The sequence below is a fragment of the Maricaulis maris genome, from assembly GCF_003634045.1.
Classification (GTDB): Bacteria; Pseudomonadota; Alphaproteobacteria; order Caulobacterales; family Maricaulaceae; genus Maricaulis; species Maricaulis maris.
In genome coordinates this window covers 361501-412544 of record NZ_RBIM01000003.1, presented here as the reverse complement: position 1 = coordinate 412544, position 51044 = coordinate 361501, and the positions used below count along the sequence as shown (strand labels likewise).

The 51044-nt window shown below is 63.9% G+C and carries 43 protein-coding genes and 1 tRNA gene (1 of these 44 running past the window's edge); 19 read left to right on the top strand and 25 right to left on the bottom strand.

The features are described from left to right. Both C7435_RS17125 and C7435_RS07880 read left to right on the top strand, forming a co-directional pair. Positions 1–1144, top strand: a 1144-nt coding sequence (locus tag C7435_RS17125) for an ankyrin repeat domain-containing protein (RefSeq protein WP_170150389.1), incomplete at its 5' end; no start/stop codon positions are given. An 87-nt stretch (positions 1145–1231) separates the two neighbouring features. Next, positions 1232–1738, top strand: coding sequence for a response regulator (locus tag C7435_RS07880; RefSeq protein WP_075189011.1), 507 nt, complete (start codon positions 1232–1234; stop codon positions 1736–1738). Positions 1739–1786: 48 nt separating this feature from the next. Here the strand turns inward: C7435_RS07880 and C7435_RS07875 are convergent, their stop codons facing one another. From C7435_RS07875 to C7435_RS07850, 6 genes are all read right to left on the bottom strand, one after another. Beyond that, positions 1787–2263, bottom strand: a complete 477-nt coding sequence (locus C7435_RS07875) for a hypothetical protein (protein WP_121210690.1) — start codon at positions 2261–2263, stop codon at positions 1787–1789. Between the two features lie 194 nt (positions 2264–2457). Next, a complete protein-coding gene (locus tag C7435_RS07870) occupies positions 2458–2802 on the bottom strand; it encodes a hypothetical protein (RefSeq protein WP_121210689.1) in 345 nt (114 codons plus the stop codon). Between the two features lie 60 nt (positions 2803–2862). After that, the gene (locus tag C7435_RS07865; protein ID WP_233350712.1) at positions 2863–3894 is read right to left on the bottom strand and encodes a threonine aldolase family protein; all 1032 of its coding nucleotides are present in this window, start codon (positions 3892–3894) and stop codon (positions 2863–2865) included. Positions 3895–3910: 16 nt separating this feature from the next. Beyond that, on the bottom strand, positions 3911–4705 hold the full coding sequence (locus C7435_RS07860; RefSeq protein ID WP_147422657.1) for a hypothetical protein: 795 nt from the start codon (positions 4703–4705) through the stop codon (positions 3911–3913). Positions 4706–4803: 98 nt separating this feature from the next. Further along, positions 4804–5379, bottom strand: coding sequence for a class GN sortase (locus C7435_RS07855; RefSeq protein ID WP_147422656.1), 576 nt, complete (start codon positions 5377–5379; stop codon positions 4804–4806). Then, a complete protein-coding gene (locus C7435_RS07850) occupies positions 5376–7619 on the bottom strand; it encodes a marine proteobacterial sortase target protein (protein ID WP_121210681.1) in 2244 nt (747 codons plus the stop codon). Before C7435_RS07850 ends, C7435_RS07855 begins: the two co-directional genes overlap by 4 nt. 292 nt (positions 7620–7911) lie before the next feature. Here C7435_RS07850 and C7435_RS07845 point away from each other — a divergent pair, with 292 nt between their 5' ends. Beyond that, positions 7912–9117 (top strand): pyridoxal phosphate-dependent aminotransferase, encoded by a 1206-nt coding sequence (locus C7435_RS07845; RefSeq protein WP_121210910.1) that lies wholly within the window; start codon positions 7912–7914, stop codon positions 9115–9117. A 118-nt stretch (positions 9118–9235) separates the two neighbouring features. Next, positions 9236–9703, top strand: a complete 468-nt coding sequence (locus C7435_RS07840) for a Dps family protein (protein WP_075189006.1) — start codon at positions 9236–9238, stop codon at positions 9701–9703. Positions 9704–10135: 432 nt separating this feature from the next. Here the strand turns inward: C7435_RS07840 and C7435_RS07835 are convergent, their stop codons facing one another. The 7 genes from C7435_RS07835 to C7435_RS07805 form a co-directional block, all read right to left on the bottom strand. Further along, positions 10136–11029 carry a LysR family transcriptional regulator gene (locus C7435_RS07835; RefSeq protein ID WP_121210680.1) on the bottom strand — a complete coding sequence of 298 codons (894 nt, stop codon included), beginning with the start codon at positions 11027–11029 and terminating at the stop codon, positions 10136–10138. A gap of 67 nt (positions 11030–11096) precedes the next feature. Next, positions 11097–12113, bottom strand: a complete 1017-nt coding sequence (locus C7435_RS07830) for a DUF547 domain-containing protein (protein ID WP_170150388.1) — start codon at positions 12111–12113, stop codon at positions 11097–11099. A gap of 294 nt (positions 12114–12407) precedes the next feature. Beyond that, positions 12408–13400, bottom strand: a complete 993-nt coding sequence (locus tag C7435_RS07825; protein WP_121210678.1) for an aldo/keto reductase — start codon at positions 13398–13400, stop codon at positions 12408–12410. A gap of 151 nt (positions 13401–13551) precedes the next feature. Beyond that, positions 13552–14118, bottom strand: coding sequence for a TetR/AcrR family transcriptional regulator (locus C7435_RS07820; RefSeq protein ID WP_075189002.1), 567 nt, complete (start codon positions 14116–14118; stop codon positions 13552–13554). Between the two features lie 51 nt (positions 14119–14169). Beyond that, positions 14170–15114: a thioredoxin-disulfide reductase gene (gene trxB, locus C7435_RS07815; protein WP_075189001.1), complete on the bottom strand. Its 945-nt coding sequence runs from the start codon at positions 15112–15114 to the stop codon at positions 14170–14172. Positions 15115–15257: 143 nt separating this feature from the next. Continuing rightward, the gene (locus C7435_RS07810; RefSeq protein WP_170150387.1) at positions 15258–15719 is read right to left on the bottom strand and encodes a protein tyrosine phosphatase family protein; all 462 of its coding nucleotides are present in this window, start codon (positions 15717–15719) and stop codon (positions 15258–15260) included. A 30-nt stretch (positions 15720–15749) separates the two neighbouring features. Continuing rightward, complete coding sequence (locus C7435_RS07805) at positions 15750–16706, bottom strand: mitochondrial fission ELM1 family protein (RefSeq protein WP_121210675.1); 957 nt, start codon at positions 16704–16706, stop codon at positions 15750–15752. 128 nt (positions 16707–16834) lie between these two features. Here C7435_RS07805 and C7435_RS07800 point away from each other — a divergent pair, with 128 nt between their 5' ends. The 4 genes from C7435_RS07800 (at position 16835) to C7435_RS07785 (ending at position 21151) form a co-directional block, all read left to right on the top strand. After that, positions 16835–17260, top strand: coding sequence for a BlaI/MecI/CopY family transcriptional regulator (locus C7435_RS07800; RefSeq protein ID WP_075189109.1), 426 nt, complete (start codon positions 16835–16837; stop codon positions 17258–17260). Then, complete coding sequence (locus tag C7435_RS07795) at positions 17260–19242, top strand: M23/M56 family metallopeptidase (protein ID WP_121210674.1); 1983 nt, start codon at positions 17260–17262, stop codon at positions 19240–19242. Before C7435_RS07800 ends, C7435_RS07795 begins: the two co-directional genes overlap by 1 nt. Positions 19243–19311: 69 nt before the next feature. Further along, entirely contained in the window at positions 19312–19890 is a 579-nt protein-coding gene (locus C7435_RS07790) for a murein hydrolase activator EnvC family protein (protein WP_170150386.1), read from the top strand. 91 nt (positions 19891–19981) lie between these two features. Further along, entirely contained in the window at positions 19982–21151 is a 1170-nt protein-coding gene (locus C7435_RS07785; RefSeq protein ID WP_121210908.1) for a saccharopine dehydrogenase family protein, read from the top strand. Between the two features lie 366 nt (positions 21152–21517). Here C7435_RS07785 and greA read toward each other — a convergent pair whose 3' ends face one another. The 3 genes from greA to C7435_RS07770 all read right to left on the bottom strand — a co-directional run bounded on the left by greA (position 21518) and on the right by C7435_RS07770 (position 27032). After that, positions 21518–21991: a transcription elongation factor GreA gene (gene greA, locus C7435_RS07780; RefSeq protein WP_075188996.1), complete on the bottom strand. Its 474-nt coding sequence runs from the start codon at positions 21989–21991 to the stop codon at positions 21518–21520. Positions 21992–22046: 55 nt separating this feature from the next. Beyond that, positions 22047–25304, bottom strand: a complete 3258-nt coding sequence (carB, locus tag C7435_RS07775; protein ID WP_121210671.1) for a carbamoyl-phosphate synthase large subunit — start codon at positions 25302–25304, stop codon at positions 22047–22049. A 282-nt stretch (positions 25305–25586) separates the two neighbouring features. Continuing rightward, the gene (locus C7435_RS07770; protein WP_147422655.1) at positions 25587–27032 is read right to left on the bottom strand and encodes a metallophosphoesterase; all 1446 of its coding nucleotides are present in this window, start codon (positions 27030–27032) and stop codon (positions 25587–25589) included. Between the two features lie 357 nt (positions 27033–27389). On the opposite strand from C7435_RS07770, the gene C7435_RS07765 reads away from it, so the two are divergent. Together C7435_RS07765 and C7435_RS07760 are read left to right on the top strand one after the other, a co-directional pair. Beyond that, a complete protein-coding gene (locus C7435_RS07765; RefSeq protein ID WP_158025543.1) occupies positions 27390–27944 on the top strand; it encodes a DUF2975 domain-containing protein in 555 nt (184 codons plus the stop codon). Next, positions 27941–28177 carry a helix-turn-helix domain-containing protein gene (locus C7435_RS07760; protein WP_233128245.1) on the top strand — a complete coding sequence of 79 codons (237 nt, stop codon included), beginning with the start codon at positions 27941–27943 and terminating at the stop codon, positions 28175–28177. The genes C7435_RS07765 and C7435_RS07760 overlap by 4 nt, the downstream gene beginning before the upstream one ends. Before the next feature lie 134 nt (positions 28178–28311). Here the strand turns inward: C7435_RS07760 and C7435_RS07755 are convergent, their stop codons facing one another. Both C7435_RS07755 and carA read right to left on the bottom strand, forming a co-directional pair. Then, positions 28312–29817, bottom strand: a complete 1506-nt coding sequence (locus C7435_RS07755) for a peptide ABC transporter substrate-binding protein (protein WP_121210668.1) — start codon at positions 29815–29817, stop codon at positions 28312–28314. Positions 29818–30021: 204 nt separating this feature from the next. After that, entirely contained in the window at positions 30022–31194 is a 1173-nt protein-coding gene (gene carA / locus C7435_RS07750) for a glutamine-hydrolyzing carbamoyl-phosphate synthase small subunit (RefSeq protein ID WP_121210667.1), read from the bottom strand. A 219-nt stretch (positions 31195–31413) separates the two neighbouring features. Between carA and C7435_RS07745 the strand changes: the two genes are divergently transcribed. The 7 genes from C7435_RS07745 (at position 31414) to C7435_RS07715 (ending at position 43250) form a co-directional block, all read left to right on the top strand. Next, positions 31414–33585, top strand: a complete 2172-nt coding sequence (locus C7435_RS07745; RefSeq protein ID WP_121210666.1) for a tetratricopeptide repeat-containing sulfotransferase family protein — start codon at positions 31414–31416, stop codon at positions 33583–33585. Between the two features lie 276 nt (positions 33586–33861). Beyond that, positions 33862–34326 (top strand): GatB/YqeY domain-containing protein, encoded by a 465-nt coding sequence (locus tag C7435_RS07740; RefSeq protein ID WP_075188989.1) that lies wholly within the window; start codon positions 33862–33864, stop codon positions 34324–34326. 107 nt (positions 34327–34433) lie between these two features. Then, positions 34434–36275 (top strand): DNA primase, encoded by a 1842-nt coding sequence (dnaG, locus tag C7435_RS07735; RefSeq protein WP_075188988.1) that lies wholly within the window; start codon positions 34434–34436, stop codon positions 36273–36275. 52 nt (positions 36276–36327) lie between these two features. Then, complete coding sequence (gene rpoD / locus C7435_RS07730) at positions 36328–38439, top strand: RNA polymerase sigma factor RpoD (protein WP_121210665.1); 2112 nt, start codon at positions 36328–36330, stop codon at positions 38437–38439. A 918-nt stretch (positions 38440–39357) separates the two neighbouring features. Then, positions 39358–41589, top strand: coding sequence for a KAP family P-loop NTPase fold protein (locus C7435_RS07725; protein WP_170150385.1), 2232 nt, complete (start codon positions 39358–39360; stop codon positions 41587–41589). A gap of 64 nt (positions 41590–41653) precedes the next feature. Continuing rightward, positions 41654–42775: a serine hydrolase domain-containing protein gene (locus C7435_RS07720; protein ID WP_170150384.1), complete on the top strand. Its 1122-nt coding sequence runs from the start codon at positions 41654–41656 to the stop codon at positions 42773–42775. Between the two features lie 52 nt (positions 42776–42827). Beyond that, a complete protein-coding gene (locus C7435_RS07715) occupies positions 42828–43250 on the top strand; it encodes a secondary thiamine-phosphate synthase enzyme YjbQ (protein WP_121210906.1) in 423 nt (140 codons plus the stop codon). Positions 43251–43258: 8 nt separating this feature from the next. Here C7435_RS07715 and C7435_RS07710 read toward each other — a convergent pair whose 3' ends face one another. From C7435_RS07710 to C7435_RS07695, 4 genes are all read right to left on the bottom strand, one after another. Next, positions 43259–45721, bottom strand: coding sequence for an ATP-binding protein (locus C7435_RS07710; RefSeq protein WP_121210662.1), 2463 nt, complete (start codon positions 45719–45721; stop codon positions 43259–43261). Between the two features lie 98 nt (positions 45722–45819). After that, on the bottom strand, positions 45820–46770 hold the full coding sequence (locus C7435_RS07705; RefSeq protein ID WP_121210661.1) for a DUF4349 domain-containing protein: 951 nt from the start codon (positions 46768–46770) through the stop codon (positions 45820–45822). 103 nt (positions 46771–46873) lie between these two features. Further along, a complete protein-coding gene (locus C7435_RS07700; RefSeq protein ID WP_121210660.1) occupies positions 46874–47740 on the bottom strand; it encodes a M23 family metallopeptidase in 867 nt (288 codons plus the stop codon). Beyond that, positions 47740–48495 (bottom strand): hypothetical protein, encoded by a 756-nt coding sequence (locus tag C7435_RS07695; RefSeq protein WP_075190317.1) that lies wholly within the window; start codon positions 48493–48495, stop codon positions 47740–47742. The genes C7435_RS07700 and C7435_RS07695 overlap by 1 nt, the downstream gene beginning before the upstream one ends. Positions 48496–48725: 230 nt before the next feature. Here C7435_RS07695 and panD point away from each other — a divergent pair, with 230 nt between their 5' ends. After that, the gene (gene panD, locus C7435_RS07690) at positions 48726–49091 is read left to right on the top strand and encodes an aspartate 1-decarboxylase (protein WP_075190318.1); all 366 of its coding nucleotides are present in this window, start codon (positions 48726–48728) and stop codon (positions 49089–49091) included. Between the two features lie 5 nt (positions 49092–49096). Here panD and C7435_RS07685 read toward each other — a convergent pair whose 3' ends face one another. Next, entirely contained in the window at positions 49097–49804 is a 708-nt protein-coding gene (locus tag C7435_RS07685; protein ID WP_121210659.1) for an SIMPL domain-containing protein, read from the bottom strand. 215 nt (positions 49805–50019) lie between these two features. On the opposite strand from C7435_RS07685, the gene C7435_RS07680 reads away from it, so the two are divergent. Continuing rightward, positions 50020–50096 (top strand) — tRNA-Ile (locus tag C7435_RS07680). Positions 50097–50232: 136 nt separating this feature from the next. On the opposite strand, the gene C7435_RS17240 is transcribed toward C7435_RS07680, so the two are convergent. Both C7435_RS17240 and C7435_RS07670 read right to left on the bottom strand, forming a co-directional pair. Beyond that, complete coding sequence (locus tag C7435_RS17240; protein WP_233350711.1) at positions 50233–50847, bottom strand: response regulator; 615 nt, start codon at positions 50845–50847, stop codon at positions 50233–50235. Positions 50848–50850: 3 nt separating this feature from the next. Continuing rightward, positions 50851–51044: the end of a PAS domain S-box protein gene (locus tag C7435_RS07670; protein WP_147422653.1), read on the bottom strand. Its footprint extends 1414 nt past the window's final position; the window shows 194 of its 1608 coding nt (coding positions 1415–1608); the start codon falls outside the window, past its right edge; the stop codon is at positions 50851–50853.

The window sequence follows — 51044 nt, the reverse complement described above, 5'->3', positions numbered from 1 at the left end:
CGAGGCCTTGCTGGCGGCGGGCGCCGAGGTGAACCGGGTCAATGAGCAGACCGGGACCTTCCCGCTGCTGATGGCGTCGCAGGAGGGGCATGGCGCGATTGTCGTGGCCTTGCTGGCGGCGGGCGCTGAGGTGAACCGGGTCCATGAGCAGAGCGGGAATTTCCCGCTGCTGATGGCGTCGCAGGAGGGGCATGTCGCGATTGTCGCGGCCTTGCTGGCGGCGGGCGCCCAGGCGAACCGGGTCGATGAGCAGAGCGGGGCTTTCCCTCTGCTGATGGCATCGCAGGAGGGGCATGGCGCGATTGTCGAGGCCTTGCTGGCGGCGGGCGCCGAGGCGAACCAGACCGATGAACAGGACGGAGGCTTCCCGCTGCTGATGGCGTCGCAGGAGGGGCATGTCGCGATTGTCGCGGCCTTGCTGGCGGCGGGCGCCGAGGTGAACCGGGTCAATGAGCAGACCGGGACCTTCCCGCTGCTGATGGCGTCGCAGGAGGGGCATGGCGCGATTGTCGTGGCCTTGCTGGCGGCGGGCGCTGAGGTGAACCGGGTCCAGGAGCAGAGCGGGAATTTCCCGCTGCTGATGGCGTCGCAGGAGGGGCATGTCGCGATTGTCGCGGCCTTGCTGGCGGCGGGCGCCGAGGCGAACCGGGTCAATGAGCAGACCGGGACCTTCCCGCTGCTGCAGGCATCACAGGAGGGACATGGCGCGATTGTCGCGGCCTTGCTGGCGGCGGGTGCCGAGGCGAACCGGGTCAATGAGCAGAGCGGGAATTTCCCGTTGCTGATGGCGTCGCAGAACGGGCACCGCGCGATTGTCGAGGCCTTGCTGGCGGCGGGCGCCGAGGCGCACCGGGTCAATGAGCAGAACGGGACTTTCCCGCTGCTGCTGGGGTCGCAGGAGGGACATGGCGCGATTGTCGAGGCCTTGCTGGCGGCGGGCGCCGAGGCGCACCGGGTCAATGAGCAGGGCGGGAATTTCCCGCTGCTTGCCGCCGTTCACAGCCGGGACCTCGCCTGTGTCCGGCTTCTGTTCGAGGCTGGCGCGGATCGCGCTATACGGCAAACTGACCTCGGCACCGCGCTCGACTACGCCCGCCGCATCGAGGCAACCGACATCACAACCTACCTCGAAAGCCTCGACTGAGCCTGCCCCGTCCGGTCAAGACTTGGTTAAGGCGGGCGGTGCACAATCGGGGTGTCCGTTGATTCCCTTTCGCGATTGCGAGAATTCATGTCCGGCAGTTTTGACCGCATCCGCGTTCTCATCGTTGAGGACAATGCGCACATGTCGACCATCCTGCGTACGATCCTGCAGGGGTTTGGCGTGCGCACGATTGTGGAAGTGCGCGACGCGGCGGATGCGTTCGAGACCATGCGCGATGTCAATCCGGACTTTGCCCTGGTTGACTACATGCTGGGCGATCTGAACGGGCTGGAATTTACCCGCCTGGTGCGCACGGCCTCGGACAGTGCCAATAAATACCTGCCCATCGTGATGGTCACCGGCCACACCGACCGCTCCAAGGTGATCGAGGCGATCAATGCCGGGGTGAATGAGTATCTGGCCAAGCCGGTGCGTCCGGTGGACCTGTTTCATCGCATCTCGGCGCTGATCGAGCGGCCGCGCCGCTTCATCAAGGCGCCGACCTATTTCGGTCCCGACCGCCGGCGTCGCCAGGACCCGCGCTATGCCGGCCCGTGGCGCCGCGACGGTGATGAGGAAAAGTCGGCGAGCTAAACCCAGGACGGCGCCGACCATGCCTCGCCGCCTTGGTCGGCGAATGGTTTAGCGGCCTTCAACCGCGACCCTGCAAGTCGTGGAAAAGCGCGTCGAATCGATCAGCTCAGCCTCTACAGGGAGTGGATCAAGATTTCGGCCACTGACTGTGCACGAGGGGGCACCGGAAGGGTCCCACACGAAATCGATCCTGAGCGCGGCACCCTCAGAAACCGAGAAATTCAAATTTCCGAACATGGCGGCGTTCGTGTCTGTGGTACTGGCCGTGTAAGACAGGGGTTCGCCCATCTGGAAGGCAAACCGCATGGGGGGCTGCTCCCACTCACCGTTTCTCAGGTCGAAATCGTCCAGACTCAGCGCGGCGAACGGTCTGAGGTCGGCCTCAATCGTGAGGCTGCGGGCAGACTCATCTTGCAAGAGTTTGGAGCCGACAGGTTTCAGCGCGTTGAGCACAGCTGCCGGCGTGTCGGCCGGGGCGAACGTGGCCGATGACAGGGCGGTTGCAAGGGCGATCATCGGTAACATGGATGTCTCTCTCCGGTTGCTGGCCGGAAGGTTGGCACGCCAGGCGCTAAGATTTCTTGAACTGGCGACGTTCGGCGCCCGGCCCGGCGGGCACCGCTGCGCAGACGGTAGTCGCGATACGGGCCCACGCCCGCCCTGGCGGGACGGGGGTCTCGAACTGTCAGCCATGGCGCCCGAGCGCGGATGTCTCCATGTCAGGCCCGCTCCAGCGACTCCTGGGTCGTCGGATATCGCCGATAAAGCGAAAACACGATCACCGCCTCCTCGGCGCCGACCGCCTTGCGCTTGCGGATAATGGTCGCGAAGTCGGCATTGTTGACCAGCAGGTCCGGCCCGACCCCGGTCAATTCCTCACGCAGGATGAGCGCCGTGTCGCAACTCAGCGGGGCGCCGCAACCGGAGCGGCAGGCGATGGCATCGGCTTCGGTCAGCAGGCCCTGCATGCGACGGGCAGCGAGCCTGTCGGCGATCAGGGCGCGGCCCCAGGCGTCAAAGCGGACCGCATCGAGATGAAACAGCACTCCCCACTCGGTCGACATGCGGACCTCCCGATTGCACGCAGGAAGTGTACTCGTTTTGTTCTGCTGCCGCAAGTGGTGTCAGAGCGCGCCGAGTGCCGATGCGATCTCCGCCTCGGTGGTGCACCAGCTGGTCACGAAACGGGCCGAGCCGTCTGGCCATTGGTAGAATTGCGCACCGGCGCTGCGTAGGCGTGCGGCGAGGGCGTCGTCGAGGCGGACGAAGATCTCGTTGCCATCGACCGGATGCAGAACCTCGGCGCCGTCGATGTTGCGAAAGTCTGCCGCCAGTGCCCGGGCCCGGTCATTCGCCGTGCGGGCGAGGTCCAGCCAGAGATCATCAGCCAGCCAGGCGTCGAACTGGGCCGCCATGAAGCGCATTTTCGGGGCCATATGCCCGGCCCGCTTCTGGCGTGCCTGCAACTCCTCGAACCGGTCCATGACGGAGGGGAAGAGGATGACCGCCTCGGCTCCGAGGGCACCATTCTTGGTGGCGCCGAAACACAGCGCATCAATGCCGGCCTTCCAGGTCAGTTCGGCCGGTGTACAGCCAAGCGTGACCAGGGCATTGGCGAAGCGGGCCCCGTCCATATGCACGAAAGCCGGTCGATCCTGCAGGCGACCGGCCCGTTCGTCGATTTCGGCCGGCGAATAGGCGGTGCCGCTCTCGGACAGATTGGAGAGGGACAGGACCCGCACCGGGCTGGTGTGGACAAATCCCTCGGGAATTTCGGCCAGGGCGCGGTCGAGTTCCGCAAGGTCGATCTTCGCGTGTGCGCCCTTCAGCGGGATCAGCTTGCCGCCGCCGGTGAAGAATTCCGGGGCGCCCCGCTCATCGCGGTGAATATGGGCCTCGTCATGGCACAGGATGGCGCCATGCGACGGGCAGAGGACGGACAGGGCCAGCGCGTTGGACGCGGTGCCCGAAACCGCGAAGAGGAGTTTCAGGTCGGTCTCGAAAACCGCCTTCAGCCGTGCCTCGACCTGGGCGGTCAGGGGGTCGGCGCCATAGGAGGGCGCGAAATCCCGGTTTGCTGCCGCGATGGCGTCGATCAGGGCGGGATGGGCGGGAGCGGTGGTGTCGGACAGGAAATTCATGTCCGCAATGGACAAGTCCGGCGCCGCTGCGTCAATCGCCGAAGGCGGGATCGGGGATCAGTGGCGGCAGGCCGTCGCGCATCTGGTCGGCGGAGGAGGTCGGCCGCCCGCTGGCATCGGCAAGGGTTGCCTGCCCGCCCAGATCCCGGCCGGGATAGGCGTTGCGCTCGAACAGGGCGCGGATCTGGTCAGCGGTGATCTGGGTAAAGGCGGCCTCGGCCTTGGCGATGTTTTCCTCGCTGGCAAATTGCAGCATCGGCAGGCCTTCACTGCCGTCCGACGGTGTGCAGGCCAGCGCCCGGCGATTGGCATCCGAGGTCGACAGGCAGAAGACCGAGCGCACCGCGTATTGTGTGCTCCCGGACCCGTTGGGAAAGGGCACGGCGGCGCGGTTATCATTGAACGGATTGGTGTCGCTGAGGATATGCGGCGCCTCAACGGCGTCGCCGGGTTGGGTGGGGTCTGCCATCGCGGTGTCAGCAGGTTCCGCGACGGGCTCGGCTTCGGGCGCCGGGGCCGGGGTCGGTTCGGGGATTGTTTCCGTCTCTGGTTCCGGTACCGGCGCAGGGTCTGGCTCCGGCTCTGGCTCAGGCTCTGGCGCGTTTTCCGGCTCTGGTTCCGGCTCAATGACGGGTTCTGGCGCTGGAATAATGACCGGTTCGGGCAGTTGGACGAAGACGATGTCGAGCACTTCATGCGCGACGGGGGGCGCATCCGGTCGCGGCAGGAAGAGAAGGCCGGCGATGATGAGGAGGTTGACGGCAAGCGCAGACGCGCCGGCGGTCAGACGGCGGCGCAAGGCTTCGGAAAGGGGCGATGAAAACACCACGCCCGGTTATCCTTTCGCTCGGCCCCCGCCGTCACGCATCCTGCTTAGACCAGCTGCGTGGCTGACGCCAGAGGGGCGGGCGGGAAAAGACCAGCTCAGATTGCGGTTTCTGCGTCGGCCCAGACAATATAGCGGTCCGGGCCGGGGGTCAGGCTGCCGAAAGGCCAGCAGGTGACCAGGGCCAGCCGGGACGGACCGAGTGCCGGTTCGATCCCCGAGCGGGCGGCATCGACGATTTCCATGCCGGTGACCCGGAAGCGCAGCGGTGCTGCGCCGGGTTGTTCGATCACGATCAGGTCACCGGTCGCCACGCGTTCCAGGAAGGCAAAGTGGGTATCGCGGTGGGCGGCGATCACGCTGACCCCCGGCGCGCCGGGGCGCGCCGAGGCGTCGAGCAGGGCCGGTCCGAAGGCGAGGCTTTCGCCGCCGCCGTCGGACAGGACAATGGCGTGTTCGCCGAGAGACGGGACGGAGAGCCGCGCCACGGGCCGAAAATCGGCCCAGGGCCATGGTGTGGACGCGGACTCCCCGTCGATTGCGCGGGTCCAGGACTGTGCGAGGAGGACCTGCGCAATATCGGCCTTAACCCCCATCCAGGCACCTTGTGCGAAAACGCAGAGACCGGCGGCCAACAGGCCAAGGGCGAAAAGGCGGGTTGGTTTGACGGTCACCACAAGCGCTCCTCGCGGCGGGTGACCAGCCAGATCAGGGCGAGGATCATCATCAACGCGCCGAGCCCCATCAGGATCTCGCGCGGTGTGGCTGTGGCCGGCAGGGCCAGTCCGCTGGAGCGTTCGGCCTCGCCACCGGCAGCAGGGGCGGCGCGCACGTCCAGCCGCGACCGGTTCAGCAGCGCCTGGAGCTGATTTGCGGCTGGCCGCTGGGCGACGGCGCCGAAATCCCAGCCGTCCGGGATCATCGCCGGGACGTCTTGCGAGGCGAGCGGCGTGTCTTCCGGGCGGGCCGGGGTGACATCGACGGCGACCAGGCTCGTCAGGCGGGAGACGAGGTCGAAATCGAGCGCGGTCTGCAGCACGGCGGCGTCGATCTCGGTCTGGCTGGCGCCCTGGAAGCGGGCTTCCTCGAGGGCGCGGATCCGGTTGCGACCGAACAGGGCGGCGATGCCGCGGCCCTCGCGGGCATTGGCCAGCGACAGCGTCTCGCGCCATATCGCACCGGCCAGCGCGCCTTCAATCACCATCACCCCGTCGCGGCGACCGAGGCGGGCGGTCAGGATGACCGGTTCGCCATGATAGAGATCGGGCAGTGGGGCCGGCCAGATCTCGCTGAGCCCGTCCTGCGGGAAGAGCACGTCGAGATCGGTCATCACCGGGCGTTCCAGGGCGGTGAACAGGGCTTCCATGCGGGCTTCGACCTCGGAGACCTGTCCGATATGGGTGAAGGTGCCCCGCCCAAGCCGGGCGGCGCGGCTCATGAAGTAGGAATTGGGCGCCGAGCCGATCCCGACCGGGAACAGGCGCGAACGGCCCAAGCCATTATCGATGGCGGAGAAAAGTTGCGCCTCATTGCCGATCGCGCCATCGGTCAGGAAGACGACCTGACGCACCTGTTCCTCGCTCTCACTGTGCGTATCGCGCAGGGCGGCATTGAGGGCTGGCAACATCACGGTGCCGCCCTGCGCCTCGAGCCGGCGGGCGAAGGCGAGGGCGGTGGCGATATTGGCTTCGTTGGCGGGCACAGCCTCGGGGAAGACCTGGTCCATCGTGTCGTCGAAGCGGATGACATTGAAGCGGTCTGTCGGCTCCAGGCGTTCCAGCGCCGTGATCAGGGCGGCCCGGGCTTGGCGCATCGAGGCGCCGCCCATCGAGCCGGAATTGTCGATCACGAAGATGGTCTCGCGGTCACGGCGCGGGGTGGCATCGCTCATCTCGGCCGGAGGCAGGACCTGGGCCAGCAGATAGGTCTCGCCCTGCCATTCCTCGATGAAGAGGGCGGCGCTGGCAGCGTGCGGATCGGCGGCGCGCCAGGTCAGCACGAAATCGCGATTGGCCGGGATCGGGCCGGCGGCCAGCGAGATGTGTGCGGTCTCGTCGGGAAGATGCTCGACTAGGGTGGCGTGATAGAGGCTGGCCACCTCGCCGAGGGAAAATCCGGCATTGAGATCAGCGGTGATGGTGACCGGCAGGCGCAGTTGGTCGCGGGGTTCGGCGGAGGGGGGCAGGATGGGCGGCGTGATGCGGGCGGCATCCGGCACGGCGGCGCTGCCGTCGGAGCCGGTCGAGGCCAGCAGGACGTCGCTGTCGTGCGGGATATAGCGCGGCGTCAGGCCGAGTGGTTGGCGCAGCTCGTAGCGGCCCTCGGAAAAGCGCGCGACGCTCTGGTATTCCAGCTGCACGATGATGGTCTCGCCCGGTCCGATATTGGCGACCGAGGTGGTGAACATGTTGGGCCGTTCCTGCTCGACCAGGCTGGCGCGCTGGCCATTGCGGCGGGCCGCCTCATAGGTGCGGCGCGCGGCCTGGCGTTCCTGGATCTCGCCCTCGATGAAACGGTCGCCGACCTGCATGCGCAATCGGTCGACACCGCTGTCTTCGGGCAGCGGAAAGACATAGGTCGCCTCGACCCAGGCATCAGAGGGGTTCTCAAAGCGCTGGGTGATGGTGGCACGGATCACCGGTCCGGAAATGTCGAAGGCGAGGTCGGTCGCGACCATCGGGGCGGGGATGTAGCGGCCCGGTTCGATCGTCTTGATCAGGAGGGCGCCTTCATTGATCTCGGACAATCGCACCATGTGGGTTTCGTCGACTACGGTCGGCTCCGGCGTGTCGGCGAAGGATTCGGCTCTCGCGTCCGACCAGAGCAGCAGCGAAATCGCAAAGACGATGATGGCGAGTGTCAGTGCAAACCAGGCCTGTGACCCGGCGGATGTGTGTGTGCGTGCGGCCGCCATGCGAACCTCCCCGATATGTGCCGGTCGCCCCGCGGTGCGAGGGTGAGTGCAGAGCGACCGGCTTCCCTGTCCGAGCTCACGCTGGTCCCCGATCAAGAGTGTGACAGGGCGTTAATACGGCGATTGCGGGGAAAATTGGGGCGATGTCGGGGCGGCTTCCCGGATCGGGCACTTCGCGAGCCATGCAAAATTGCCGCATCATTTCGGCGAACATGCATGGCTGGGGGATTGGCCTGCCGGGCGAGCGGGACTAGGGTTTTTGTCTCCAGCCGAGCTCTACCGGGACATGATCATGACATTCACGCCGTCCGCCGCGCTTCAGCGCGTCAAACCCTCTGCCACGCTTGCCGTTACCCAGAAGGCGCGCGAGCTCAAGGCCAAGGGGATTGACGTGATCTCGCTCGGCGCCGGCGAACCGGATTTCGACACGCCGGACCACATCAAGGATGCGGCCATCGACGCCATCCGCCGCGGCGAGACGAAATATACCAATGTCGACGGGATCGCCGAGCTCAAGGACGCGATCATCAAGAAGTTCCGGCGGGATAACAGCCTCACCTACGAGGCCAACCAGATCCACGTTTCAACCGGCGGCAAGCCGGTGATCTACAATGCGCTGCTGGCCAGCCTGAATGTTGGCGATGAAGTCATCATCCCGGCGCCCTACTGGGTCAGCTATCCCGAGATGGTGAACCTGGTCGGCGGCACGCCGGTCGAGGTCAAGGCCGGGATCGAGAACCGCTTCAAGATCAGCCCGGACCAGCTGGCTGCCGCGATCACGCCGAAGACGCGCTGGCTGATCCTCAACTCGCCGTCCAACCCGACCGGCATGGGTTATACCCGTGACGAGTTGCGCGCCCTGGCCGACGTGTTGCTGGCCCACCCGCATGTCTGGGTCATGACCGACGACATGTATGAGCACATTGTCTATGACGGCTATGAGTTCGCGACCATCGCCGAGGTCGAGCCGAAACTCTACGACCGCACGCTGACGATGAATGGTGTCTCCAAGGCCTATTCCATGACCGGTTGGCGGATCGGCTATGCCGGCGGTCCGGCGGCCCTGATCAAGGAGATGGGCAAGGTTGCCTCGCAGACCACGTCCAACCCGTGTTCGATCTCGCAATGGGCTTCGGTCGCAGCGCTCAACGGCGAGCATGACTTCCTCACGGCCCGCAATGCCGCCTTCCTGCGCCGTCGCGACCTGATCCTTGAAGCCATCAATGGCGCCGAGGGCCTGGTCGCCCCGACACCGGAAGGCGCCTTTTATGTTTTCGCCGATTGTTCCGGCACGATCGGCAAGACAGCGCCGGACGGGACGGTCATCAAGACCGATACCGATTTTTGCGCGGCGCTTCTGGGCGCGGAAGCCGTGGCGGCGGTGCCGGGCGTGGCGTTCGGTCTCGAACCTTGTTTCCGGATTTCCTACGCCACGTCGGATGAGGTCCTGACGGAAGCGGGCAAACGTATTCAGAGATTTTGTGCATCGCTGCGCTAGCCATAGATCGTGTCAATGTCAGACCCAGTAAATCCTGATTGGATTTATGACTGCCGATAGCCTACATCTGCCTGCGAGAGGCGGCGCTGCCGTCGCAAGACCGATCAAGGAGACTGACATGGGCATCAATATGGGCCTCACCGACGCACAACGCGAAGCGATGGCGAAAGCCGTGACGGCCGTGTTGGCGGACACCTATGCGCTCTACTTCAAGACGCATGTCTATCACTGGAATGTCACCGGTCCGCGTTTCCACGACCTGCACGCCCTGTTCGAGGCGCAGTACAATGAATTGTGGATGGCCACGGACGTCATCGCTGAACGCATACGGGCGCTCGATGTCGTCGCACCGCGCTCCTATGCCGAGATGACCGAAGCTGCGGCCATCAAGTCTGGCGGTGAGGCCACCGAGGCCAATGACATGTTGCGCGACCTGCTCAAGGGTCACGAGACCGTGGTCGCCACCATCCGCAAGGCGCTGGCCCTGGCCGGCGAGCATGGCGATGAAGCGACCGCTGACGTTTTGACGCCGCGCCTGACCGAACACGAAAAGTCGGCCTGGATGCTGCGTTCCACAATCGGCTGACCCATCCGGTCAGTTCGTTGACGAGAGCCCCGGTGCCCGGCACCGGGGCTTTTGTTTGTCTGCCATTGGCTGTGCATCGAACAAAAAAGCCCCGGCTCCTTGGAGCCGGGGCAGTCATTGTGATGCGGGCCGGGGAAGCCCGAAAGAAATGGCGCCGGGTCCTAAAGGGGAGGAGAGGGACCCGGCGCAAATTTGTGCGCCCAAATGGGGAGGAGGGGCGCACAAAACTCAGATGGGGAGATCCGAGGAGCGGCGTGATCGCCGCGTCGGGTGTGTATATGTGCGATTGTTGCCGGTAACAGAAGTGCTATCGCGTCATGCCAGCTATGCAAAAAATAGCGCAAGCCACATTGTTGCCATGCATCGTCGGGATGGCGGCGGGGCGATCGGGCAAGTCCCTGTTTTCCCGAAAATCATGCGGCAGAATTGTGGCTAGCTTTGCCAGCGACGCGCCTGCTCGATCAGGAAATCACGGAAAGCGACGATGCGTCGTGAGCCCCGGAGCTCGCTGGGATAGACGAAAAACACCTCGAAGTCCGGGCCGTCCAGGTCCGGCAGGACCCGCGTGAGCTTCTGGTTCTCACGAGCCACATAGTCCGGCAGGGCGGCAATCCCCATGCCCGCTTCGACGGCTTTCATCACGCCGTAGATCGTATTGACCTCGATCACCGCCGGGCGTGGTGCTGCCCCTTCTTCGCGGCCGGCCTTGGCAGCCCAGTCGAGGCCGGGAATCGGTGCGAGTTGCGGTGGGCCGTAATAGATAATCGCGTGGTCATCCAACTCGGCTGGCGTACTCGGCGCACCCTTGCGCTCGATATAGTTGTGGCTGGCATAGAGGTGCTGGCGGACCGACAGCAGCTTGCGCTGGACGAGATCATTCTGGGTCGAGGGCCAGGGGCGGATGCCGACTTCGGCCTCCAGACCCGCCAGGTCCAGCTCATGGTCGTCCAGCATCAGGCGGATGCGGATATTGGGATACTCGTCGTGAAATTCCGACAGACGAGGTGCCAGCCAGATGGCGCCGAGCGCGGTTGGTGCCGTCACCTTCAACTCACCGGAGGGCTCGTCGCGGGCGTCGTGAACATGCGCCTCCGCGATCGCCACTTTCGAGGCGATCTCGTGCGCCGCGCCATAAAGCAGATTGCCCGGCTCGGTCGGGATCAGGCCGCGCGCATGGCGGTGGAACAGGGTTACGCCGAGATCATCTTCCAGTGCCGCGATCTGCCGGCTGACGGCCGATTGCGACAGGCCGAGCATGTCGGCCGCCTTGGTCAGGGAGCCGGCCTGCGCAGCCGCGTGAAACGTTTTCAGCTTGTCCCAGTCCATGCCCGCTCACTCCCCGTATGGAATCGGTTTGGGCAGTCTATCCGGAAAGCCACAAATCGCGAGCCTGCTAGTCCGCGCCGTCGTCGGCGGGCTCGTCCGGTCTCGTGTCGTCCGGATCCGGCGAGGGCAGGTCGTTTGTGAAGACCTCGCCATAACGACCTTCGCCGATCAGTTCGATGCGGCGTTGCTCGACGGCATTCAGCAAGAGCCGCCCGTTTGTCGGCAGGACACCGCAGGAGTTCGCGATCCCGCTGCCCTGTTCCGACCAGCCATAGGACAACATGGGCGATGCGCCGCCGCTCCCGCGGCAGCGGTAGGAACCGTTGATCAGGTCGGCAATCTGCCAGTCCGCCACATTGGTCTCCAGGGGACGGTCGCCCATCAACTGGCTGCTGGTTTCCGGGTTGGCGTAGGCAAGCAGGTGGCGGCGAAGGTCGCGGTCGAAATTGTCGAACAGGCCGCGGGCGTCGTCATAGACATGCGAAACCCGCAATTTGCGACGATGCACATCAACGCCCCGCAGCGCATTGACGAATTCGTCTGCGCTGGCGTCCAGCTGCTCCCAGACCTGATCGCCCTCGAATGCGGCCCGCCGCAATTCCGGACTGCCGACAGACCCATTGAAAAAACCGTAGATGATCCGCGGATCATCCCATTGCTCAAAGACGATCCGAAGGCGGATATCATTGAGGCTGAGTGTCTGGCCCGCGACTGTGAGGAGCGGCCCCTCGAACAGGGACTGGTCGGATCCGGGTGCCCGCAGCCGGTTGATATTGCGGATCGGGTAGGCCGCGAGAATTTGCTCGACGACGGCGACGTTGTGAAGGTTGAACCAATAGGCGAGTTGCTCATCGCGATTGAGCGCTTCCAGGCCGCCGATCCGGTCCGGAAGGGTTTCAAGGTCTTGCCGCAGCGTGGTGATGGCGTCGCGGTATTCGTCCGGCATCAAATGGTAGACAACCCGGTTGCCTTCATACCGATAGCGGCTGAGATTCCCGGTGCTGAGGCGGGTTCCGGTGGTGATCGGGCGCGACCGCTCCGGATTGCGGTCCATCGGCGGCACATTCAGGACAATGTCTCGCAAAACGAGCGTCCAGCCACTGTGGTCAATGTGAATGAGCGAGTCGGGATCGGACTGTGCGAACCGGGAAAAGTCCGTCGTCTGCCCGTCGCTTTGAGTTGCGAAAGAGGCCCCCCCGCCGGTCATTGCGAGAAGCAGGAAAATGGCAACTGACATGATACGCATCGACAACCCCGGGTTCGGTGCACGGGCGACACCCTTCGGGCCGCATTGGGCGCGTACCCTACCCGGCTGCCGCGAAGCGGCAAGAGGGACGTGCCTTAAATTACAGACACGTCCCATGGCAGCGATCCGGCGTCAGGCGTTGATATTGCTTGACCGGCTTTCCGGATAGCGCGCCCCTTTGACCCGGTCCGCCAGCGCGTTGAGACGGTCGCGCTCCGATGTCGTCAGGCCGATATCCGCCCCGGCCAGATTGGACTCAAGATTGGCCAGCTTGGTCGTGCCCGGAATGGTCAGCACGTTGTCGCCGCGCCCGAGCACCCAGGCCAGGGCGATCTGGGCCGGCTTGGCGTTGTGGGCGGCGGCCACCGCCTTGACCTCGTCAACCAGTTCCAGATTGGCCCTGAACGCCTCGGTTTCGAAACGGGGCTGCGTCGCGGCGGACCGGAAGTCACCCTTCTGCGGCGTATGGTCCGGTGTGTAGCTGCCGGTCAGCAGTCCGCGCCCGAGTGGCGAATAGGCGACCAGGGAGGCGCCGATCTCGTCGACCGCCTTGAGGGAGCCATCCTCGATATCGCGCGAGAAGATCGAGTATTCCGACTGCAAGGCGGCGATCGGATGGACCTTGTTGGCGCGTCGCAGCGTGTCGGCGGAGGCTTCGGACAGGCCCAGCGCGCGCACCTTGCCTTCGTCAACCAGCTTGGCCATGGCCCCGACCGTTTCCTCGATCGGCGTCTTCAGGTCGACGCGATGCAGGTAGTAAAGGTCGACATGGTCGGTCTTCAGGAATTGCAGCGACTCCTCGATGGCGGCGCGCATATTCGCCTCCGAGCCGTCGACGTCGAGAAAGGCGCCGGTCTGCCTGTCGCGCACCGGTCCGAATTTGGTGGCAATCACGACCTTGTCGCGGCGATCGTGAAAAGCTTCGCCGAGCAGGCGTTCATTGGCGCCCATGCCGTAGAGCTGGGCGGTGTCGAAATGATTGACGCCGGCATCGATGGCGGCGTGCAGCAGGGCGACCCCGTCGCGGGTTTCCACGGCCGGGCCATAGAATTCCGACAGGCCCATACAGCCCAGCCCGATCGCGTTGACGAAAATGCCGCTGTGTCCGATTTCGCGTTTCAGCATGATGATCTCCCGATGCCGCCCGCATGTTGTGCGGCGTTTGATTGGCGGTAGACGCTCCCGGGCGCACGCTTGTAAAAGCTGCGTGTGAGCGCTCACTCACATATTGTGCGCGAGGTTGCCCGGTGCAAGGGCCGCTTGGTGATTTATACCGTCAGACGGCCCAGCTGTCCCATGCGGCCTCAATGGCGGCATCGATTTCTGTTGCTTGCCAGGTGTGGCCGGCCAAGGCCTGTTTCAGCATCGACATGAGGGGTGGGAAGAAAAAGGCGCGCAGCACGGATCCCGGCAGCGGTTTGATGAGGCCGGCCTCCTGGCCGTCGCGCATCAGATCGGCGACGTGCTGGTAAAACCCCTCATGGGCAACACCTTCGCTGCCCGATAGCGGACTTTCGGCGAAGCGCTGGCCATAGGTGAAGGCCGCCGGATCGGAGAGATAGGCGTGCCAGACGCCCATCCACAGCTGGCCGAAACGGTCGCGCGGCGAACCGCCGGGCACGGTCTTGGCCTGAACTGTCTCAAACACTTCCTGTTTGAGCTGCCGATAGATCGCCAGGAAGAGTGCATCCTTGCCGGGGAAATGGCGATAGAGCGTGCCTTCCGCTAATCCGGTTGCCCGCGCGATGGCCGCCGTCGTCGTCGCCGCGAACCCGTCGTTTGCGACGAGGTCGAGGGCGGCGCGCATGATGCGGGTCCGGGTCGTGCTCTGATCATCCAGCATGAAGCCCAGTCTCCCGCCGCGGCGCGCCGCAGTCCAGCGTGGTCGGCCCGCCTATTCCTGGGCGGCCAGGAAGCGCTCGGCTTCCAGCGCGGCCATACAGCCCATGCCCGCCGCCGTGACGGCCTGACGGTAGACGTCGTCGGTCACGTCACCAGCGGCGAACACGCCGGGGATGGAGGTTTTCGGCGTTCCGGGCTCGACGACCAGATAGCCGCCTTCCTTGGTTTCCAGCTGGGCGGCGAAGAGCTCGGTTGCCGGCGCATGGCCGATGGCGACGAAGAAGCCGTGGGCCGGAATATCAGTCATCGCACCGGTCTTGAGATTCTTCACGCGGACAGCTGTCACGCCGGGCGGGTTGGTGTCGCCAAGGACTTCCTCGACGGCGCTGTCCCATACGACTTCGATCTTTTCGTGCTTGAACAGGCGGTCCTGCATCACCTTTTCGGCGCGCAGGCTGTCGCGGCGGTGCACGAGGGTGACCTTGGAGGCGAAATTGGTCAGGAAGAGAGCTTCCTCGACCGCGGTATTGCCGCCGCCGACGACAACAACTTCCTTGCCGCGATAGAAGAAACCGTCACAGGTCGCACAGGCCGAAACACCGAAGCCCTGGAATGTCTGCTCGCTCTCCAGCCCCAGCCATTTGGCCTGGGCGCCGGTGGCGATGATGACGCTGTCGGCGGTATAGGTCGTGCCGCTGTCGCCCTTGAGCACGAAGGGACGTGATTTGAGGTCGGCCTCGACAATGATGTCGGAGACCATGTCAGTGCCGACTTTTTCGGCCTGCTCGCGCATTTGCTCCATCAGCCAAGGGCCCTGGATGACATCGGCGAAGCCCGGGTAATTCTCGACATCGGTGGTGATGGTCAGCTGCCCGCCCGGCTGCAGGCCAGCGATCAGCGTCGGCTCGAGCATGGCGCGGGCGGCATAAATGGCAGCGGTGTAGCCGGCAGCGCCGGAGCCGATGATGATCAGGCGCGAGTGACGCGTCTCGGACATGGTCGAACCTCAAAGTCAGTCAGAACGGGGCGAATCCCCGATGATGGATTGGATGTCTATATAGGCAATCGTCCGCGCTTTGCCTGCCCGTCTTTGCAGCCCGGCCTTGCGTTGCGTATCGGCCGGGCGCGATCAACGGGTGGCTATTCACCGACCGGCGGCAACAAGGCGCGAACCATGCCGGGGTCGCGTCCGCCCGGCCATCCCATCGTGTCAAACGGGTCGGTCCCCGCTTTGCCGGTCGCGATCAGGTGGGCGGCGTAGAGATGGGCCGAGCGCGTGCCCGACCGGCAATGCATGACCACCGCCCCGTCGCTGTCGCTGTCGCCGTCGCTGTCGTCCAATATCCCGGCCAAGGCCAGCGTGAAGGCGGGATCGGCCCCGTATTGGCCGCCGATCGGCATTTCGACATAGCGCATTCCGAGCGTGGCCACGGCTGCGGCGAGGTCGAAAGGCAGGCCAGCGGTCTCCTCGGGGGTGCGCGAGTTGATGACGGTGCGCGCGCCGGCTTCGGCCCAGGCTTGCAAATCGGCTTCGCCGGGCTGGCTGGCCAGCCAGACATTGTCGTGGCGCGCCACAATGGCGGCTTCATCCTGCAGGGTCATGATCTCTCCCATCCAAGTCGGCGCTGCGGCCTACCCCGTCGCATCGGTCAGCCCGCCAGCGTGTTGACGGTAGCGCCGCAGGCATTCGCCAGCGACCCGTCCGGTTTCATCGAGCGGCGCATAGGTCCATTGCGCAAGCTCTCCGAGATAGGGACGGACGGCACCATGGGCTTCCAGGTCGGCGTGCAGGCGGGCAAATTTGCCGGGCGTGCCGGTCAGCGGCAGGGCGTAGACCGGCCGCCCGGTCGTGCAGGCTTCGACCAGCATGTTGGTTGATTCCTCGGTCACGAAGATCCAGTCGGCCGCCGCCAGAAATGCGAAATAGGGATTGGGTCCGTCGCCGTCATGATACCAGGCTCCCGGCTCCGCCTCGAAATGCCTTCGGAAGCGCTCGCGCATTGGGTCCGGCGTTCGCCGCGACACCGTGATCATCAACGCGATGCCCTGGGCCAACAGATCGTCGAGCCGTGCCTCAAGATAATCGGCGCTGGTGTCATCGAGCTTGAAGCGCTTGGAATTGCCGCCGATCAACACGGCGGCGCGTTTACCGGGCAGGGCATCGAGCTCGGTGGCAAAGCCTGCCTTGCCGGCCGCGAGCACATCATCGGTGACCCGGTTGGGTGAGCCGATCATGGTGATCACATTATCGCCGTGCAGACGATCATGTCGCGGCGCAATGATCAGGTCGAAATCACCATGCCGGCTGCGTGGATCCTGCACATAGATGAAGTAACTGTCGGGGAAGATCCGCTTGTGGCGACGTGCCAGCGGGATGGCGGCGCGCCCGCAACCGATCCAGATGTCCGGGTCGGACCGCGCCGGCAGCGTGACGAAGCCGTCCTTGCGCACCGTGACGCGTTCGATTGTGACCGGGCCGTCGATCTGCCGCGCCATGGCCTCGGCCAGGCCGAGCGCCTGATTCTCGATGCCGCGACGGCCGTCGGATACGACCCAGATCGTCGTGCTTTTACCTGTGAGGCGAGACATGGGGCCAGTTAGAAAGTGCGTGTTGTAACGCGTCAAGCATCGAGCTCGCTTGACAGCGCGTGCTACGAGTGTAACGTCATGCGACAGATGTAGCGCGAAGCCGCGTGACCCAAATGCGAGACCAGCCGATGCCCGCGAACACAACCACCACTGCCCCCTCCCAGGCCGAGCTGGCCATTCTCAAGCATTTGTGGACCGCCGGTCCGCAGTCAGCCCGTGAGGTTCAAAGTCGTATCGAAGGCGTGACCGGGTGGTCTTACTCGACGACACGGACCCTGTTGGCGCGGATGACGGAAAAAGGATTGGTGGCACGAAAGGACGTGCACGGCCTGTCGGTGTTCGAGGCCCGGGTTGAAAAAGTCACGCTGATGGGGCGCCTGATCCGCGATTTCGCGGCCAATGTCCTCGACATGGACGGTCCGCTTCCGGCGACCACCTTCGCCAACAGTCGGCTGTTCTCGGATGCCGAGGCGGAGGCGTTGACGCGATTGCTCGAGACTTCCGACGCATCGGCGAAGGACGAGGGGGATGAAACCGGCGGGGAGGGGCGCTGATGTCCGGCCTGTTTCAAGCCCTGCTGATCGGCGCGGCGCTGTCGCTGCTGTCGGGACTTCTCGCACTGGTGTTGGCCAGCTGGCAGACCCGCCGCGGCGCTGGCGGTTCCGGCCTGTGGCGCACGGCGCGCTGGGCCGCCCTGACGCCTCTGTTGCTGGCACCCATTATCTATTCCATTCCCGACACCGTCAGCGCGCCGATGCACGCGCCCCTGCCCGGAGGCGCGTTGCCGTCTGGCGACATGGCGGCCAGGGCACAGGCCGGCCCCGGGCCGGTCGCAATCCTCGCAGCGATCGATTGGCGGCTGCCCCTGGCCGGGACCTATCTTGCCGGTCTGCTGGTCGCCCTGGCAGGGGCGGCCCTGCGTCATGGTCGCCGCGCGCTGCTGCTCGCCGGCAGCCGACCGGCGCCGGAAATTGCCCAGGACTATCTGTCCATGCTGGCCGCGCGGGTCGGCGTCGAGACGCCGGATTTCCGCCTGCGCGACGGCCTCGCATCGCCGCTCCTGACGGGCTGGAATCCGGTCATCCTGGCCGCGCCCGACCTGCTCGATGATACCGCCGCCAGCCGTTATGCATTGACCCATGAACTCGTCCACTACCGCCGCGGTGATGAGCAGGACCGCCTGCTGGGCGCGGCCCTCATGGTGGCGCTCTGGTTCCATTGGCCGCTGCGCCGGATCGAGCGTGAGCTGCATGAGGCGCGCGAAATTGATTGTGATGCGGAAAGTCTGGAAGCGCTGGGGGGCGCTGAGCGCAAGCCCTATGCGGCGACGCTGATCACCATGATGCGAAGCCCGGCCCAGCTGGTGTCGGCCTTCGGACCCGATGACAGGAGACATCGAGAAATGCGTATCAAAGCCATTCTGTCGGGCCGTTCCGCCCGTCCATCCTCACGGCTGCTGGCGGTCATGCTGGCCGGCGTTTCCATCCTGCCGGTGGCCTGCGCCCAGGCCGCTTTGACCGAGCGGTCCCAGCTTGTGGTCGACCTCAACAATCCTGCCGAGAACCATGTCGTGCGTTTCCATGCGGCGCCGAATGGCGACCCGGAACTTCATGACGATGACGAGCTTCATTTCGAACCGGACCCTCATGGCGAACACGCCTTTGGTCCGGATCATGAGGGCCGCATCCACGATGAGCATGAGAGTGACGGCATTGACGGGCACAGGGTGTTCCGGACCGAAGACGGTCGGGAAATCATTTTCGAACCCCGAGAGGGGAGCTCGTCCGGCGATGTTGCGTTCATGGACGGCGAGGGCAGTGTCGAGTTCATTTTCCTTGAGCCGAACGAAGGCGAGGAACCGCGCTACGCGATGATTGATGACGACGGCAATGTCACCCGTTTCGATTTTGAACCCGGCAATTCCTGGGTGATGGCGGGGGATGGCGACAGCCGCGCGCCGCGTCCGGATCCAGTCACGTCTGTGGCGCCGACCGCCCCGGTTCAAGCGGAGCCGGGTCTCGAGCCGGCCCCCGAGGTGGAGGCTGTCGAGCCGGCCGCCACGCCGCGTGCAGCACCGCGACCGGACGGACGGAAACACGCCGCGCCCGCTGATGCAGCGGTGCCGGCGCCTGCCTTCACGCACACCGTTGCCGACGGTCGAATTTCGAGCCGTTTCGGACCTCGCCGCGCGCCGGCAGCTGACATTTCGTCGGATCATCATGGCACCGACATCGCAGCCGCCAGTGGCACGCCGATCCGGGCGCCGGGCGCTGGCACAATTGTCCACGCCGAGGCGGGGCTGAATGGCTGGCCGGCCTGGGGCAATACGGTGGTCATCGACCATGGTGCGGGTTGGGAAACAGTCTATGCCCACATGCAGGGATTTGATGTCGAGGTCGGCGATCATGTCGAAGCCGGCCAGCAAATCGGACGGGTGGGTTCAACCGGTCGCTCGACCGGACCGCATGTCCATGTCGAACTGCGCCGGAATGGCGAGCGCATCGATCCGGCCAGCCGTCTGCCCGGCCTGCGCTGAACGGGTTCAGCTTTGGTTCAACAGTGTCGGGCTTTAATGTCGCCAGGTTGAATGGCAGGGCCGCGGGGCATGACGTCGGGACGCAATATCGCGATCATCACAGCGCTTCTCGCGCCGGTGGTGATCGCTGCTTGCGCCCAATCTCCCCGACAAGAACCGGTCACGCCGCTCGCGCCCGACCTGGCGGGAGCGCCGCCGGGCTCCGCGATTCCCGGCCATGACACTGCGCCGGACCCGGGCGCTGTCCTGTTTTCCTATCCGGTCGTCGAAGGCATTGTTTACTCCCGTTTCGGCGCTGTCCGCGGCGGCGGGCGGGTGCATTCCGGGACCGACATCTCGGCGCCGCGCGGGACGCCGGTTCGCGCCGCGGGCGCGGGGCGCGTGATCTATGCCGGATACGGATATCAAGGATCGGCCGCTTGGGGTCAGGTCGTCCTGATCGACCACGGTCGGGGTTGGACGACACTCTATGCGCATCTATCAGCCGTCGATGTCTCGGTCGGCCAAGACTTGCTGGGCGGTGAGCAGATCGGCCGCGTCGGTCGCACCGGTAATGCAACCGGGCCACATCTGCATATCGAAGTGCGCGAGAACGGCACCCGTCATGACCCGTCACGCTTGATACCCGGGATCGGCACCGGCTCCTGACTGGCTCTTCGACTTGCGGGTATGCCCCTGATCGTCCCATCATCCACGCCTCCATAAACACAAATCAGAAATTCAACGGTCGGGGATGAAAATGACAGAACGCGAATTCGATGTGGTCGTCTTTGGCGCGACAGGTTTTACGGGACGATTGGTCGCCGAATATCTTGCCGCCACGCATGGTGGGCTGACATGGGCGATGGCGGGCCGGTCGCAGGCCAAGTTGGCCGAGGTGCGCGATCTGATCGGCGCACCGGCGGACACACCGCTGATCGTGGCTGACAGTGCCGATGCGGCCTCACTGGCGGCGATGGCAGGCCGTACGCGCGCGGTCATCACCACGGTCGGACCCTATCAGCTGTATGGCGAGCCGCTGGTCGAGGCCTGCGTGAAAGCGGGCACGGATTATGTTGATCTGTGCGGTGAACCAGCCTGGATGCATGACATCATTCGCACGCATGATGCCGCCGCTCGCGCCAGCGGTGCCCGGATCGTGCTGTCCTGCGGCTTTGACTCCATTCCCTTCGATCTCGGCGTCTATCACCTGCAACAGGCCGCCATTGCCAAAACCGCCGCACCGATCAGCCGGGTGAAAGGCCGTGTCCGCAAGATGAAGGGGACGTTCTCCGGCGGCACGGCGGCGAGCTTTGCCGAGACGATGAAGCGGGCCGGCAAACAGCCGGAAATCATCGATTGGCTGAAAGATCCGTTCTCGCTGGTGCCGGGCTTTGAAGGCCCGAAACAGCCCAGCGGTGCCAGGATTGTCTTTGAAGAGGACCTCAATTCCTGGGCTGCGCCCTTCGTGATGGCCTCGATCAATACCAAGAATGTCCACCGCTCCAACGCCTTGCTCGGTCATCGGTATGGCGAGGACTTCGTCTATGACGAGATGTTCCTGACCGGGCCGGGTGATGAGGGCGAGGGCTTTGCCAAAATGATCGCCAATGACAAATCCATGTCGGAAAATCCGCCCAAGCCGGGCGAGGGACCGTCAAAGGAAGAGCGTGAGACCGGTTTCTACGACATCATGTTCACCGGCCTGACCAAGACCGGTGAGCGGATGACGGCCAGCGTCTCTGGCCAGAAAGACCCGGGCTATGGCTCGACCTCACGCATGATCGCCGAAGCCGGTCTATGCTTGGCATTCGATGTCGATCGCGATGTGACGCCCGGCGGTGTCTACACCACGGCCCCGGCGATGGGTGAGGCGTTGATCGAGCGCTTGCAGAAATATGCGGGGCTGACGTTTGCGATCGAGGGGTAGGGGCACGCTCTCAAACGCGATGTTCACGGAATTCGGGGCCCGGCGCTGCGTCAAGCGAGGCCAAGCCCTGAGTCGCCACTCGAGCAACGCTCGAACCGGACCTTAAATCCCATGCCAGCCAGTGGGCCTCAGAGGGTCAGTCGGGTCAAGGGCCGCGCAGCGGCCGCTTCGCGGTTCCACCCTTGACCCGACTGACCCTCTGAGGCGGAATCCCGGCAAGAGAATTAAGGGTAAATCTGTCCGCCCGGGCGCCGACCGACGGCTTGTCCTGCTGGCGCGCCGGTCGCGGATGAGAACATCCCCAAACGCAAAACCGGCGCCCCATCGGAGCGCCGGCTTGGCATGTCATCGCATTGAAAGAGCCGACTATCCCCAGGCGACCGACATGATCTCATAGCTCTTGAGGCCGCCGGGCGCATTGACCTCGGCAACATCGCCGACTTCCTTGTTGATCAGCGAGCGTGCAATCGGCGAGGAGATCGAGATCTTGCCGGATTTCACATCCGCCTCATCCTCACCGACGATCTGATAGGTTGATTCCTGTTCGGTGTCCTCGTCGAGCACGGTGACGGTCGCGCCAAACTTGACCGTGTCGCCGGACATTTTGGTGATGTCGATCACTTGCGCCCGAGCGAGCTTGTCCTCGAGTTCCTGCACCCGGCCCTCGATCCAGCCCTGGCGTTCCTTGGCCGCGTGATACTCAGCGTTTTCAGAGAGATCGCCATGCTCGCGCGCCTCCGAAATCGCCGCGATCACGGCCGGGCGTTCGATGGTTTTCAGACGTTTCAACTCTTCGTCGAGGGCGATTTGCCCGGCGACCGTCATCGGGATCTTGTTCATGCGACCACTTATCTTCGGGAAAGAGGAGACAGGCTAGCCTCCACTTAATTGACCATCAAGAGTAGGTCTGCAGCGCTTGCGGTTCAAGCGCTCCCTCATCGATGCGACGCAGCGACGCAATTGCGGCCCGGGCCGCCGAGGCGGTGGTGTAACAGGGGATCCTGGTTTCAAGCGCAGAACGGCGGATCGAATAGCTGTCGAGATGGGATTGTCGGCCTTCCGTCGTATTGAAGATCAACTGGACTTCGCCATTCTTCATGGCGTCGACAATGTGCGGGCGGCCTTCAAAGACCTTGTTCACGCGCGTCACCGGGATGCCGGCTTCCTCGAAGGTCTTCGCCGTCCCGCCGGTGGCGAGAATGGTAAAACCGAGCATTTTCAGCACGCGAACCGGCTCGACCATGGCTGCCTTGTCGCCTTCTTTCAGCGAGATGAAGACAGCGCCCTTGCGCGGCAGGGCAATGCCGGCGCCCAGTTCCGCCTTGGCGAAGGCCGCTTCGAATGTGGTGTCGATACCCATGACTTCGCCGGTTGAGCGCATTTCCGGGCCGAGCACCGGGTCGACACCGGGAAAGCGGGCCCAGGGCATGACGGCTTCCTTGACCGAGACATGTTTCGGCGCCGGGTCCTTCAGGCCGAATTCCTTCAGCGGCGTGCCGGCCATCACCTTGGCGGCAATCTTGGCGACCGGTTGGCCGATCGCCTTGGCCACAAACGGCACGGTGCGCGAGGCGCGCGGATTGACTTCGAGCACGAAGATTTCGCCGTCCTTGACCGCGAACTGGACATTCATCAGGCCTTTCACGCCGATGGCCTTGGCCATGGCGACGGTCTCGGCCTTCAGCTCGGCGATCATGTCGTCGGACAGGTTGTAGGGCGGTAGCGAGCAGGCGCTGTCGCCGGAGTGCACACCGGCTTCCTCGATATGCTGCATCACGCCGGCCACCCAGACATCGGTGCCATCGCAGATCGCGTCGACATCGATCTCGTCGGCATCCGTCAAATAGCGGTCGAGCAGGAGCGGTGATTTGCCGGAGACATTGACGGCCTCGCGGATATAGCGCTCGAAACTGTCCATCTCGCGGATGATCTCCATGGCCCGGCCACCGAGGACATAAGAGGGGCGCAGGACCAGCGGGAAGCCGAGCTTTTCGGCGGCGGTGCGCGCTTCGGCGTCGGAGGAGGCTATGGCGTTGGGCGGTTGTTTGAGGCCGAGATTGTCCAACAAATCCTTGAAACGCTTGCGGTCTTCAGCGAGGTCGATCGCGTCCGGCGCGGTGCCGAGGATGGGCACGCCTTCGGCTTCCAGCTCGCTCGCCAGCTTGAGCGGCGTCTGGCCGCCATACTGCACGACCACGCCCAGCAGCGTGCCGTTCTCGCGCTCGGTCTCGATCAGTTCCAGTGTGTCCTCAATGGTCAGCGGCTCGAAATAGAGACGGTCGGCGGTGTCGTAATCGGTCGAGACGGTCTCGGGATTGCAGTTCACCATGATCGACTCGATGCCCATATCGCCAAACGCAAACGCGGCATGGCAGCAGCAATAATCGAACTCGATGCCCTGGCCGATCCGGTTCGGGCCGCCGCCCAGGATGATGGCTTTCTTCGCATCCGTAGGATTGCTCTCGCAATCGGTCTGGCCACCAAAGGCCGGCAGCTCATAGGTGGAATACATATAGGGCGTCGCGGCGAAGAATTCGGCGGCACAGGTATCAACGCGCTTGAACACCGGGCGCACACCCAGGGCCCGGCGGGCCTTGCGGATGTCGGCCTCTTCCACCTTGACCAGCTTGGCCAGGCGGGCATCGGAAAAACCCATCGCCTTGATGTCACGGAAGGCTTCCGCCGTGTCCGGCAGGCCGAGCGTGGCGATGTCGTCCTCGGTGGTGACCAATTGTTCGATCTGGCGCAGGAACCAGGGTTCATAGAGCGAGGCCCGCTCGACTTCCTCGACTGTCATCCCTTCGCGGAAGGCTTGCGCGATAACGCGCAAACGGTCCGGTGTCGCCATGGCGAGGGCGGCGCGCATGGCCTGCTTGCGGGCGTCCATGTCGACCGCGTCGTCAACGCCGGCAATCTCGATCTCGTCGAAACCGGTCAGGCCGGTTTCCATCGAGCGCAGGGCTTTTTGCATGCTTTCCTGGAAGGTGCGGCCAATGGCCATGGCCTCGCCGACCGACTTCATCGAGGTCGACAGCTTGGCTTCGGCGCCGGGATATTTCTCGAAGGCAAAGCGCGGGATCTTGGTGACGACATAGTCGATCGTCGGTTCGAAGGCGGCGGGGGTGGCGCCATCGGTGATGTCGTTGGCGATCTCGTCGAGCGTATAGCCGACCGCCAGCTTGGCGGCGACCTTGGCGATCGGGAAACCGGTCGCCTTGGAGGCCAGCGCCGAGGAGCGCGACACGCGGGGATTCATCTCGATCACAACCATGCGGCCGTCTGCCGGATTGACCGCGAACTGCACATTCGAGCCGCCGGTCTCGACGCCGATCTCGCGCAGCACGGCGATCGAGGCCGTGCGCATGATCTGGTATTCCTTGTCGGTCAGGGTCAGGGCCGGCGCGACGGTGATCGAGTCGCCGGTGTGCACGCCCATCGGATCGACGTTCTCGATCGAGCAGATGATGATGCAATTGTCGGCCTTGTCGCGGACAACCTCCATCTCGAACTCTTTCCAGCCGACAATCGATTCCTCGACCAGGATTTCATCGACCGGCGAGGCGTCGAGGCCGGTGCCGCAGATATGGCGGTATTCCTCGACATTATAGGCGATGCCGCCGCCGGTTCCGCCGAGTGTGAAGGAGGGGCGGATGATGGCCGGCAGGCCGATCTCGCTCATCACGGCTTCTGCTTCGGCCATCGAGTGAACCGTGCGCGAGCGCGGGCTTTCCAGGCCGATCTTGTCCATCGCATCGCGGAAACGTTCGCGGTTTTCCGCCTTGTCGATGACATCGGCCTTGGCGCCGATCATTTCGACCCCGAACAGGTCCAGCACGCCGCGCTTGTCGAGTTCGAGGGCGCAGTTCAGCGCCGTCTGGCCACCCATGGTCGGCAGCAGGGCGTCCGGGCGTTCCTTCTCGATCACCTTGGCCACCATGTCTGGCGTGATCGGCTCGATATAGGTCGCGTCGGCCAGTTCCGGGTCGGTCATGATGGTGGCCGGGTTGGAATTGACCAGGATGACCCGATAGCCCTCGGCCTTCAGCGCCTTGACTGCCTGAACCCCTGAATAGTCGAATTCGCAGGCCTGTCCGATGACAATGGGGCCGGCGCCGATGATCAGGATGGACTGGATGTCGTTGCGTTTGGGCATGGGCGTGGCCTTCTTTTCCCGTTTTCGCGTGTCATGCGCGCGCGCTCGTCGCGGCCCTCCGGGGACGGAGTGCCGTGCGAGCGATCAGTTTTGGTGCTGAAGCGGGTAGGTATCGCGGAATCGGCGGGAAAGTAAGGGGGAAACTGCGCCTTTTCGTGCAGAAGGCGGCAATGTCCCGGCGGTACGCGGGAAAGCGGTGTTTTTACAGGTGTGGCCGGCGTTGATGGCGACGCGCAAGCGGGCGCCCGGTGGCGGCCCGGTCGACCATTGGCCTGCGACACCTCACGGCGCGCAGTGAACATCCATCGCGTCTTCATAATCCGAATCGAGCGGGACCGCTGCGTCCCGGTCATCGACATAAAGATGCCCCCACATATTCACCCAGCGAGCGTCGTCGGACAGGCTGTCGACCTGGTCCAGTAGTGAGGTCCCGGCAGGCGTGGTGTTGGGATAATTCGTGCGGAAACCGTAGCTGATCCCGCCGCTCCAGGCATAGTCGTCGACCGGCGGCTCGACATAGGTCGCGCCATAAGTGGTGACCTCAACCGGTTCCAGCCCGCTGCCGAGCTCGAAGATTTTCATGCCGGGCGTATTGCCGTGGTCGGTGCTGATACCCGGCACTGACACCAGAAGTTCCGAGACGCCGGGCGTTGCCTCGCAGGTGTGCAGGCGGCGTATGCCATTGAGATGGGTGTGGCCGGCGAGCACGGTGGTGATCACCGGCTGGTGGTTGCCGATATAGGTCAGCAAGACATCCTGCATCCGGCGCCCGGTGAGCGCGGAGTCGCGACCCTGGTAGGCGAGGCTGTCGTCCCACATTGAATGGCCGCTATGGCCGTCGATCCCGGGCGGAACGTGCATGGCCAGCAGGACGGGTTCATTCGCTGTGGTGGCGGCATCGAGCTGGTCCGCCAGCCAGTCGAGTTGTGCCGATCCTGTCGCGGCGGCGTTCACAAGATCGGAACAGCGGCTGTAGTCGGCGGTATAGATATTGGTGTTCAGGGCCAGAATTCGCAGCGGTGCCGCGCTGGCGCCGACCGTGATGCGGGCCGCGTAATAGCCGTCAGTGAGACGGCTGCGGTCGATGATGTCGGCCGAGCCGTTGATCACCGGCCACACGGTCGGATCGTCGACCGTGTTGAAGACGCTCTGGTCATGATCGGTGAAGGGGCAGTAGTCGAAATCACCGCGGCCGTGATTGCGCTCCACCGTGTCGTTATTGCCGGGCAGGTAGAATAGCGGCGTGGTGGTGCCGGAGACAATGTTTTCCAGACCATCCAGGACGTTCGCGAGAACCGGCCTGCGCTCGCTCTCGTCGGGAATGCTGTGTTCCGGCATATCGCCCAGATAGATCACGAAGTCGGGAGTTTGACTGGACAGCAGCGCCTGGGCCTGTGTCTGTGTCGCGGTCCAGAAGGCCGGCGAGGTTTGACAGGTGCGGCCGGTGCAGGGATGCCCGTCCCGCAGCCGGTGCACGTCGGACAGGGCAAGGAAGGTCGCAGACGCGGCCGCCGCGGGCGCCGGGATGACAGGGTCGGCGGCAGCTGCCGCCGTTTCGCCGCCCGTTTCGCCGCCCTGTGCCAGGCCGTCGCCGGCCGCCATGGCGGCGTCCGATGCGCTGCCCGTGTCGGTGTCGGCCGTCCCGCCGGTGTCCGAACAGGCGGACAGGGCGAGCGTGCTGGCGGCAAGCAAGGCCAGGCAAGCGCGCTGGCTGTGGCTGTCGATCATGAATTCCCCCGGGTGCCGAACGGCGATGCACATCCTTCACCCAGACATCGGGGAAGTCGGCAGGCCGGTGTTTATGCGAATACGATCAATGGAGCAGAACGACGCTACAACTTAAAGGGGTTTTCGGCAACAAGCTTCGCCGCAGGTAGTCGGGCGATTGATTGGGGCCGGCAATCGGGACTGGATGCTGAGACTGGCCCCTGCGTGAGGAATGGGGCGCAGGCAGACAGCAAGACACACAGGCCGCGACGGCTGGGGGTGGGTTGACACACGGTGTGCGCTCCCGATTGCCGGTGTGAAACAATTCAACTAATATGCATAGAAATTCAAGTTTAACTTTAATTCATGGACGGTCGCATGCCCTCAATCCCGCAGGATCGATCCATCCGGCGTCTCAGCCGATTTCTAGCCCTGGCGACTTTGGCCGGCATGGTCCTGGTGCCGTTGTTCGGACTCGGTGTCTGGTTTTTGCCCGGCCTCGCGAACGCGTTGGGTGAATTGCCGGGCAGCCGCTGGGTCGGCAATGGCCAAAACGACTGGTTCGTGTTCCAGATCCGCCTCGGAGCGGCCGGCATATCGATGATCGGAATTGGCCTCACACTGTACGGGCTGTTCGGCGTGCGCCGGCTCTTCCTGGAGGGCGCCGAGGGCCAGTATTTCTCCGAGGCCTCGGTCGGCGGGTTTCGCCAATTTGCCCTGGCCAGCCTTGTCGGTGCGATCTGGGCTCCGTTCGAAACCACCGTGTTCAGCGTCTATCTCTCGGTCGCCAACCCGCATACCCGGAATGCCGTGGAGATCAGCTTGGGGTCCGACACCATCGAGTCGATCGGCACCGCGCTGCTCTTGTTCCTGATGGCGCATATTCTCGCCGAGGGGCGTCGTCGCCATGAGGAGCTGGAGTTGATCCTGTGACCGCCGATCCCGACCTGCCCGGCGAGATCATCGTTCACCTGGACGTGTTGCTGGCGCGCCGCAAGGTCCGATCAAAAGAGCTTGCCGACCGGATCGGTGTGTCCGAGCAGGCGCTGTCGATGATCAAGACCGGCAAGATCAAGGGCATTCGTTTTTCCACCCTGATCGCGATCTGCGATGCGCTGGATTGCCAGCCCGGCGAGTTGTTCGAATTCAGGAAGGTGCCGGACTAGAGCTTGCCGCCCAGTGCCAGGACCTCGCGCCGCATGTTGGCTCGGGCCTTGTCGCCGAGTTCCGTTTCGAATTGATCCGTCAGGAAAGTGCGCTCATCTGCTGGTGCCAGCACGCGCTCAACTGCTCTTCCATCTCACGCATCGGCCAACTCCAGATCACGCCACAACATCGGCTGGATGTCGTTCCGTGTGCCGCCAACGCGTGGCCCGACAAGCCAGTGGGCGCGTTCGTGGAGGAGCGGGATGATGGCCATGTCCTCGTGGATCCGGTCCATCGCCGCGAGATAGAGCTGGGCGCGGGCGGACGGGTCATTCTGGCGCCGGGCAGCGGCCATCAATTCGGCGAAGGTCGGGTCGTCCCAGTTGAAATTGGCCGCGAACCCGCCGGGCGCAAACGGGTCGAGCATGAAGAAGGGATCGGACTTCAGGCCTCGATTGAAGCTGGCGATGGCGATATCGAAATCGCCGGCATCGACGGCCTGGTAGAGGTCGGTGGGATAGCTGACCAGAAGCTCGGTCTCGATCCCGAACCGGGCCCAGTCATCGGCAATCGCCACGGCGAGGCGTTCGCCTTCGCCGGTCGTGGTGCGGATTTCGAGCGGCCGGGACATGCCGCCGGCCTGCGGCGCCGGCTCGCTGTCAGTGATGACGGACCCGGGAATGACCAGTTCGGTCGGGGCGGCGGTATCGGCGTAAAACTCACGCGCCAGGAAGGGGCGGTCGATGGCTCGGGACAATAGTCGCCGGACGCGGACATCATCCAGCGGCGCCCGCGCGTGATTGATTTTCAGATAGCGCAGGATCGGCGCGTCGAAACTCTGGAACTGCGTGCCCAGGCGTTCGCGCCAGTAATCGATCTGGTTGGCCGGCGGCCGGTCGGCAAGATCGTAATCGCCGGCGCGGAAGAGGCGCATGCGGGTGGCGTCCTCGCGCACGCCGTCGATGCGGATGGCCGGGATGGAGACGGTGCCGGCGGCGTAATGGTTCGGGTTCCTTGTCAGGTCGAGACTGATCTGGCTCTCGGCCGTCACCGTGTAGGCCCCGGCCGTGACGATGTGTTCTGGACGGACCCAGTCCAGCCCGACGCGTTCGATGACATGGCGCGGGAAGGGGTAGAATTCGCGCATCAGCGTCGGCAGCAGGCCCAGCGGCGTCTCGAGCCGGAATTCCACCGTGCGATCATCCAGCGCGGTCACGCCCAGCCGGTCCGGTGCCATCTCGCCGGCATGGATCGCCCGCGCATTCGTGACGGCATAGAAATCGCCCAGCACGGCAAAGCTCTGGGTCGGGTCGACAATGCGCCGGGCCGACCAGGCCACATCTTCAGCCGTCAGCGGATGGCCATCCGACCACATCAGCCGCTCGCGTAGCCGAAAGGTCCAGACCAGGCCGCTCCCATCGACAGACCAGTCCTCGGCCAGTCCGGGGCCGACCGAGCCATCAGGCGCGTACTCCGTCAGACCGGCATGGATTTGCTTGTAGACCAGAGCCGCCGCTGCGAACTCACCGCGGGCCGGGTCAAGACTGTCCGGCAGGCCGGTCGTGGCGACACGCAGGAGATCAGGCGGCGGGCCGGAGCGCCCACAGGCGGCGAGACCGGATGCAGCCGTGGCGGCGAGAAGGGTGCGGCGATTGAGCATCTCGCCATGATGGCGCGATTTGTGCCGGGGTTCACTTGTTTTCAGAACTCACACCCACCGTCATCCCCCGGCTTGTCCGGGGGACCTCAGCCAACGGGTCTGTATTGTCCGCGCTGAACGCGCCACAGGCTGAAACGGGGTAGCTCAGGTCCCCCGGACAAGCCGGGGGATGGCGATGGGAAAAGTGCGACGTGTCCGAGGGCTCTAAGCCTCAACCCGCCCCTTCAATTGACCCACAAAGCGGTCGAACACGCCGAAACTGTCCTGCGGGCCGGGGCTGGCTTCGGGGTGGTGCTGGACGGCCCAGACCGGCTTGTCGGTCAGTTTAAAGCCGGAGTTGGAGCCGTCGAACAGCGAGACATGGGTCTCTTCGGCATTGGCGGGCAGGCTGGCGCCGTCGACGGCGAAGCCGTGATTCATCGATACGATCTCGACCTGGCCGGTTTCGTGATTCTTCACCGGGTGATTGGCGCCGTGATGGCCCTGGGGCATTTTCGCGGTCTTGGCACCGATGGCCAGGGCCAGCATCTGGTGGCCAAGGCAGATGCCCAAGGTCGGGATGTTGGCGTCGAGGACGGCCTGGATGGTCGCCAGCGCGTATTTGCCGGTCTCGGCCGGGTCACCCGGTCCGTTGGAGACGACCACGCCATCCGGATTGAGCGCCTTGATATCTTCGATCGAGGCCTTGCCCGGCAGCACGGCGACGCGGGCGCCGGCGCCTGTCAGCAGGCGCAGGATATTGGCCTTCACACCATAATCGAGCACCACGATGCGAGGTCCGTCTTCCGGCCCGACCGCATAGCCTTCGCCCAGTGTCCAATTGCCCTCGGTCCAGTCACCGCCCTCGGTGCGGGCGACATCGGCGGCCAGCTCGCGGCCTTCCATCGTCGGCGCAGCCTTGGCGGCGGCCTTGAGGGCGTCGATATCGATATTGCCGGCCGGATCATGCGCGATGGCGCACATCTGCATGCCATGTTCGCGAATGCGGCGGGTCAGGGCGCGGGTGTCGACCCCGGTCAGCGCGACGATGCCGCGGGTGCGCAACCATTCCTCAAACGTCGTTTCGGCGCGCCAGCTGGCCGGCGGCGTGATTTTCGCGCGGGCGATCATGCCGACGGCGGCCTTGCGGGCCTGCGGCGACGCGGCTTCCTCGTCTTCGGCATTGGCGCCGACATTGCCGACATGCGGGAAGGTGAAGCAGACCACCTGGCCGGCATAGGACGGGTCGGCCAGGATTTCCTGGTGGCCGGTCATCGCCGTGTTGAAGCAGACCTCGCCCAGGGCGGTACCGGTTGCGCCGGTGCCATGGCCCAGGAACACAGTGCCATCGGCAAGCGCCAGCGCGCCGGTCGGAATTTGGGTCGGCGTGGACGTCATGGCTTTGTCTCCAAGGGTCTTGCGGGGCGCGCTCGCGCCGTCCGGAATCGGTCGGTGGCGAGGGGCGGGTAAACGGGCGCTCTGCTAGCGGTTGATGCAGGCCGGGTCAATAGCGTTGCAGTGACCGGGGCGAACCAAGTCCATCGTCTGCAAGCCCGGCTTGCCGTGGCCGGTCGCGCCTCGCGATACTGGTGGCCGCAAGCCGAGGGGCGTCGAGCCATGAGCGAAACCGTGGAAGCCTTCATCGAGGCGGGCAATGTCGCCCTAAAGGCGGGTGATCATGACGGTGCGGCCCTGGCTTGGTGCCGGGCGCTCGATCTCGACCCGCATCTGGCGCGTGCCCACAATAATCTCGGGGCCGTGACGCTGATGGCCGGTCAGCCGCATCTGGCGCTGCCCTGTTTCATGAACGCGACCGCGCTGCGCCGTGACCAGCCGGGCTTCTGGATCGGCCTGGCGCGTACGCTGGTGGAACTGGATGAGCCGGCCCGTGCCGCCGCCTGTCTCGATGCAGCACGGCAAGCCCTTCCCGACGACCAAGCCTTGCAGGCTGCAGCGCGCCAGTTCCCGGCGGATGACGCTGTCCGGGCCCGTTATTCCGGTCTTGCCGATCGCGGTGGAGCGACGACTGCCGCGACCCGGCTTGCCGAAATTGAGGGCCTGCCCTTGGGCACTGATGCCGCGGCGGCTCTGGCCGCGGCACGCGATCTGGTCTGGGCCCTGCCGGACCGGCCCGGCCTCTGGGTGGTCTTGTCGCGACTGGCCATGGCATGCGGTGATCTGCAACAAGCCGAATTTCATGCCCGCCGCGCCATCATGCTGGCACCGGCCGACGTCGCCGGCTGGCACGCGCTGACGACGATCCTGCAGCAATCCCCGGTCCGGCGCCGGGATGCCGAGCGTGTCCTGTTGCGGTCGCTCGACCTGTGTGGTCCGCAATTGCGCCTGGCCGAGATGCTGTGTGGCCAGCTGATGAGCGACGACCGCGCCGATGATGCGCTGGCGGTATTGGACGGCTTGCCGGCTGAACGTGGCGGTGACCCGGCCCGCTGGCACTTGCTGGCCGCGCGCCTGTTGGACGCAGCAGGGCGACCGGAGGCCGGCGCTGCCCTGTTCCGCGACGCGCTCGCCGACGGCGAGGCCCCGCATGCGACGCTGATTGCGGCAGCCATCTTTCATGAGCATGACCTGGAACCCGGGGCCTGGCTTGAATTGCGGCAACAGGCGGCCGCCCTGGGGGCCGATCTCGATCATCCTGACCTCCACCATGCCCGGGCACGGGCGCTGTTGCGAACCGGTCAGCTCGACGCTGCGGAAGAGGCTGTCAGCCTGGCGCTCGATGGCGATCTCAGTGATGAGGCGCGTCGCGGCGCCAGCTATATCGCCGGCCAGATCGCGGATCGCCGGGGTCGGCATGATCAGGCCTGGGCGCATTTTGAAACCGCCAATCGTTTGCTGGAGGTCAATTGGGAGGCCAGCGGCGTGTGCGACCACACCATGCCGTTGGCGCGGCTGGCCAGTCTCGACGCCCGCCTTCTGGCAGAGATCAAGTCCGGCAATCCGCTCACCCGGACGCCAGCGCGGCCCAAGGGTGCGGAGGCGGGGGCGGACCTGGCATTTCTGGTCGGGTTCCCACGCTCGGGCACGACCTTGCTCGACAGCGTTCTGCGCGCTCACAGCGTCGTCGATGTGCTTGAGGAAAAGCCGGTCCTGATCGATGCCCTGCGCGCCGTCATCCCCGGGGTCTCTGGCGATGAAACCAATTTCACCGAGGCCTGGCTCGACGCGGTCGAGGCGACCGATCCGGCTGTCCTGCAGGCTGCCTATCGCGAGCAACTGGCCTCCCATGTCGATGATGCGGCGCCGGGGCAGGTGATCATCGACAAGCTGCCGCTCAACATGAACTGGGCCGCGGTGATCCACCGCATCTTCCCGGCGGCAGCATTCATTCTGGCGCGCCGCCACCCGCTGGACGTGGCGGTCAGCAATTTCGCCCAGGACTACGCGCCCAATAATGCGATGCTGGTGATGACGCGGCTTGAGCGCATCGCTGCCTTCCATGCCGCCAGCTTCGACCATTTCGAACGCTTTGTGGGCTGGCGCCGGCCGCGCCTGGCGCATGTCGACTATGAAGCGCTGATCGATGATCCGCAGGCGGCGATCGAACCGGTCATGTCGATGCTGGGCCTGTCATGGGAACCTCAGCAGGCCCGTTTCTTCGAGACCGCGAAGGCGCGCGGCCGGATTTCCACACCCAGTGCCCACCAGGTCACTCAGCCGCTCTACACCCGCTCGCGCGAGCGCTGGCGTCACTATAAAAAAAGGCTGTCCGGTCCGGCCTGTGCGCCGCTGCGGGCGCGTGCCCGTGCCTGGGGGATGGAGGTGGATTGACGCCCGGACGGGGTTGAAATTCGGGGGCCGTTGGCGAATTTGCAAACCGGTTATTCGATCACGATTTTCATTCGGGCTTGATTCTTTGCCGCCAACGGAATAATTCCCGGCCCCTCGTTTCGGAGGCATGTGCCTCAAACGCGCGACGCCAGAGCAAAAGGCCCAGCATTGTTCGAAACAATCGGCACGTCATTGCGTGCACAACAAAAGTTCTTCACACCGGAGATCTCGTCAGGGAGCGCCGCGTCCGGCGCCCGGATAGGTTTGGTTGAGACCATGTCACTTCGTGAACGCATCACCACGGATATGAAAGCGGCGATGAAAGCCCAGGACAAGGCGCGTCTGTCGACGCTTCGCCTGATCTCGGCTGCCATCAAGGACCGTGATATCGCCGCCCGCGCCGAAGATCGCTGCGCCGGCTGCGAAGACACCGAAATCATGACCCTGCTCACCAAGCTGGTGAAGCAGCGCGAGGAAAGCGCCGAGACCTATGAAAAGGCCGGACGTCTCGATCTCGCCGAAGCCGAGCGCTCGGAAGCCGAGATCGTGCGCGAATTCCTGCCCACACCGATGGATGACGGCGAAATCGATGATGCCGCCAAATCGGTGGTCAGCGAGCTCGACGCCAGCGGGTTGAAGGATATGGGCCGCTGCATGGGCGAGCTGAAATCGCGCTATGCCGGTCGCATGGACTTTGCCAAGGCGGGCGCCAAGGTGAAAGACTTGCTCGCCTCGGCCTGACCCTGACCCCATTCGCAGATTGAACGCGTGACGTGGGCGGCTTTCGCGCGCATCATGCACGGCTGATCTGTGTGGGGCGGGTCGTGATTCAGGGGTAACCGACGGCAATGCGTCTCAATGAGGACTTCATCGACGAAATCAAGGCGCGTGTGCGCCCGTCGGACCTCATCGGCCGTTCCGTCCCCCTGAAACGCCAGGGCCGTGAATTTGTCGGCCTGTCGCCCTTCAAGAAAGAACGCTCGCCCTCGTTTTTCGTCAATGATGACAAGCGCTTCTACCATTGTTTTGCCTCCGGCAAGCATGGCGATATCTTCACCTGGCTCGAAGAGATGGAAGGCCTGTCCTTCATGGAGGCGGCCGAGCGTCTGGCTGGCGAGGCGGGCCTGCGCCTGCCTGAGCCGGATCCGGAGAGCCAGCAAAAGACCCAGCACCGCAAATCCCTCGTCGAGTGGATGGAAAGCGCCCAGGCCTTTTTCCTGCGCGCCCTGCGCTCCCCTCAGGCCGAGGAGGCGCGCCGCTATCTCAAATCGCGCGGCCTGACGGGCGAGGACTGCGCCCGCTATGGCATTGGCTATGCCCCTGAGAGCCGGACGGCGCTCAAGGACGAGCTGGTCACCGCCGGCGCGCCGGTTGCAGACCTCATCGAGTGCGGGCTTCTGATCGAGCCGGACAATGGTTCGCCCTATGACCGGTTTCGCGACCGCATCACCTTCCCGATCCATGATCCGCGCAATCGGCTGGTCGGATTTGGCGGGCGGGCGCTGTCGAAAGAGGCACGGGCGAAATATCTCAACTCGCCGGAAACGCCGATCTTCCACAAGGGCTCGGTTCTTTACCGTTATCCGGAAGCCCGCAAAGCGGCCTCCGATCCCAAGCAGGATATTCGCGGCCTGATCGTCGCCGAGGGCTATCTCGACGTGATCGCCTTGTCGCGGGCCGGGCTGGAGCACGGGGTCGCGCCGCTGGGGACGGCCATCACCGAGGAGCAGATCCAGCTTTTGTGGCGGGCCGGCGGCGAGCCGGTGATGTGCCTGGATGGCGATAGCGCCGGACGGGCAGCGGCCTTCAAGGCGGCGGATCGGGCCCTGCCATTGCTGCAGCCGGGCAAGACGCTGCGCTTTGCCTTCATGCCCGACGGCAAGGATCCCGACGACATTTTGCGCGAGGAGGGCGCCAACGCCCTGCGCGCCGTGTTCCGCGAAACCCGCTCGCTGGCCGATCTGATCTGGGAGCGCGAGGTTCTGGTCGAGCCGCTCGATGATCCCGATCGCCGGGCCGGTTTCCGTCGCCGCATCCGGGCGCTGGTCAGCCAGATCGCCGACAGCGATATCCGCGAGGAGTACAAGCGCGAATTTGATCAGCGCACAGACGCCTTGTTCGGCACGCGCCCGAAAGATGGCCGCAGTGACCGGCGCGGACCCTGGCGTCCCGGCAAGGGCGTGCCGCTGGGGGCGACAGCCGAACTGCGCAACAAGCAGTCCCGACAGGCCGATCCGACCGCCCGGCTGGGCCATCTCCTGCTGGTCGCGGCGATCGAATACCCGGAAATCGCCGCCTCGCAGATCGAGACTCTCGCGCTTTTGCGGTTGGGATCGCTTGACAGGCTGCGCGACGCCGTTCTAGACGCCTGCTCTTCTGGGCAGTTTGTGCAGACCGACACGCTAAGGGCTGATTTGGCCGACGCCGGATACGCGGCAGAGATAAAGCGGTTGGACGGTGAGCGCAGACCCATGCGGGCGGAACTGGGCGGTATGGAGGCGTCTCCAGAGGTGAGGGCAGAGGCTTGGAAGCGGCTGGCTCACGCCTATATGGAACGAAGCGAAGCACAGACACGTCGTGATGAGGCGCGTGCCCGTCTGGACGAAGAACTCAAGCAGGCGGATTCGGAACGCTTTCGGCAGGTGGTAGACGCCTACCGGTACGAAAGCTCTCGTTCCGAATCCTCCTGATGCGTATAATTCCAATTGCGCGCCCCAGGGCGGCGCGACAAGGGACGATTAAATGAGCAAATCCGCCGAAGCCAATGATGCATCGGAAAATTCGGACGGTCCGCTGCTGGACCTGACGGATCAGTCAGTGAAGAACATGGTGAAGACCGCCAAGAAGCGCGGTTATGTCACCCATGACGAGCTGAACGCGGTCCTGCCGAGCGAGGAATTCTCGTCCGAGCAGATCGAAGACGTGCTCGCACAACTGTCCGAGATGGGCATCAATGTCGTCGACAATGACAGCGATGTGGATGATGACAACGGTGATGCGCCGAAAGCGGCCAAGGCCACGTCTGCATCCTCGGATGATGATGACGATGATGACGAGGAAGAGGAGAGCGACAGCCGGGCTGTGGCCGGCGCCTCCAAGACCGCTGTCACGGGTCTCAACACACCGACCTCGGCCGACCGTACCGACGATCCGGTCCGCATGTATCTGCGCGAGATGGGTTCGGTTGAACTCCTGTCCCGCGAAGGCGAGATCGCGATTGCCAAGCGCATCGAGGCTGGTCGCAATGCGATGATCCGCGGCCTGTGCGAAAGCCCGCTGACCTTTGAAGCCATCATGGTCTGGCGCGACGAGCTGACCGAAGGCCAGGTCCTGCTGCGTGACATCATCGATCTCGACGCCACCTATGGCGGCCAGCAGGCGGAAGCCGCCGAAGACGGCGATGAGGACGGTGAAGGCACGGGTGATGGCGAGACGCCGACCCCGGCCGATGACGGTGCTCCCAAGCCCAAGTCCGATGATGATGATGACGACAAGGACGACGAGGAAAAGTCCGAGAAGTCTGATGATGACGAGGACGGCGAAAGCAGTTCCGACGACGATGATGATGACGACGATGATGACGGCGCATCACTCTCCCTGTCGGCCATGGAAGCGGAGCTGCGCGATGGCGTGATGGAGACGCTCGACTCCATCGCCACCGATTTTGCCGCTTTCCGCAAACTGCAGGACAAGCTGGTCGCCGCCCGTATCGAGGGCAAGGACCTGACCAAGCAATCGCGTGAGAAATACGAAGGCCTGCAAAACGCCATCGTCACCAATCTCAACACGATGCACCTGAACAATGCGCGGATCGAGGCGCTGGTCGAACAGCTGTATGCGATCAACAAGGAACGCATGGCGCTGGAAGGCAAGCTCTTGCGCATGGCCGACGCCCATGGCGTGCCGCGTGCCCAGTTCATGGACAGCTATTTCGGCAATGAGCTGAACCCGGATTGGCCGAACTCCATGGCGTCCACCTCCAAGGCCTGGGCCCGTTTCATCGACCGTGAAGGCACGGATGCCGGCAAGATCCGTGATGATCTCGCCGATTTGACCCAGCGCGCCGGCGTGCCGATCGAAGACCTGCGCCGCATCGTCCGCACAGTCCAGAAGGGCGAGCGCGAAGCGCGTGTGGCCAAGAAGGAAATGGTCGAGGCCAATCTGCGTCTCGTCATCTCCATCGCCAAGAAATACACCAATCGCGGCCTGCAATTCCTGGATCTGATCCAGGAGGGCAATATCGGCCTGATGAAGGCTGTCGATAAATTCGAGTATCGCCGCGGTTACAAGTTCTCGACCTATGCCACCTGGTGGATCCGCCAGGCGATCACCCGCTCGATCGCCGACCAGGCCCGCACCATCCGTATCCCGGTGCACATGATCGAGACGATCAACAAGATCGTCCGCACCAGCCGCCAGATGCTGCACGAGATCGGCCGCGAGCCGACTCCGGAAGAGCTGGCTGAAAAGCTCGCCATGCCGCTGGAAAAAGTGCGCAAGGTGATGAAGATCGCCAAGGAGCCGATCTCCCTTGAAACGCCCATCGGCGACGAGGAAGACAGCCATCTGGGCGATTTCATCGAGGACAAGAATGCTGTCCTGCCGATCGATGCCGCCATCCAGGCCAATCTGCGCGAAACCACCACCCGCGTGCTCGCCAGCCTCACCCCGCGCGAGGAACGTGTCCTGCGCATGCGCTTCGGCATTGGCATGAATACCGACCACACGCTGGAAGAAGTCGGCCAGCAATTCTCGGTCACCCGCGAACGTATCCGCCAGATCGAGGCGAAAGCCCTGCGCAAGCTCAAGCACCCGAGCCGCTCGCGGAAGCTGCGGAGCTTTTTGGATAATTGATCCACGCCAAGGCGTGGATCATCCCGGACGGCGCCAAGCGGCGATCCGGGATCGGTACCACGGCGTGATAGTGAGAACGGCCGGCCCCCAAGGGGCCGGCCTTTTTCGTTGTTCGGCTGGAAAACGAATCTACAATTCCCTAAGGTTGAGGCGCGCTTGGGAACAACGATGGCAAGTCCTAAAACAGAGACAATCGAGACCGTCAGTGACCTAGCGCGACTGCTAGTCGATCTACCGGACTCGTTTGCCCAGATTTTGCTTATTCGCCATGCGTTGCGCCAGTTTCCCTACGTGTTGACGTTAGCGAACCAAGCTCAACGAGAAGAGAATTTGTCCGTGCTCGTTGACGTGTTTCGAGCATTGGCGACGCTTTGGGGAAGCGCATTCTATAATCTTGCGGCTCGGTCAGAAAAGGCTGGAGCGATAGACCGTGCGGTTGGATCGGTTCGAGAAAAACGAGACTTGATTGGGCCCAAAGTGGATGCGCGTGCACAGCGCGCGATCAATGCGGTCATTGATGCGGGGCAATTTAACAGGGACTCTGGAATTCTTCCAAAGGTGGCGTTGCCAGCTATTGATGAGAAAAGTTTGGAGTGGATCGCAGATGATCTGTCCGCGCTAAGCGCGTATGAACTGACGGCGTTCGCAGCGTGCCCATTGTGGCTTACCGATGTACGCGGTGAGCGAAATTACATTGTGAATTTCGCTCAGTCCCAGCGTCGGGATTTTGATGCATTTGCTAAGGAAGGGCTGGGGAAGTCAGAGCGATGGGCTCTGATTGTGAGCTGGTACAGGGCGCTTTTGCCAAATTCTCGCACTGGTCCTGCGCAATGCCTATTCTCGAGGGAAGCTATCACGGCGTTACTATCCGCAGACGACGGTATATGGCGGGCTGATCCTGAACTGATTATGTCAGCAATGACAAAGTTGCATGAGGAAGGCGTCGAGGCATTTCAAAAAATAGCCAATGAGTTGTCCAAGTCGGATGCTGGTGTAAATGTCGGCAGAAATGGCGATTACGACGACCTCCGCCATGCACTCGCCGCAGGCGCTTCCAATGCCGAGCTGTTCGATGCAGCCACCATCCTGCGCCGTGACCGTCCCGCTGAACTCGTCCCGGACATCGTACAATCGCTTGACCGCATAGCCCGCCACGAAAAACTCGGGGGCTACCGTATGGGTACGGTGGTAACGCTGACCTCCGCACTGCACCGTATTCTGATCGCGATTGTTCGTGACAGCGTCTCCCCGGCGCCATCTCGGACCCGGGCCGAACAAGCCCTCGCCATGCTGGACAGGTTGGAGGCTCATCCGCGCATCAGGGGTGACCGACCGGAGGAAAAGGATGGCGGTGTCCGCGGTCCCTTGCGCCATGCCCGCAAATGGCTGGAGCAGGGCCTTGAGGCCGGTGTCTTTCCGGAGGGCGGGGACGATAGGGAGTTGGCAACGCCGCCTGACGAGCCTGAAATCATTGAGTCCGTTTCACCCCATTCCGATGAACCCACCGCCGAGGACGAGCTGGGGCGGCGACCTTTCGCCCGTGCCTTGGTCGAGCGCATGGAAGCGGTCCACAAACAGGGCGGCGCGGACGGGTTCGCCGTCAATCTCCACGCGCCCTGGGGGGCGGGCAAGACCTCGGTCCTGCGCATGATGGAAGCGATCATGACCGAGCCGGCGCGCGAGCTGAACGGGCGCTGGGCGATCGTTCATTTCAACGCCTGGCAGCACGAAAGGCGCAATCCGCCCTGGTGGCCGTTCCTGGAAACGATCAAGGACGGGATCATGTCCGGCGCCCGTGCCAATCATCGCGAGGAGGCGGCGATCTGGATCTGGTTGCGCTGGACCTTGTGGAAGGTGCATGCGGACTGGTTGCCCTATGTCGTCGGGGTCATCATCGCGACGGGACTCATCTATCTGCTCTGGTTCACGGATTTCTCCGACGCCATCATCCAGGCCGCCAAGGAAGGTGCGGCCTCGGGTGAGCCGTTGGATGCCGGCCATCCCATGGTCGATGTCGTGAACACTTGGGAACCCATTTTCAGCAATGTACTCAAACTTGTAACCGCAGTCGTCACAGTGGTTGCCGGCTTCATTGCGGCGGGGCGGCTCTGGGTTTTCGGCTCGCCGGACAATGCCAAATTCTACGCCGATCTGTCGCGTGACCCATTGCGCCGCATTCGTGGCCTGTTCGACACCATCGTGAAGCAATCGAACCGCCCGGTCTGCGTCTTCATCGATGATCTTGATCGGTGCAATGCCGACTATGTCGTCGGTCTGCTGGAGGGCATCCAGACCTGTTTCCGGCATCGCAAGGTGAGCTACGTCGTGGCCGCCGACCGGACCTGGGTCCGGGCCAGCTTTGAAAAACACTATGCCAGTTTCGTGGAGCCGGTCAGCGATCCTGGTCAGCCGCTGGGCTATCTCTTTCTTGAGAAGATATTCCAGGTATCAACCACCGTGCCCGGCATGGGCCTGCGTCGCCGACGCCGCTATTGGTCACGTCTGCTCGGTGAAAGCGCGCCGGTCACCGACCGTGACGCTGCGACACGGCCGCCCGAATTGGCCGAAACAGACGAAGCTCCGACCGGAGAGGAACGCGCGTCTGTCCGCAATTACGACGCCGATGTCGCGATTGAACGGGCGCGGTTGAAGGCGCGCTTTGCCGGCGGAATGACCCGGGATGCAGCCGATTCTGTCCTCGATGAAGAGGACAGCGATACCCGTCGTGCCGCCGTGGCACTCGAACTTTCGACCTCGGCGGCAGCCGACCGGGAAATCCGTCACGTGCTGGCGCGCTTCGCCGATTTTCTCCCGGACAATCCGCGCGTAATGAAGCGGATGATCAATGCCTACTCCATGCGCCAGGCCATCGGAATTCTCGAGGATGACGAGCTGGGTGTCGACACGCTCGCACGCTGGACCATTCTCGAACAACGCTACCCGGCGGTTGCTGACCTGTTGACGGATCGTGCGGGTCTGGTCGATGTCCTGATCGCGGCCGGGCCGGATGATGACGAAGCTGCCGGGCTGCCGGCGATGTTGCAGGACCCGACGTTGCGCGCCCGGGTGCTGGCAATCATCGGCAAGGATGAGGATGATGTATTGACGGCAGACCATGTCCGCAGCCTCACGCGTGGCGCATCGGGCTGATCTGCGCCTCATACTCTCGCCACATTTTCGCGTTCGGCTGGCCGTGGCTCTGAGGGGAGGTATCATGTTGAAGTCTTGGGTCGGTTTCGCAGTGTCGGCCATCATCCTTGCAGCAACGCCGATCGTTGCACAAACCGGTGCACCGCATCTGGACGCCGTCGATGAAGCCGTCATCCCGTTGATGGATGAAGGCCTTTTTCCAGGTGTCGCCATCGCCGTCATGCGCAATGGCGAGCCGATTCATGTTGGCACGCATGGGGTTGCGAGTATCGAACACGGTGTGGACGTGTCGCCGCAGACCGTCTTTGAATTGGCATCCCTGACCAAGGCCATGACCGCTCTCGCCGTGATGAGCTTGGTGGAGGAGGGGAGGTTGTCGCTGGATGATCCGCTCGGCCAGTTCATCCCCGAGACTCCCGAGCGTTGGGACGGGATCACGGTCGGCCAGCTGCTCAGCAACATGGCGGGCCTGGCCCATCGTTTCGAGGCTCGGCCCAATGGCCATTTCCAGCTGAATTACAGTGTTGACGAAATGCTGGCTTCGGCCATGGCGACCGAGATGGTCGCAAACCCGGGCGAGGACTGGAACTATTCGGACCAGGGATATTTCCTCGCCGGGATGGTGATTGAGGCCGTAACCGGTGAGTCCTATTCGGCGCATATGCAGACGCATTATTTCGCGCCGCTCGGCATGGTGCAAACCGGGCGCCTGGACCAGTCGGCCATCATCCCGCACCTCGCCCAGGGCTATGCCGTTGTCGAGGGCCGGCTGCGCCGAAACCGGCGCGTCTGGCAGTTCGGGCAGATGGCGCATTTCGGCACCCTGTCGTCACTCACCGACATGATGCGCTGGGAGGCCGAACTTTCGGCGCCGACGATTGTCGATGCCGCGGCCTTGGCGGCCACGCATGAAATCCAGCGTCCGTTCGACACCGGCGAAAATTGCGATAGCTGGGGTTATGCGCGCGGCTGGATGGCCTATCAGATCAATGGTCGGCTCCTTGTCTCGCACGGCGGTTATGCGGGCACTGCTTATCTTCGCGAACCGGCTTCCGGTCTCGCGGTGATTGTCCTGACCAATCGCGAGGATGCCGGCGGGATGATCTCACCGCTCGACATGGCCTGGGCGGCGATGCATGCCATTGATGCCAGCATTCCGTCTACCGGCCCGCAATGCTGGCAGTAGACGGCATCAGCCATTCAGCATGATGGCGGTTGAATCCGGAGCAGGGGATGTGATGACAATTCAGTATCTGCGTGTCCGGACCAGCGGTCCCGGCCTTCATGACATCACATCAGAGATCAAACATTTCGTGTCCGAACAATGTGGTCCCGACGCACTCCTAACCATCTTTGTCCGTCACACATCCTGCTCGCTTGTCATCCAGGAAAACGCCGATCCCGACGTGCAGCGTGACTTGCACGCATTCTTCCGGCGACTGGTGCCGTCGGGCGATGATCCGTCGATGGCCTGGCTCACCCATACGACCGAAGGCCCTGATGACATGCCGGCGCATATCAAGGCGGCGCTGACGCAGACTTCGATCGGCATTCCGGTTGCCGACGGCGAACTCGTGCTGGGGACATGGCAGGGGGTCTACCTGTTTGAACATCGCGACCGGCCCCATCGCCGCGAAGTCGTGTTGCACCTGACCGGCTGACCGCAAACTCAGCTGGGTGTCGCGGTGGCCGGGCGGGCGGAACGCCGGATCTGATTGCCCCGTAGCAGCCGTCGCATGGTCCGCTCCAACGCTTCCGGGCTGAGTGGTTTCTCGGTGTGCGCATCAAAGCCAAGCATGGCGTAGCGATTGACCTGATCCGCCATCACATTGGCGGTCAGCGCCATGACGGGCGTGGGCAGGCGGCCGTCGGCACGCTCGAAATTCCGCATTTCGCTCAGCGCATCCTCGCCATTCATGACCGGCATCTGGATATCCATCAGCACAATGTCGAACTGCTCGCGGCGGAAAGCCGCGACGGCGTCCTCGCCATTCTCGACCATTTCGAGATCGACCTTCATCTTGTCGAGATAGGCCTTGAGTACCAGGCGATTGGTCAGGTTGTCCTCGGCCGCGAGCACGCGGACGGGGCGGTCCTCGATGGTCAACGCACCGCCGAGGGTGATCAGGTCGGGCCGTTGGCTGAGGCTGGTGTCGGGTTCCACTGCCGGCATCGGCACCCGGACGCAGAAGCGCGTGCCCTGACCCGCTGTGCTGGCGACTGAGATCGTGCCGCCCATCTGCTCGGTCAGCCCCTTGCAGATGGCGAGACCGAGGCCGGTGCCGCCAAAACGGCGGGTGGTCGAGCTGTCGGCCTGGACAAATTTGTCGAACACCAACCGGCATTGCTCGTCACTCATCCCGATACCGGTATCGGTGACAACCAGCTCCACAAGGTCACCCGTGTCTGTCTCGTCGTTGGTGTCGGCGATCACCGGGCCGAGCGTCACCCGGACGGACCCTTCGTTGGTGAATTTGATGGCGTTGGCGACCAGATTATTGGCGATCTGGGCAAAGCGAAGCGGGTCGCCAAAGCGGGCTGCGGGCTCACCCGCCGGCAGGTCGATCTCGAATTTGATCCCTTTTTTCTCGGCGGCATCGGCGTAGAGCGCCGCGACCCGTGCGGCGATGCTGTCGAGCTGGAAGGCGACGTCCTCCAGCTCGATCTGGCCGGCCTCGATTTTCGACAGGTCGAGAATATCGTCGAGCAAGTGCATCAGCGTGTCGCCGGAGCGCACGATGATATCGAGCTTTGCGTGGACGTCCTCGGGCAGCGCCTTGTCGGCCAGCACCCGGGCCATGCCGAGTATGCCATTCATGGGTGTGCGGATTTCATGGCTCATATTGGCGAGGAAGTCGGATTTTGCGCGGTTGGCGGCATCGGCCTTGTCGCGGGCGGCGACAAGATCGGTGATATCGGTGATCGAGCCGGCCATGCGCACCGCCTTTCCGTCGCGCCGATGGGCGAGGCCGCGCGCCCTGAACCACCGGTATTCGCCATTTGCGCAGACGAACCGGATCTGAAGGTCGTAGTCGTGACCCTTCTCCAGGTGAGCCCGAAGCGCGGCCGTGTTCCGGTCGCGGTCGTCCGGGTGCACATCGGCGGAGTAGTCATCCTGGGACATGGTCACCGCCTGCTCGTCATAACCGAGCAGCGCCCGCAGCCGCGGCGAGTGGTACAGCGCCCGTTCGGCCAGGTCCCAATCCCAGAAACCGTCCGATGAACCGCGGACGGCGAGCGCCATGCGCTCGCGATTGCGTTCCAGCTCGTCAAAGGCGGCTTCGCGTTCCAATGCCAGCTCGCTCTGGCGGATCTGCCCGGTCAGGACGAGGTGTGAGCCGGCGCCGATTCCAGCCGCGACCAGAACCCCGAGCACGAGAAGGAAAATCGGGATGGAGCTGAATTCTTCAGCATAGAGGGCGGCGGCGGGGTAGACCTCGACCGTCCAGACCGAACCTGGTAGTTCGACCGAATGGGTCGATACGATCCGGTTGCTGATCGGCGTCCCCAAAGATGCGATCGTGTCGCCGGCCTCATTCACCCGGATCGCGATATAGTCGGTATAGCTCTCGGGAAGGCCTGCGGACACCATGTTGGCGACGTCGAAGACGCCGACGATCAAGCCGTCAAACTGCCCGTCCACAAAAAGCGGAAAATAGGCGAGGAAACCGGTTCCACCCTGCACGAAATGGATGGCAGCGCTATTGTTGGGGCGGCGTGTATCGACTGCCTGCATGACTGCGCGCGCGCGGTATTCCTCGAACAATATGTCGAGGCCCAGAGCGGCTTCATTGCCGGTCAGGGGTTCGATCCATTCCAGCCTGAATTCCGGATTGGCCCACTGGACCGCGCGAAGTTCCGCCGTGTCGTTGACATAGGCGCGGGCATCGGCGCGCCAGTCTGCTTCCACGGTGCCGCCAGCCCTTACCCACCGGTCCGCCAGTCGTTGCAGGCCGGCGATATCCATGTCGACCCGTTCGGCGAGATTGTATTGCAGGTTGGTCGATATCTCCTCGAGATGCACCCGCACGGCATAGTGTTCCTGCGACCGCACGTGCAGCGACAGGACGGTGAATACCACCAGGCAAAACAGGGCGGCGCTGAGCGGTATCAGAAGGCGGTAGCGTGGCATGCGGGTGACCTCGGTTGGAGGCAGAAGACACCCGTCACGGTTAACTCGCACTTTATGGCGATGCGATCTGCGCCGCCGTGGGCGGCGCAGGCCTCGCGTCAGCTCTGCTTCTGGTCGCGTCGCCGCCGCATCATGCCGCCGATCCAGCGCGCTGAGAGCCAACCGACCGGCAGGATGACGACCAGCCACGGCAAGGCGCCGGCGATGAAGGTCAGGACATCGGCCAGGCCAGAGGCGAAATTGCCGGTCAGATTGCGCAAGGCCCGACCCAACGGGTCGAAGGCGCTGCGCGAGACCGGGTCGACGCGCGAGCTGTAATTGACCGTCAGCGATGACATCGACACCCGACCCCGCATGGCGCGGACCCGGGCTTGCGAACCTTCGATATCACCCTGGAGGCGGGCCAGTTCGCGTTCGACCTGGACCAGCTCCTCGACCGTGGCGCCGGGGCGTTCGAGCAAGGTTGTCAGACGGGTCCGCAGGGTCTGCTTGGCCTCCAGCCGGGCCTCAAGATCGACGATCGCTGCCGTCAGGTCCTCGGCGTCTTGGGCCTGGTGCCGGATCCGGCCAGCAGCCGTTTCGAGCTGGCCGCCAAGACCCGCGCGGAATGTGTCGATCCAGGCTGGAACGGCGCGCAGCGCCAGCGAACCGGCCACGCCGTGATCGCCCTGCTGGTAGATATTGGCATTGACGACCTGGCAGACTTCCGGACCGGCCGACAGGCAGGCCTCCCGATGGGTGTCGATCAGGCCGGACGTCGCCGCTGCCGGCGTTTCCAGCTGGTAGCTGTAGCTGTAGGCGATGAGACGCGTATCGGGTGCGGTATCGGGATTGCCGGAACGCTCGCTGTCAGTCATGCCGGCCCGGGTCGGGGATGGCGGTGGTGGCGGCGGAGCTGCGGGCGCGTAACTTGACGCCTCCATGACCGCGTCGCCGGCGTCAAACATGCTGAGGCTTTCGCCGTATTCAGCATCGTCTTGCGGGGCGGAGTTCTCGCATGCGGCAACAAGGGTCAGCGAGGCGAGGCAAGCCAGTACAATCGGTTTCATTGGTCATCCCTTTGGCCGCAGTCCGGTAACGGGCTGACGGCGAACCATCCCTGCTGTGACGCATGCTAGCGTAAAAAACGTCTGGACTAAGGCGCTGGCGCGGTCAGTCTTCGTCGCCTGTCAGAAGGGTTTCATAGCTTTCGACCAGGGCGAGATAGGGCGGCACCGGCGTGTTCTGGATGCCTGAGCCGGTATCGACCGCCATCTTGATCTCGAAATGCAGGTGGATCGTGGTGGCGGTGTCACCAAACTCATTGGACACATAGCCGATCCGCTCGCCGCGGCTGACCGTGTCGCCGGGCTCGACGAGAAGCGTGTCCTTGTCGAGATGGAGATAGGTGTAGCGCACGCCTTCATCGGTCATCAGACGCACCGAATAGGTGCCGATCGAGGTGATGGTTCCGTCTTCCGCCGCGACCGCCCAATGGACGTCATCCTGGCAGCTGGCCGGACGGATGTCCTGGCCCTGATGGCCGACCCCGGCCGGGCACATCGGCGTGCCATAGCCGCGAGTTTCGCAGAAATTGTCACGCCAGGCGTAGGCGTAATTGGCGGCATTGCACTGGCCGCCGGCCGGTCCGAGATAGCCGCCATACCCGTAGACCTGACTGTTGGCATAGGCCTGGCCGGCTTCCATCGGGAAGCGCATGTCCGGCGCGTAATTGAGCTGTGTGGTCTGCCCCGTCCCGGAGTCCTCGACCAGGTCGCCGGGCGGCATGTAGGTGAAGGTCTCGCCGGAGTCATCGACCGGGTCCGGATCGGGCACGGGTTCCGGCTCAGGCTCAGGCTCAGGTTCTGGCTCTGGCTCAGGTTCTGGCTCTTCGGCCGGAACCGGTTCTTCCTCGGCGGGTTCAATGACCGGCGCGGCCTCTTCGGCCGGTGCTCCGTCTTCCATCGGCCACCAGAACATCGCAGCGATCCCGGCGGCCGCGACCGCTGCCGCGAGGGTCAGTTCGGCTTCGCGCGACATTACTGACCTCCTGATGCCGGATTGCCGGCAGCGATGATCAGCGAGTTGGCGAGGTTTCGAACATAAGCGTCAGTCCGGCAGCGCGGATCGCTGTCCGGGCTGTCGCATTCCACCGTGATGGAATAGGCGGCGCCGTAGCGATTGAAGCTGAGCTCCCGGCCATATTCGGTTTGGCTGATGCGATAGCCATCGCTGTCACCGGCATTGAGGCGGCGCGTGCTCAGCGGGTCGGGTGCCCGGGCATGGGCGAGGCGGGTACCGAAAACCTCGATCACAAGGCCCGGTGCCGTGATCGAGAGATTGTAGAAATTCTCGCGCGGGAAGAGGAGAACCCGGGCATTGCCGTCGAGGCCGAGCGCGGCGGTGCCCGGGATCAGGACCGGCAGGCCGGTATTGGCGACACCGGCCGCTTCCGGATTGGTCGGGCGGGCAAAGGGCAGATTGCCCTGGGCGACCGCGGCGACCGTGTCAGTGCGCTGAAACTGGCGGGCCTGCAACTGGATGTCTTCGGCGGCCTGACCCCAGCTGATCGGCATGGCGACCGGCGCATCCGGGCGCGGTTCCCGGGTCGGCGGCTGCGTGGTCAGTCGTGTCAGCTGGGAGGTGTCGAGCTGGGAGGTGTCGAGCCGGGACGGGTCGATTTGCGTCGGCGCGGGCTGCCGTGCCGGTGTCGCAGGCTGTTGCTGCGCTGGCGAGGCCGGACTGGCCAGCAAGATGATGGCGAGTGGTGCCCAAAGCGTGGATCTGTATGTCATCAATCTCTCCCAGCGCAGAGTATAGCGTGTTTTTACATCCTCTGCATGAACCTTCGATGAGGCGGGCCGGCTGGACGGGGTCGACGGTCCGGGCGGGGAGGGCGGATCGCCGGGCTGGCGATACCGGCACGCCAACATCCTTGTGATCCGCGCATACGGCGGGCGAGCGTTGAACTTTTCCGCCATTGCCTCTATGTGCAGCGCAATATCTAGTGTTCAGGAGATGCGCGATGCGCCTCACCATGATGAAATGCAAATTGCACCGGGCCGTCGTGACCCAGGCCGACCTTCACTATGAAGGCTCGATCTCGATCGACCGGGATTTCCTCGAAGCGGCCGGCATCCTGCCCTATGAGCAGGTCGATGTGCTCAACATCAATAATGGCGAGCGTTTCACCACCTATGCCATCGAGGCACCGCGCGGCAGCCGCACATTCGGTATCAACGGCGCCGCAGCCCGTCTGGCCCAGGTCGGCGACCGCATCATCGTCGTCGCATACGCCGAGATGGAGGCCGTCGAGGCCGAGCAGCATGACCCGGCTGTGGTCCTGTTCGACGAACACAACCAGGTCATTGCCAAACCCAAGGCCGCCTGACCCCTTTACTGGGAAATGCAGAAATCAGCCGAGACGGTGGCGGTGAGCGTGAGTTCGCCGGCCGCGACCGGTGTCGACGCGCCATCCGACATCGCCATCATCCGCGATTCATAGACCGGCTGCGGGCGGTAATTGCTCTCACCCATGCGGCGGATCCCGCACAGCTCGAACCCGGCTGCATCGGCAAACAGTTCGGCCTTGGACAAAAGCGCAGCAATCGCCTCGCGACGCGCCGAATTGAGGGCATCGCCGGTCTCTTCCGCACCAAAGGTCACACCATTGATATTATTGGCGCCGGCCGAGACCATGGCATCGATCACCTGGCCGACGCGGGCGGTATCACGCACCTTCGCCGAGACCTGGTTGCGGGCTTCATAGCCGATAATGGTCAGCTCGACCTGGTTGGGCTGGCGGCGGTCGGCATAGACTGGTGACACCGAGAGCTGGGCCGTCTGCATGTCGTCACTGTCGACCCCGGCGCGGCGCAGGGCCGCGAAGACCTGGCTCATCGCATCGGCATTGGCGCGCACGGCGGCCTGGGCCGTGTCGGCGCGGGTGACAACACCGGACGAGACAGTCGCAAATTCCGGCGCGATCTGCACCGTCGCGCTTTCCGACAGCGACAGGGTCGGCTCGCTCTCCTGCGCCTGGGCGAAGGCCGGCAGGCACAGCGTTGCGGCGAGGGCGGTCGAGGTGATCAGCGTGCGTATCATGGATGAACTCCGGGAAGCTGGGTGCCGTCGGCTCCGGCATTGGAGGCGGCGACCTGTTGGTGTTGCGGTGACCCTATCATTTCGGTGCCTGACTGCACGCTGAACGCGCGCGCTCGAATTCCGCCATCATGATGTCATGCCTGTAACCTTGCCTGCAAACCTGTCTTGGCGGCGGCGCGAAGAGCCAGTAACCATGGCGCATCGCTTTAACAGCGGGGCCTGTAGCTCAATTGGTTAGAGCCGGCGGCTCATAACCGCTTGGTTGGGGGTTCGAGTCCCTCCGGGCCCACCATATCCCCGATCTCACGGCAATCCGCTTTGCGGACGCCTCCGATGGGGCGGCCTGGCCGGCCGGCGCGCGGTCGCGCTTGCGAACTCTGCGGGTTCGATGTTGGTTTGTGGACGCTGCGCGGTGGACGAGCTGGCACTCAGGACCGGTCATGGCGTGTATTCCACATCTCGCGGATGGTGTCGCCGAGCGTGATGGGGTCGAAGGGTTTCATGATGACGCCGAGACTATCCATGCGGGCATAGTCGTCCGGCTCTTGGGTTTGGGTCTTGGCGGTCATGAAGATCGCCGGCATGTCGTCATGTCCGGCGAGGGCGCGAATGCGCCTGAGGGTCTCCGGCCCATCCATGTCCGGCAACATCACGTCGAACAGGCACAAATCGGGTTGGAAACTCTCGACTGCCGTGATCGCCTTGGCGCCGCGATCTGCGTGGTGGACTTCAAAGCCGGCCAGGTCTTCAAGGGCCATGACCACCACGTCGGCGATCGCCTGCACGTCTTCAAGATAGAGAATTCGATCCAGCGATTTTGGCATCGGAGCTTTCTTCGCAGTCGTCGTGGACGGGCCGGTGGGAATGGACGCGTGATCCTGCCCCTCAACTGAATCGAATTTCATCTCGCCGTCAAATGTCTCAATGCGTGTCTTGGCGGTCTTGGAGAGCCAGTTGCCGAGCGTCTGGTGGAAGTGGCCCCTGGCCTCGGTCCTGAGCAGGCCCAGCGATCCCGCCCGGTCGGTCAGCGGGGCTGACTTCATGCTTCACGGTGCAATGAAGCCATCCTTCACCTGCTCGACTTGCGTGTGCTGGGAAATGTCGCGCACAATACCGCAGTAAAGGCGACCGCCAGGCAGCTCGATCTCGCTGACCGAAAGCTCCATGGGAAAGCGCGAACCATTCTTGCGGACGCCGTGCACTTCGCGGACAGTGCCGATGACATCTGTCAGCTCGCCGT

Excerpts from the sequence above, each read along its gene's own strand:
- C7435_RS07880 (WP_075189011.1), top strand. The coding sequence starts at position 1,232 with ATGTCCGGCAGTTTTGACCGCATCCGCGTTCTCATCGTTGAGGACAAT.
- C7435_RS07875 (WP_121210690.1), bottom strand. The coding sequence starts at position 2,263 with ATGTTACCGATGATCGCCCTTGCAACCGCCCTGTCATCGGCCACGTTC.
- C7435_RS07870 (WP_121210689.1), bottom strand. The coding sequence starts at position 2,802 with ATGTCGACCGAGTGGGGAGTGCTGTTTCATCTCGATGCGGTCCGCTTT.
- C7435_RS07850 (WP_121210681.1), bottom strand. The coding sequence starts at position 7,619 with ATGGCGGCCGCACGCACACACACATCCGCCGGGTCACAGGCCTGGTTT.
- C7435_RS07845 (WP_121210910.1), top strand. The coding sequence starts at position 7,912 with ATGACATTCACGCCGTCCGCCGCGCTTCAGCGCGTCAAACCCTCTGCC.
- C7435_RS07840 (WP_075189006.1), top strand. The coding sequence starts at position 9,236 with ATGGGCATCAATATGGGCCTCACCGACGCACAACGCGAAGCGATGGCG.
- C7435_RS07835 (WP_121210680.1), bottom strand. The coding sequence starts at position 11,029 with ATGGACTGGGACAAGCTGAAAACGTTTCACGCGGCTGCGCAGGCCGGC.
- C7435_RS07825 (WP_121210678.1), bottom strand. The coding sequence starts at position 13,400 with ATGCTGAAACGCGAAATCGGACACAGCGGCATTTTCGTCAACGCGATC.
- C7435_RS07820 (WP_075189002.1), bottom strand. The coding sequence starts at position 14,118 with ATGCTGGATGATCAGAGCACGACCCGGACCCGCATCATGCGCGCCGCC.
- trxB (WP_075189001.1), bottom strand. The coding sequence starts at position 15,114 with ATGTCCGAGACGCGTCACTCGCGCCTGATCATCATCGGCTCCGGCGCT.
- C7435_RS07810 (WP_170150387.1), bottom strand. The coding sequence starts at position 15,719 with ATGACCCTGCAGGATGAAGCCGCCATTGTGGCGCGCCACGACAATGTC.
- C7435_RS07805 (WP_121210675.1), bottom strand. The coding sequence starts at position 16,706 with ATGTCTCGCCTCACAGGTAAAAGCACGACGATCTGGGTCGTATCCGAC.
- C7435_RS07800 (WP_075189109.1), top strand. The coding sequence starts at position 16,835 with ATGCCCGCGAACACAACCACCACTGCCCCCTCCCAGGCCGAGCTGGCC.
- C7435_RS07795 (WP_121210674.1), top strand. The coding sequence starts at position 17,260 with ATGTCCGGCCTGTTTCAAGCCCTGCTGATCGGCGCGGCGCTGTCGCTG.
- C7435_RS07790 (WP_170150386.1), top strand. The coding sequence starts at position 19,312 with ATGACGTCGGGACGCAATATCGCGATCATCACAGCGCTTCTCGCGCCG.
- C7435_RS07785 (WP_121210908.1), top strand. The coding sequence starts at position 19,982 with ATGACAGAACGCGAATTCGATGTGGTCGTCTTTGGCGCGACAGGTTTT.
- greA (WP_075188996.1), bottom strand. The coding sequence starts at position 21,991 with ATGAACAAGATCCCGATGACGGTCGCCGGGCAAATCGCCCTCGACGAA.
- carB (WP_121210671.1), bottom strand. The coding sequence starts at position 25,304 with ATGCCCAAACGCAACGACATCCAGTCCATCCTGATCATCGGCGCCGGC.
- C7435_RS07770 (WP_147422655.1), bottom strand. The coding sequence starts at position 27,032 with ATGATCGACAGCCACAGCCAGCGCGCTTGCCTGGCCTTGCTTGCCGCC.
- C7435_RS07765 (WP_158025543.1), top strand. The coding sequence starts at position 27,390 with ATGCCCTCAATCCCGCAGGATCGATCCATCCGGCGTCTCAGCCGATTT.
- C7435_RS07755 (WP_121210668.1), bottom strand. The coding sequence starts at position 29,817 with ATGCTCAATCGCCGCACCCTTCTCGCCGCCACGGCTGCATCCGGTCTC.
- carA (WP_121210667.1), bottom strand. The coding sequence starts at position 31,194 with ATGACGTCCACGCCGACCCAAATTCCGACCGGCGCGCTGGCGCTTGCC.
- C7435_RS07745 (WP_121210666.1), top strand. The coding sequence starts at position 31,414 with ATGAGCGAAACCGTGGAAGCCTTCATCGAGGCGGGCAATGTCGCCCTA.
- C7435_RS07740 (WP_075188989.1), top strand. The coding sequence starts at position 33,862 with ATGTCACTTCGTGAACGCATCACCACGGATATGAAAGCGGCGATGAAA.
- dnaG (WP_075188988.1), top strand. The coding sequence starts at position 34,434 with ATGCGTCTCAATGAGGACTTCATCGACGAAATCAAGGCGCGTGTGCGC.
- rpoD (WP_121210665.1), top strand. The coding sequence starts at position 36,328 with ATGAGCAAATCCGCCGAAGCCAATGATGCATCGGAAAATTCGGACGGT.
- C7435_RS07725 (WP_170150385.1), top strand. The coding sequence starts at position 39,358 with ATGACAAAGTTGCATGAGGAAGGCGTCGAGGCATTTCAAAAAATAGCC.
- C7435_RS07720 (WP_170150384.1), top strand. The coding sequence starts at position 41,654 with ATGTTGAAGTCTTGGGTCGGTTTCGCAGTGTCGGCCATCATCCTTGCA.
- C7435_RS07715 (WP_121210906.1), top strand. The coding sequence starts at position 42,828 with ATGACAATTCAGTATCTGCGTGTCCGGACCAGCGGTCCCGGCCTTCAT.
- C7435_RS07710 (WP_121210662.1), bottom strand. The coding sequence starts at position 45,721 with ATGCCACGCTACCGCCTTCTGATACCGCTCAGCGCCGCCCTGTTTTGC.
- C7435_RS07705 (WP_121210661.1), bottom strand. The coding sequence starts at position 46,770 with ATGAAACCGATTGTACTGGCTTGCCTCGCCTCGCTGACCCTTGTTGCC.
- C7435_RS07700 (WP_121210660.1), bottom strand. The coding sequence starts at position 47,740 with ATGTCGCGCGAAGCCGAACTGACCCTCGCGGCAGCGGTCGCGGCCGCC.
- C7435_RS07695 (WP_075190317.1), bottom strand. The coding sequence starts at position 48,495 with ATGACATACAGATCCACGCTTTGGGCACCACTCGCCATCATCTTGCTG.
- panD (WP_075190318.1), top strand. The coding sequence starts at position 48,726 with ATGCGCCTCACCATGATGAAATGCAAATTGCACCGGGCCGTCGTGACC.
- C7435_RS07685 (WP_121210659.1), bottom strand. The coding sequence starts at position 49,804 with ATGATACGCACGCTGATCACCTCGACCGCCCTCGCCGCAACGCTGTGC.
- C7435_RS17240 (WP_233350711.1), bottom strand. The coding sequence starts at position 50,847 with ATGAAGTCAGCCCCGCTGACCGACCGGGCGGGATCGCTGGGCCTGCTC.